The following is a 44,820-nucleotide window of genomic DNA, read 5'->3' as shown; positions in this document are numbered from 1 at the left end:
GGCGTGGGCATCGGCGTGGACTACGCGTTGTACCTGCTGTCGGTGCAACTCGCAGGCCAGCGCCGGGGCCTGACCTTGGCCCGCGCCTACGGCGATGCGGTGATGTTCACCGGCCGTGTCGTCGCGCTCGTTGGCGTCACGCTCGCCGCGGGCGTCATCACCTGGGCCTTCTCGCCCATCAAGTTCCAGGCCGACATGGGCATCCTGCTGACCTTCATGTTCGTCTGGAACATGGTCGGCGCCCTGGTGCTCATCCCGGCCCTCTCGCACTTCCTGTTGAACGACAGGCACTTTGAGCGTGCAGCCGCTGCCGGACCCTCAGGCGCTGACCGACTTCTCGCCCTCGCGGAACGAACTGGGTGAGACGCCCTGCCAGCGCTTGAACGCGCGCGTGAAGTTGCTCGTGTCGCTGAAGCCCAGCAGGAAGGTGATCTCGGTGATCGATAGCGCCGACTGCTGGACGTAGCCGGAGGCAAGCTCCTTGCGCGTCGCGTCCAGCAGGTCGTGGAAGCTGGTGTTGCGCTCCGACAGCTTGAACTGCAGGGTCGTTGGGCTCAGCGCCAGGGCGCTGGCCACCTTGTCGCGCGTGCAACTGCCGTTGGGCAGGAACTCGATGATCTTCTGCCGCACGCGCGTCACGACATCGTCTTTCTCGAGCCGCGCGAGATAGGTATTGGCCAGGTTGTCGTTGAGTTGCGCCAGCTCGGCGCAGGCGCCAACCAGGGGGTTGTGCAGATCAGCCCGGGGTAGCACAAGCGAAGGTCCCCACTTCTGTCCGAAGCTGATTGGTGCGCGGAACAACGCCTCGTACGGTGCGGCGCCGTCTCGCGGCTGAGGATGCGACAGGGCCACGCGCAGCGGGTTGAACTCGGGCTTGTAGAGCTGACGCATCGCGAGCACGACGAAACCAAGGAAAGCGTCCTCGGTTTCCGCGGACAAGTCGACCAGCAACCTGATCCGAAGCTCGACCTCGTCCCGCGACTCGACCACCTTGATCTCGGCGGTCTGTGAGGCGAGCCTGAAGTAGCGCTCGAGCCGCTGGCAGAACTCCATCAGGTTGGCACTGGCCGCGAGCGCGTAGCCCAGCGCATGCAGGTTGGAGATGTGCAAGAAGCGCGCAACCGTCAGGCCGAAGTACGGATTGCCGGTGACATCGGTGCAGGCGCGGAAGAGTCGGGTGAGCGTGCTGACCGGCAGCCGCCTCATCGGATCGTTGGTCATCGTCAACGGAATGCCGACCGCCTCCAGCACGCGAGCGCTGTCGACACCGCTGGACTGAAGCGCCTTTGAAATCGCCAGCACGTAGCCACCGATCGTCGTCGGCTCCTGCAGTGGCCGGCCTGGCTCGCGCACGGAAACGTTCATGCCTCGATGGTCGTCGTCGGCGCATTTTTTGGCAATCGCGTTTGCCCGGGTCTCGCGGCTGGTGTGGATCGGCGCGACGCCCGCCGGGACCATCGATTTGACTTCAAAGACCGGCGTTGCGCGGCTGCCATTTCTAGACTGGGCCTCCAGCATCGCAGTACAAGAACCGGAGACCTCGGATGACTCAAGATTCCCGCGACAAAGCGGACAAGGCGCACGAAATTCCCGCGGTGACGTCGCCTGACAAGGCCCTGCCGCAACACCTTCCGCTTGCAGGCACCCCGACGGCCAGCGTGGCCGGCCGCACGCTCGCGCAGTCGACCCACCAGTGGCGCACCAGGTCATCGCCACTGCGCGCCGATGCGCCAAACGTCGTGATCATCATGCTCGACGACGTCGGGTTCGCGCACGCCGACACGGTCGGTGGCGCGATCCACACGCCCACGCTCAGCCGCATCGCCGATACCGGGCTGCGCTACAACGCCTTCCACACCACGGCCATCTGCTCGGCCACGCGTGCATCGCTGATGACCGGGCGCAACCATCATCGTGTCGAATCGGGCACGATCACCGAGTTCGCCAGCGATTTCGACGGCTATACGGGCGAGATCCCGAAGAGTTCGGCAACGATTCCCGAGGTGCTCAAGCACTACGGCTACAGCACGGCGGCATTCGGCAAGTGGCACAACACGCCGGCACTTCAAACGTCCGCGGCAGGCCCCTTCGACCGTTGGCCCACGGGCTGCGGCTTCGACCACTTCTACGGATTCATCGCCGCCGAGACCTCGCAGTACCAGCCGAGCCTGTACCGGAACACCACGCCGATCGAGCCGCCGAACGATCCGGCGTACCACCTCAGCGAAGACCTCGCCGCGCAGGCCACGAACTGGCTGCGCGAGCAGCATGCGCTGACGCCCGACAAGCCGTTCTTCATGTACTGGGCACCGGGGGCGGTGCATGGTCCGCACCAGGTCTTCAGCGACTGGTCGGACAAGTACAAGGGCCAGTTCGACGCAGGCTGGGACGCGTATCGCGAGCAGGCCTTCAAGCGCCAGGTGGCCATGGGCTGGATTCCGGCCGACAGCCAGTTGACACCCCGCCCGGACACGCTGGCCGCATGGGAAAGCCTGCCCCTCGAGGAACGCAAATACCAGGCGCGCCTGATGGAGGTCTTCGCCGGCTTCCTCGAGCATGCCGACGTGCAGGCCGGCAAGGTGATCGACGAACTCGAGCGCCTGGGGCTGCGCGACAACACGCTGATCTTCTACGTGCTCTCGGACAACGGCGCCTCGGCCGAAGGGGCGGGCGGCACCATCAACGAGATCCTGTCGATCAGCGGCGTGCCGATCCCGTTCGCGCAGCAGATGAAGATCCTCGAAGAGGAGTACGGCGGCTTGCCGGCGTTGGGTGGTCCGAAGATCTCGAACATGTACCACGCCGGCTGGGCCTGGGCAGGGGAGAGCCCCTTCCAGGGCACGAAGCTGGTGGCGGGCTACTTCGGCGGCACCCGCGTGCCGATGGCCGTGTCGTGGCCGAAGGGCATCGCGGCCGACGCCAGGGTGCGTGGCCAGTTCCACCACGTGAACGACATTGCGCCGACGATCTACGAGCTGATCGGCATTGCGCCGCCAGCCGTGGTCAACGGTATCGCACAGGACCCGATGGACGGCATCAGCCTGGCCTACACCTTTTCACAGCCCTCGGCGCCGACGCAAAAGGCGCAGCAGTACTTCGAGATCTTCGGCAGCCGCGGCATCTATGCCGATGGCTGGATGGCATCGGTCTTCGGCCCGCGCCTGCCGTGGCTTTCGGCCACGTCAGCCGCCTATGCGAACTGGAACCCGGATGAGGATGTCTGGGCGCTCTACCGGCTCGGCAGCGACTATTCGCAGGCGAGCGACCTGGCGGCGCAGCATCCCGACAAGCTGGCGGAGTTGAAGCGCAAGTTCGACGAAGAGGCGCGCGCCAACCACGTGTACCCGATCGGCGCAGGGCTCGGCCCGCTGCTGAACCCGTCGGCGCGCATCGGCACCGCGCAGACCGAATGGCACTTCAACTCTGCCGTCACGCGGCTGCCTGAATTCTGCGCACCCAACCTGCGCGGACGCAGCAATACCGTCACCGTCGAGGTGGCGTTGCCGGAGATGGCCGAGGGCGTGCTGTATTCGCTCGGCGGCGTGGCCGGCGGGCTCGCGTTCTACATGGACGACGGGCATCTGCACTATGAATACAACTGCCTCAGCGTGATGCGTACCAAGCTTCGCAGCGCCGCCCGCATCGAGGCGGGCGCGCATCGCTTCGAGCTGCAGACCGTCCTGGCCGGCGCCGCGCCCGGTTCGCCCGCCACGTTCGTCATGCGGGTCGACGGGGCCGAAGTCGCCCGCGCCACAGCGCCCTTCACGGCGCCCCTGTGCTTCACGGCCAGCGAGGCGCTCGACGTTGGCGTCAGCCTCGGCTCGCCGGTGTCGCTGGACTACTACGACCGCGCGCCATTCAGGTTCAACGGCCGCATCGGCGACGTGCACATCGTCTACACGTCATGAAGAAGAGACCCGAAATGACTTCCAATCCAGTACAGATCGATCCCCAAGAGGCGGACTACATCGTCATTGGAGGTGGCTCCGCCGGCTGCGTGCTCGCGGCCCGACTCAGCGAAGACCCGAATGTGACCGTGTGCCTGCTCGAGGCCGGAGCGGCGGACAACAGCGCTCTCATCCAGTGCCCGTCGGGGCTGCCGATCGTCATGCCGTACCCGATCTTCAATTGGGCCTTCAAGACGCTTCCGAACAAGGGATTGAACGGACGCATCGGCTACCAGCCACGCGGCAAGGCACTGGGCGGCTCGAGCTCGATCAACGGGATGATGTACATCCGTGGCGACCGCAGCGACTACGACCGCTGGGCCGCGGCAGGCAACGCCGGCTGGAGCTACGCAGACGTGCTCCCGTACTTCAGGAAGTCCGAGAACAACGAGTTCTGGGGCGCTTCCGAGTACCACGGTGCGGACGGTCCGCTGAACGTGGCGGACGTGATGGAGCCGAGCTTCTATTCGAGGGCCTTCGTCGAGGCGGCTGTCCAGGCGGGGCATGCGCCCAATCCGGATTTCAATGGGGATCATCTGCTGGGCGTGGGTCTGACCCAGGTCACGCAGAAGAACGGAGAGCGCTGCAGCGCCGCGAAGGGCTTCCTGACGCCGAACCTCGGGCGACCCAATCTGCGGGTCGTCACAAAGGCCCGAACCACGCGCATCCTGATCGAGGACAGGCGTGCGGTGGGCGTCGAATACCGCGATGCGAACGGGGCAATCCGGCGGCTGTCGGCGCGACGCGAGGTGTTGCTGTCCGCGGGCGCGTTGCAGTCGCCGCAGGTGTTGATGCTGTCGGGCGTCGGTCCCGCCGCCGTGCTGCAGCGTCATGGCATCCCGGTGGTTCACGATGCGCCGGGCGTGGGCCAGAACCTGCAGGACCACATCGACGTGGTCCACAGCTACGAAGCCGGCGCGTCGCGCGGGCTGGTCGGCCTGTCGATCAGCGGCGTATGGACCGTCCTCAAGGGCCTGTTCGATTGGGGCCGATATCGGCGCGGCGTGCTGACCTCCAACTTCGCCGAAGGCAACGGCTTCATGAAGACGCGGCCGGAAGAGGTCGTGCCGGACGTGCAGATGGTCTTCGTCATTGCAAAGCTCATGGACCATGGTCGCAAGATCCTGTTCGGCAAAGGCTACTCGTTGCACGCCTGCGTGCTGCGTCCGAAGTCCCGCGGCAGTGTGTCGCTGGCAAGCGCCGATCCGATGGCTGCGCCGTTGATCGATACCAACTTCCTGTCCGAACAAAGCGATGTCGACTGCCTTGTGCGTGCGTTCAAGCGCCTGCGCGAGATCACGTGTCAGCCCGCGCTGGCTCGTTTCGGCGGCAGGGAGTCGAAGAACTCGGCCTGGGCGCAGACCGATGCGCAGATCGAGAAGTTCGTTCGCGACCACGCCGACTGCGCCTATCACCCTGTCGGAACCTGCCGCATGGGCGACGGGCCGGACGATGTAGTCGACGCCCAATTGCGCGTGAAAGGCATCGAGGGCTTGCGCGTGGTCGATGCGTCGATCATGCCGGACTTGGTCTCCGGAAATACGAACGCGCCGACCATCATGATTGCCGAGAAAGCGGCCGACATGATCAAGGCCGCGGCGGGACGCTCGGCGCGCGCAGGCGTGATCAATCCACTGACTGTTTCGCTGGTCAGCACGGACAGTGCAGAGGCGATCGCCGCATGACACATCGAGACGCCATGACAGCGAACGACACCATCGAAGGGCTGAACGCCACGTTGGCTCTGCAGCGCCAGTCTTTCCTTGCAGCGCCGTATCCCGCATTCGGCCAGCGCAAGAACGATCTCCAGGCCCTGCGCCTGGCCTTGCAGCGCTACCAGGACCCGCTCTCCCATGCGATGAGCGAAGACTTCGGCCGCCGCTCCGAGTTCGAATGCAAGATGCTGGACGTGCTCGGACCTGCGGTCCAGATCGATCATGCGCTGTCCCGCATGAAGCGCTGGATGAAGCCGCAACGGCGCAGTGCCGACTGGATGTTTCTCACCAACCGGGCCAAGGTCGTGTACCAGCCCAAGGGTGTCGTCGGGGTCATCGCCGCATGGAACTTTCCGGTGATCGAAGCCATCGGGCCGCTCGTGACGGCGCTTGCCGCGGGCAACCGGGTGATGATCAAGATGTCGGAGTTCTCACCGCGAACTACCGCGGTGCTTCGCCGCATGTTGGGTGAGATCTTCAACGAGGACCAGGTGGCCGTCTTTGGCGGCGGTGTCGAGATCGGCCAGGCCTTTGCGAGCCTGCCGCTGGACCACATCGTCTTCACCGGCTCGCCGGCAATCGGGAGGGAGATCATGCGCGCGGCGTCGGCCCATCTGACGCCGGTCACGCTCGAACTGGGCGGCAAGTCACCCGCCATCGTGGGCCGCACGGCGTCGATAGCGGCATCAGCAGCGTCGATCGCGCACGGCAAGGCCTTCAACAGCGGGCAGGCGTGCGTGGCGCCTGACTATGCGCTGGTGCCGAGCGAGCGCATCGACGAGTTCGTCGCAGCCGCCGCGCTCGCGTTCAAGCGCATGTACCCCGACCCGGTCGCCGATCCCAACTACACCAGCATGGCCTCGGACCGTCACGCGGAGCGTACCCGTGAGCTGCTGGCCGATGCCGTGGTGAAGGGCGCGAAGCTGACCTCCTGCGGCCCCGGCGATGGTGCGCGCATCATTCCATTGCAGATCGTGACCGGCGTGACGCCGGAGATGAGAATCATGCGGGAGGAGCTCTTCAATCCCATCCTTCCCGTGCTGGCCTGCGATTCGCTGGACGAGGCGGTCTCGTTCGTCGCCTCGCGGCCGCGGCCGCTGGCGCTCTACTACTTCGGGACCGATCCAGCCGAGCTGCGCCGACTCACGCGCGACGTGCATGCGGGCGGCATGACCGTCAACGACTGGGCCTGGCATGTCTTTCAATGCGATCTGCCGTTCGGCGGCACCGGCAATTCGGGCATCGGGAGCTGGCGCGGACCCGAAGGCTTCCGCTCGCTGTCGCATGCCAAGTCGGTCTTCTCCGTGCATCGGTTCTTTCCCATTCACCTGTTCCGGCCACCGTACGGCACACGCATTCAGCGGCTCATCTCCAAGATCTTCCTGGGCGCAGGCGATCCTTCCCTGATGGGAAAGGATGCGGTTCGCGCTGACTCTTCCGTCCAGGCCCCAGCGCGCGTTGAGCAGGCCACCCCATGAGCCGGTCACGCGATCGATCAACGACGCCGATCGAGGAGACGATCCCGGCGTCCGGACGCTACGCGTGGGCCGTGTTCGCGCTGACCTTCGGCCTGATGCTGTCGGACTATCTTTCGCGGCAGGTCATCGGCGCTGTCTTTCCGTTCCTGAAGTCGGATTGGGGCGTGTCGGACTCGCAGCTCGGGGCCCTGGTCAGCGTCGTCTCGGTCATGGTCGGCGTGCTGACCCTTCCGATGTCGCTGATCGCCGACCGTTGGGGTCGGGTGAAGAGCATCACCCTGATGGCCTTCGTGTGGTGCCTGGCGACGATCGCCTGCGGGCTGGCGACCAATTACACGCAGTTGCTGATCGCTCGCGCAATGGTCGGTGTCGGCGAGGCCGCCTATGCCGCGGCGGGCGCGGCGCTGCTGGCGCACACCTTTCCGATCGCCAAGCGCGCTGCGATCCAGGGCGCATTCCAGTCGGCGGGGCTGTTCGGATCGGTCCTGGGTGTGGTCATCGGCGGCGCTGTCGCGAGTCAGTTCGGCTGGCGCGCCGCGTTCTTCGTGGTCGGCGCCCCGGGCTTGCTGCTCGCCGTCGTGTACCCGCTTGTGGTACGCGATTACAAGACGCCGAAGCTTGAGCAAGATGGGCGCGACGGCGCCGGTCTGCCGCTGGCTGAGTTGGTCCGGCAGGTGTTCGTCTCCCGATCCGGCAATCTCGTGTTCCTGGCCTTCGGCTTGCAGATGGCGATCCCTTCCGTATTGATCGCGTGGATGCCGACCTTCCTGAATCGCTTCTATGCATTCGAACCGCGCAAGGCGGCCCTGATGGCGGCACTGGCCGTGCTCGCTGCGGGTGTTGGCGTACTGTTCGGTGGCGGCCTTTCCGACCGGTTGAGCAAGGGCCGCCCTCGCTACAGGGCGACCGTCCCGGCCGCCTACACCCTGATCTGTGGCCTGCTGCTGACAGCGGGCTTTGCCATGCCCCCCAGCGCGTTGGCCTTGGCGCTGATCTTCGTGGGCGCGGTGTTCGCTGTCGCTCACGGTGGTTGCGCGGTCGCGATCGTCATGGACGTCACGCACCCGGCGGTTCGTGCCACCGTGACGGCCACGGCCGTCCTGGGCGCAAGCCTTCTCGGCCTGGCGCCCGGGCCGTTCGTGGTCGGCTTGATCTCCGACCTGAGCGACCTGAAGACGGCGCTCACGGTTGTGCCGGTGATCTCGCTGGTTGCCACAGGCCTGTTTCTTCTCGCATCGCGCTCGTACGAGTGCGACGCCGCACGATTTCGCAGCATCGCGGAATCCGGACCGCCCCCATCGACGCCTCGCGCGCCCCTGAAGACGGCAGCGACGTAGGTGCGCCTCACCTGCCAACAACTTTCACGGAGAAAACAAGATGGGTGTTCTGGACGGTATTCGGATCGTCGAAATCGCCGGCCTCGGGCCAGGGCCGTTCTGCGGCATGCTGCTGGCCGACATGGGTGCAGAGGTCACCCTCGTCGAGCGCGTCAGGGCGAACGCGAACGATCCGGTCGCGCTCGGCAAGAGCGCCATCATTCATCGCGGCAAGCGCTCCCTCGCGCTCGACCTCAAGGACCCCCTGGCGATCGAAGCCGTGCTGCGATTGACGGACGGTGCCGACGCCTTGATCGAAGGCATGCGTCCCGGCGTCATGGAGCGCCTGGGGCTGGGTCCCGAAGTCTGCCTGGCGCGCAACCCCGCGCTGGTCTACGGACGCATGACCGGCTGGGGCCAGCAGGGTCCGCTCGCGCAGGCCGCAGGCCATGACATCAACTACATCGCGCTATCCGGCGCCCTTTGGTTCTCCGGCGCGCCGGGCACGCCGCCAATGGCCCCGCCGACCCTGGTCGGCGATCTCGGAGGCGGGGCGCTGTACCTCGCGATGGGCATCCTGGCGGGCATCCTCCATGCACGCCATGGCGGACGAGGGCAGGTCGTCGATGCGGCCATCGTCGACGGAAGCGCCAATCTGATGAACCTGGTCCTGTCGGCCCATGCGGCCGGCCAGCAGCCTTTCGAGCGCGGGCGCGGCCTGCTCGACGGGCCGCACTGGTACGGCAGCTACGCCTGCAGCGATGGCAAGTTCATCAGCATCGGCGCGCTGGAGCCGCAGTTCAATGCGTTGCTGTTCGCGAAGCTCGGCCTCGGCGACGACCCCGACTTCAAGCAGGCCTATGACCCTCGGCGCTGGGCACGGCTGCGCGAACGGCTGGTCGCCCTGTTCGCAGAGCGGCCGCGCCAGCATTGGATGGATCTGCTCGAAGGCACCGATGCCTGCTTCGCCCCAGTGCTGACGCCTGGCGAGGCCATGGCGCACCCGCACATGGCTGCGCGCGGCGTGTATGTCGAACGCGATGGCGTGATGCAGGCAGCCCCGGCGCCGCGATTTTCCGCGACGCCGTCGGGTGAGCCCGGCGCGGTTTCGCAGCGCGGAGCGCATGGCACGGAGATCCTGCGAGACGCCGGATTCAGCCCGGACGAGATCGCGCAATTGCTGCCCGCCGCCTGAGAGGCTAACCGCCCGCGCCGAGAAGCATCGCGCGGACCGGCGAATCCGCTGCAATGACCTGTGCCAGGAGGGCGCCACTTCTAGCATCAATACATCGACTCGGAACCACGTTGTCATGTGTTCCGGGCACCGCTGAAGGCACACAACGAGAGACACCATGAACGACGACACATTGCTATTCGAAGCACTCGGACCGGTCGCGCGCATCACGCTGAACCGCCCCAGGGCCATGAATGCCCTCAACCTGGCGATCCTGGCCGAATTGGAGCGCGGCCTTGCCGAAATCGCCCGCAACGACGAGATCCGCGTCGTGATCCTCACCGGCAACGGCCCCGCGTTCTGCGCCGGCGCCGACCTGAAGCAGGTCCTGGCCGGTGCGGACCTCGCTCCGGGCGAAGCCGACTTCCTGGACCGCGCCCACGTCGTGTTCGGCGCGCTGCGCGCCTTTCCCAAGCCGGTCATCGCTGCGCTCAACGGAGTGACGATGGCGGGCGGGCTCGAGCTCGCGATGTGCGCCGACATCGTGGTGGCTGCCGAGAGCGCCACCATCGCCGACGCGCACGCCAACTTCGGCGTCTTCCCGGGTGCCGGCGGCGCGGCGATCCTGCCGCGGCTGATCCCGCTGAACATGGCGATGTACCTGCTCATGACCGGCAAGTCGCTTTCGGCTGCCGAGATGAAGGCCTGCGGCCTGGTGTGCGAGGTCCATCCCGACCAAAGCCTCCAGGAAGCCACGCTCGCATTGGCGCGCCACATTGCCATGAAGAGCCCGATCGCCCTGCGCCGCATGAAGCAGGTAGCACGCGCATCCGCCGACAAGACGAGCGCCGATGCGCTGCTGCATGAGCAGGTGGCGCTGCGGCAGCACATGCGAACCGCCGACTTTCACGAAGGCCTTACGGCCTTTGGCGAGAAGCGCGCACCGAAATTCCCGGGCCGCTGAGTCGCCCGATCACACAAGGACTGAAGCAATGAACGAAATTTACGTGGCTGGCATCGGCATGACGCCCTTTGGCCGCCTTCTGGACCGCACGGTCTACGACATGGTGGAGGAGGCCGTGCAGTTGGCGCTGGCCGATGCCGGATGCGGTGTCGATGACATCGGCTCGGCCTTCTATTCCACGATGACCAATGGCCTGCTCCAGGGCCAGACCGGCATCCCGGGGCCCATCGCGATGCGTCGCCTCGGCCTGGAGGGCGTGCCGGTGTTCACCGTCGAGAACGCCTGTGCCTCCGGCTCATCGGCCTTCAACCTGGCGACGATGGCGCTGCGCGCCGGCACTTGCGACATTGCATTGGCCGTGGGCGCCGAGAAGATGAATGTCCCCGACAAGGCCAAGATGTTCAGCGTGTTCGATGGCGGCTGGGACGTTTCCACGGTCGACGCCAACAAGCAGACGCTGATGGCAATGGGACACGGCGTGGTTCCGCCTCCCGGCACGATGTCCGAGAAGCCCTACAGCGTCTTCATGGACATCTATGCCGCGCTCTGCCGCCAGCACATGCAGACCTACGGCACCACGCAACGGCAGATCGCCGCCGTCGCGTCCAAGAACCACCAGCACTCGGTGCACAACCCGCTGTCCCAGTACCGCGAGCCCTGCAGCATCGAGCAAGTGCTGGCCGCACCCCCCATCGCCTATCCGCTGACGATGCCGATGTGCTCGCCGATCAGCGACGGCGCTGCCGCGGTCGTGCTGTGCAACGCCGAAGGCCTCAAGCGCATCAAGGGTGCGAACGCTCGCGCGGTCCGAGTATTGGCCAGCGTGATCCAGACCGGGAGCACGCGCGGCCTCGACGAACCGCACAAGATCGTGGCGCATCTCGGTGCCAGGAAAGCCTACGAGCAAGCGGGCGTGTCGCCCGCCGACGTCGATGTGGCCGAGGTGCACGACGCCACCGCGATGGGCGAAATCCTCAACGCCGAGTCCCTCATGCTGGTGGGCTTCGGCGAAGGCGGCCCGGCTGCCGAGCGCGGCGACTTCACGGTCGGCGGACGCATCCCGATCAATCCCTCGGGCGGCCTCGAATCGAAAGGCCATCCCATCGGCGCGACCGGCCTCGGTCAGTTGCATGAACTGGTCACGCAGCTGCGCGGCGAAGCCGGCAAGCGGCAGGTCGACGGTGCCCGCATCGCCATCCAGGAAAACGGCGGCGGCCTCTATGGCATCGAAGAGGCAGTGGTGGCCGTCACGATCCTTGCCAAACAGTAATCCAACCGAACAGATACGGAGCATCCATGGGACATGTCATCAGAACCGAAGAGCAGCAAGCAGCCGTGGACGGCCTGAGGCGCTTTCTCGACGCCGAGATCGAGCCGATCTTCAACAAGCAATTCCGCGACAAGTTCGTGCCGAAGGAGCAGATGGGTGCCGTGTTGCGCGAACTCACCCGCTTCGGCCTGGTCTCGGGCGCCGTCGACGAGGCCCACGGTGGCATGGGCCTGGATTGGCTCACGATGATCATGCTGTTCGAGGAAGTCGCCACCACGTCGGTCGACCTCTCGGTGCCGGTGCTGATCAATTCCTTCGGCGCCTACATGCTGCAGCAACTGGCCCCGGCGCATCTGCGCGAGCGCTACTTGCCGGGCCTGGTCAGCGGCGAGCTGTTCGTCAGCATGGGCATCTCGGAGCCGGACGTCGGCTCCAACGTGCTCGAGATCAAGACGCGTGCGCGCCGTGACGGCGACCACTTCGTCATCAGCGGCGAGAAGACCTGGATCAGCAACGGCTCGTACTCCGACTTCCTGATCTGCACCTGCCGCACCGGCGACGACCCGCGCCGCGGCCTCACGCACTTCCTGCTTGACCGGAAGGAGCATCCATACGAGGTGCGCGACATCCACAAGATCGGATGGAACAGCCAGTCGACCGCGCAGATCTTCCTCGACAACGTGCGCGTGCCCGCCACCCACATGATCGGCAACGAGGGCGAGGCGCTGAAGAACACGCTGTCGATGTTCGAGCGTTCGCGCGTCTTCGTGGCTGCGCAGGGCCTGGGACTGGGCCGGCGCGCACTCGAGGAGGCGGTGCGCTACGCGAAGGAGCGCCGCCAGCACGGCAAGGTCATCGCCGGTCACCAGTTGATTGCCGGGATGCTGGCCGACATGGCCACGCAGGTCGATGCTTCGCGCCTGCTGGTCTACCGCGCCGCTTCGATGATCGAAGCCGGCGTGCCGGCCGAGATGGAGGCCGCGATGGCCAAGTACTTTGCCTGCGAGGCGGCAGTGACTGTGGCGCGCCAGGCGGTGCAGATCCACGGCGGCAACGGCGTCACCCGCGAGTTCCTCGTCGAGAAGCTGGCGCGCGATGCCATCGTGGTGCCGATCCCCGAAGGCACGTCGCAGATCCAGCAACTCCTCATCGCGCGCTCGCTGACCGGCGTCAACGCGTTCTAAGCCTCCAACCAGGACACATCATGCGAATCAAGGACAAAGTCATCGTCATCACCGGCGGCGCATCCGGCCTCGGCCTGGCGACTGCGGGCTACATGGTCAAGGAGAAAGGCGCGCGCGTCGCCATCTTCGACATGAACGTCGAGGCGGGCAATGCCGCTATCGCGGACCTCGGCGCAGACAGCGCGATGTTCGTGCAGACCGACGTGAGCAGCGAGGAATCTGTGCAAACGGCGGTCGATGCGGTGATGGCACGCTTCGGCGCCATCCATGTCTGCATCAATGGCGCGGCCATCCCGAATGGCTTCAAGGTGCTGGGCAAGGAGGGCAAGGCGGCGCCATTGGCCCGCTTCGCCCAGATCACCGCCGTCAACGTGAATGGCGTCTTCAACGTGATGTCGAAGTGCGCCGAGCAGATGGCCAGGAACGAGGCGGAAGTCGGCGAAGAGCGCGGGGTCGTCATCAACGTGTCGTCCGGCGCTGCCTACGAGGGGCAGATCGGCCAGACCGCCTATTCCGCGTCGAAGGCCGCGATCATCGGCATGAACATGCCGGCGGCGCGCGAGCTCGGTGCCATCGGCGTGCGCGTCAACGCGATCGCGCCCGGACTTTTCCTGACCACGATGGTGGCCGGCCTCGACGAGAAAGTGCTCACCTCGCTCAAGGAGCAGATGGAAGCCCCTCGGCGCCTCGGCGACATGCGCGAGTTCGCTCATTGCTGCGCGTTCATCGTCGAGAACGCCTACATCAACGCAGAAACGATCCGCCTCGACGGCGCGGCCCGCCTGCGGTCGAAATAGGGCGCGCTCGCACCGGCGACGCCTGGCCCTTCAATTCAACAAAGAGAGACACACATCATGAGAATCGCTGACTATTTCGACGGCGTAGCTGCGCAGTACCCCGACAACCTTGCCTTCGTCGATGGCGAGACGCGTATCGATTTCGCGCAGGCCCAGAAGACCGCGCATGCGATCGCCCATGCCTTGACACGCGAGCGCAAGGCCGGCTCGGGCTGCCATGTGGCGATCTACAGCCCGAATGACTACCGGGTGACGTTGCTGCACCTGGGCATCAATCTGGCGGACATGGCGTGGCTGTCGGTGCACATCCGCAATACCGTGGAGACCAACGCCGAAGTCCTGGACTACTTCGACGCGAACATCGTCTTTTTCCACAGCTACTTCGAAAGCAGCGTGCCGCTCCTGAAGGCCAAGCTTTCGAAGGCCAAGCTGTACATCTGCATCGACCGTGCGTCCGAGCATGGCCAGTCCCTGGAGGAGTGGCTCGAGGGCTGCTGGTCTCCGTTTCGCAATGAGCAGGAAGATCCCGCGACAGTTGCGTTCCTTCAGCCGACTGGCGGCACCACCGGCCCGTCCAAGGGCGCGGTGCACTCGCATCGGACGCTCGAGATGATGGGCCTCGCGGTCTCGACGGAATTCGAAGTTACTTCCGAATCGCGCCACCTGGTCATTGCGCCCTTGACGCATGCGGCCGGGTTGTTCGTGCTCGGATTTGCCATCAGGGGTTGCGCGACCATCATCCTGCCCGCATTCGATCCCGAGGCCGTTCTCGGCTTGATCGAGAAGGAGCGGGTGACGCATCTGTTCCTGCCTCCCACGGCGGTCTATGCGCTCCTGGCCCATCCCAGGACGAAGACGGCGGATTTCTCGTCGTTGAAGTGCTTCATCGTCGGCGCGGCGCCGATCGCGCCCGAGAAGTTCAAGGAGGCTGTGCGCGTGTTCGGACCGGTCATGTTCGAAGGGTTCGGCCAGACCGAAACCTTGATCCCGATCCTCGTGAAGCGCCCTTCGGACTACCTCCGCAGCGATGGCAGCTTCGACGAAGAAGCGGTGCGCGCGGCCGGCAAGCCCGTCCGTGTCGTGCGCGTCGGCATCATGGATCGGGAAGGCAATCTTCTGCCCACCGGCGAACGCGGCGAGATCGTGGTGCGTTCGTCGATGACGATGCAGGGCTACTACAAGAGACCCGAGGACACCGCCGAGGCGTCCACCTTCGGTTGGCATCACACGAGCGACGTGGGGATCATCGATGAGCGCGGCTTCGTCACCATCGTCGATCGCATCAAGGACATGATCGTCTCAGGCGGCTTCAACATCTATCCGGTCGAGATCGAGAAGCTGATTCAGGGCCACCCCGCAGTGCTCGATTGCATCGTCGTCGGCGTGCCGGATGAGAAGTGGGGCGAGGCGGTCAAGGCGGTCGTCCAACTCAAGCCCGATCAAACGCTCGATGGGGCCGAGTTGATCGCACTGTGCAAGGACCAGTTGGGCAGCGCCAAAGCGCCGAAGTCGGTGGAGTTCTGGGAGACGCTGCCTCGAAGTGCTGTCGGCAAGTTGCTCAAGAAGGACGTCCGGCAGAAGTTCTGGGGCGACCAGTGGCGAGCGGTCTGATGCCGGAGTGCCCTGAGCGCGAGGTCGATGCGACACCTACCCTGGGTGCGGCACGAGCCTGTGGCGATTCGAACTTCGGTGCGCGCACTGCTGGTGACGAGCGAGCTGATCAACGAATCAGGTGCGCGTGATCGACGCGCCGCCGTCTGCCAGCAGCGCCGCGCCCGTGACGAAGGCCGAGTCGTCCGACGCGAGATAAAGCAAGGTGCGCGCGATCTCCTGCGGTGTCGCGACGCGTTTGAGCGCATGCAGGTTCGTCACAAACGCAGTTTTCTCGGGAGTGTCGTTCATCGTCCGGTACATGTCGGTGTCGACCGCGCCGGGCAGGATCGCGTTGACGCGCACCGACTTCGGTCCGAACTCCGCCGCCAGCGTCTGCGTCAGCCCGATCAGGCCTGACTTGCTCGCGGCGTAGGCGGCGACACCCGGAAACGCGAAGGTGTAGCCAACGAACGTCGAGGTGAATATCACAGAGCCGCCACCGTTGAGCAGCATCTGACCGATCTGATGCTTCGCGCCCAGGAATGAGCCTGTGAGGTTGACCGCGAGCGTGTCGGCCCAGCCCGCCTCCGACACCTCGGTGCTGGGACCGGATTCGCCCAAGGTCCCCGCATTGTTGAAGGCAACGTCGAGTCGGCCGTGCCGCGATACGGCCAGGTCCACGAGGCCTTTCGCGTAGCCTTCCTCCCGCACGTCACCCGGCAACGCGACAGCGGACCCGCCGGCCTGTGCGATCTCCGCCGCGAGCGCGCTGAGTTCGCACTCGCGCCGAGCGCCGAGAACAAGCTTGGCGCCTTCTCGCGCGGCAAGTTGCCGATGCCCATTCTCGCGATCGGTGGCGATCACTCGTACGGTGCATCGCTGGCCGCAGAGCTTCAAACGGTGGCCAGCAACGTGCGCAGCGCCGTCATCACGAACTCGGGACACTGGATCATGGAAGAGCAGCCCGATCAGGCGCTGGCACTGCTCGTCCCGTTCATCGTCTCCGCGCCGACGCCGGCTGCGCAGAAGCGACTCACATCGAGCGAGATCGATGCGTTGCCTGCGCGCGTCGCGGGAGCGGGGACCTCGGGCCTGCCCGGCGTCTCGACGCGGGTTCTCTATGGCGATCCCGCGGCCCATGGGCTCTACAGCATCGAATTGTCGGTCCCGCCGAACACGGTGATCGAGGCCCACCGTCACCGGGATGACCGGACCGCCACGGTCGTTGCCGGGCTCTGGTACTTCGGGTATGGCCCCGCGAACGACCCGGCCGTCGTCAAGCCGTTGCCGGCAGGGAGCTTCTATACCGAGCCCGAGGGGGTCGCGCATTTCGCCCGAACCGGCGCGGAGGGTGCGGTTGTCGTCATCACAGGCTACGGGCCCTCGGACACCGACTACGTCAAATAGCGAAGACATTCCCGACGAAGACTGGCAGCGCTTCTTCGACGTCAACGTCCTGAGCGGCGTCCGACTCGCGCGCTTGGTGCTGCCCGAGATGAGGCGCGCCAACTGGGGGCGGATCATCTTCATCTCCAGCGAAAGCGCGGTGCAGATACCGACCGAAATGATCCACTACGGCACGACGAAGACCGCTCAACTCGCTGTATCGCGCGGGATCACCAGTGACCGCTCCGGAGCAGGCTGGTCCCCGACCTGCGGTTCGAGAAAGCGCCTTTTCGGCGCGTAGGTTCCGATCTTTCCGTCACAAGTGCTTGGTAAACCAATCGAGCGCCGCTTCGCTGCCTTCGTCGAAGCCACCGAAGTAGATGCCGTAGTGATCGATGCCGTCGATGACCTTGTAGTGGACCGGGGCAGACCCTCGCGCCTTCAGGACGTCATGCGCCTTGCCGCTGTTCTCCTTGATGTCGAACAATTCCTCGTCGCCCGCGTCCAGCATCAGCGTGGGAATCTCGAGTTTTCTCGCCTCTTCGATCGCGTTGTACTGAAGAAACCGTGCCAGGTGTGGTGTGCCTGCGAGTGGCGGATAGGCATCGATCCCTTGCGGAACCGGCGCGATCGTCCCCCTTGCAATATCAACCGCGCGCTGCTTGGCATGCACGAGCAGCGGCCCCTTGAGAACCGATGCGAGCGAAGCGACCTGAACCGCGATCACCTTGATGCGGTCGTCGTTTGCGGCGTGATGCACTGCGACGCCGCCGCCGAAGCTCGTGCCCCAGGCGCCGATGCGATCCGGATCCACATTGGGTTCTCCCTCGACGTAGTCGACTGCCGATCGATAGTTCTGCAGCCATTCGACAGGATCAACGACCTCGCGGATGACACGGACCTTGGCAACGCCCTCGCTCTTCTCGTCCAACTCCGGAGAGTCGCCGGCGAGGAGGACACCGCTTCCGGACGACGCCCACCCGTTGTAGGTAAAGCACAAGCTCACTATGCCAGCGGCTGCGAACTTCGCGGCATAGCGTTCGCAGGTCGATTTGTTACCGCCCCAGCCGTGTGACAGGACCACAGCCGGGACACGCTGATCGCCGCCGAGCCCTTTCGGCCGATAGATGTCGGCATCCAGCCCGACGCCGTTGCTCCAGATCTTCACGGTGGTGCGCTCGACCGTATCCGGCATCACCAGCTTGGGGTAGGCGAGTTCATTCGGCGACATGGGTCAGTCCACTTTGATGTCGTTCGTTCGGACAATCGATTGCCAGAGCCTGAGATCGGCCGCCACGATTTGCTCGAACTCGGCCGAACTCTTGGGTGGCGGGCTCGACAAGTTGAGTTGCTGCATTCGTGACCGAATCTCCGGATCGGCCAAGACCTTGATGATCTCGCGGTGGAGTCGGCTGACCACAGCGTCCGGCGTGCCCTTGGGCACGAAAACGCCATACCAGCCGTCTACCGCGAAATCGACGCCTTGCTCCTTGAACGTGGGTACGTCTGCAAGGCCCGGCGCGCGCGCGGTGCCGGAGTTGCCCAATGCCTTGATCTTCCCGGCCTTGACCAGTGGGACCGAACTCGCGGCATCGACGAACGCCACCTTGACGAGCCCGCCCGCCATGTCCTGGTAGATCTGGGGCATCGACTTGTACGGCACATGCGCAAGATCGAGCCCATATCGATTCTTCAGCCACTCCATGATCAGGTGGCCACTCGATCCGACGCCCCACGTCGCGTAGTTGATCTGGCCGGGATGGGCCTTCGCGTAGGCGATGAATTCAGGCAGGTTGGTGGCAGGAAAGTCAGCCGCCACCACAAGATTGACCCCGCCTGCGCCGACCTGCGCGACCGGGCTGAGCTTGTCGAGCACATGGACGGCCAGCGAAGGTTGCAGCGCCTGGTTGATCACCGTCGCGCTGGCGCCGCCGAACAGCACCGAATAGCCGTCCGCCTTGGACTTCGCCACTTCGGCGGTGGCCACGAGGCCGTTGGCGCCGACCTTGTTCTCCACGATGATCGGCTGCATCAGCGACTGCGACATGCTGTTGGCGATCAGGCGCAGCACTATGTCGCCACCGGTCCCGGCGGCTGTGCCGATCACCATGCGGATGGGGCGGGCGGGCCATGCTTCCTCCGCGCGTAACGGTGAGGTCATCGCCGCGCTTGCAAGGGCCGCCAGCACAAGAAGTCTTGCGAGTTGCATGATGTCTCCGTACTTGTGTGATTCGCGCTCAGGCCGCTTGGGCCAGCGGGCTCAGGGCGGCGATGCGCGCCGGATCGGCCGCAGCAGGTGCATGGCCATTGATGGTCACCCGATTTCCATGGCGGCGCTCCGGGAAGTAGTCCCACAACGCGTGGTGCTGCGTGCAGCGGTTGTCCCAGAACGCGATCGAGTTCTTCTCCCACCGAAAACGGCACTGGAACAGAGGATGCGCGAGATGGTCGTAGAGAAATCGAAGCAGTGCGTCGCTCTCTCCCCGGTTGAGTTGAGGAATGTGGGTGGTGAAGCCCTCGTTGACGAACAAGATCTTCCTCCCGGTTTCGGGATGCACGGTCACCACCGGATGCTCAGTGCGTGAATAGGCAATATCCACCGGCTTGACGCCAAGCCCGTTCAGCCACGGCTTGGCGCCATCGTGAATCGCAGTTAGGCCTTCAAGGAGCGCTTTCATGCCGGCCGACAAGGCGTCATAGGCGGCGTACATGCTTGCCCACAGCGTGTCGCCGCCGACCGGCGGGACTTCCGTCAGGTGGAGCATGCTGGCCATGGGCGGTGCCTGGTCGCAACTCACGTCGGTATGCCATCTCTCGCCGGTCGCGCGGGTGGAGTTGGCGTCCGCATGAACCACCAGCAACTCCGGGTGCTCCGGATGGCGACTGCGCTTGACCGGGTGCACGTGGAGGGAGCCGAACTGCTTGCCCAGGCTCATGTGCTGCTGCGGCGACAGCTGCTGGTCGCGGAAGAAAATCACCTGGTTGTCCCACAGGGCTTGCTTGATACGGGCCAAATCGCGGGGCGCCACAGGCTTGCTCAGGTCGACGCCGAACACTTCGGCTCCGATGGTCGGGGTGAGTTTGCGGACGGTCAGGTTGCTTTCGTGGATGGCATTCATTGCTTGTCTCCGATGGGTGTCGTTGGGTGATGCGATGACCGAAGTCTGGTCAACGCCGCTCGAAAACACCAATGAAAGCCTCGGCCGCACGCATTACTCTTTAGTTATGACGACCCGCCGCCCACGAGCGCCCGCACCGGTCAGCGCGCAGGCTTTTTTGCAGCGGCATCTCAAGCTGCGCCAACTTCGCCTACTGGTCTCACTCGACCAGCACCGGCACGTCGGCAGGGTCGCCGAGGCCATGCACCTCACGCAGCCTGCCGTGTCGAAGGCCTTGGCGGAACTCGAGCGCGGGCTCGGGATGGCACTTTTCACGCGGACGCCCCAAGGGCTGCTGCCGACGCCTGAAGGCGTCTGCCTGATCCGCCATGCGCAATCCGTCCATGAAGACCTCAACCGAGCGGCCCTGGCGCTGGACTCGATGGGTCAGCCCGAGGTCTGGCGGGTGGCATTGGGCGCTATGCATGGCACCACGCCGATGATCCTCGTGGCGTTCGAGCGCCTGCAACGACGGCGAACGCCAGCGGCAGCTTTCGACCTCACGGTGCAGGAGGGCTCTCCCGACCTGTTGCTGCCCCTGCTGCGCGCGGGAAAGCTGGACGTCGTGATGGGCGTGGCACCGGAGCGAAGTGCCGCAGCCGATCTGCAGGTCGTGCCGCTGTACGTCGACCCCATGGTGTGGATGGTGGCGCCCAGCCATCCACTGGCTCGCAAGGCCCGACTCACACTGCACGATCTTGCCGACACGATGTGGGTGCTGCCGCCGCGCGTGGCGCGGGTGCGTGCGGTGATCGACGCGGTGTTCCGCAAGCACAAGGTACTCGTGCCGTCCAGGCTGGTGGAGACGGTGTCGTTCGACTCGCTGCTAGGCATGGTCTGCGATCACGGAGCGGTCGCGCTGTCATCGAGACGGCTTGCCCGCAGTGCCGAATCTCGCGGGCTCGTGCACGTGCTCGACGTCGACATGGCTGGCCTGGCCTTGCCGATTTCGGCGATGACCCTGGTGGAGCCGGAACCCGGTGCCTACGCGGTCGAATTCATCCAGTGTCTGGTGGAAGCTTCGGCGCAATAAATCGGGTCACGGTGCTGGACCGGGGAGGCCCGCCGGAGCACCGCCATGACTAAACAGTAATGCGCTTGGCCGTGGTTTTCATTGGTGTTTTCGAGCGGCGTTGTTCAGACTTCGGGCAACGCAACCAACGACACCCATTGGAGACACCAATGAAGCGACACATGACGTCCCCCTCTAACCGCCGCGCCCCCCGAGCTGCTCTGGCCGCAGCTTTCGCCAAGTATGTCTGCGGCTATTTCGGCGAGCTGCCGCTGCCGGTCGATGAGAACGTCAAGGACCGAATCATCGCCAACGGCTCCAAAGATGTGGCCCTGACGCCTCCCGTCATCGAACCGGTACTGCCCGGGTTGCGCCAGCGCTACAAGAACATTGGCGACGATGAACTGCTGCTGCGCAGTGAATCAAGGATCATCATGCGTAGTTTTAACAAGGTGAAGCTCTACGTAGGGCTCCTCGCAGCATTCCCCCTCGCGTTGGCCGGCTCGAACGCCGGGGCGCAGAGCACCTACCCCGCGCAGCCCATCAAAATGGTGGTCGGCTTTGCCCCTGGGAGTGCGACCGATGTGCTGGCTCGCGTCGTGGCGCAGGGCCTGTCGGAGCGATTGGGTCAACCGGTCGTCGTCGACAACAAGTCCGGGGCCGGAGGGAGTCTTGCAGCGGATGTCGTTGCGAAATCCAAACCCGATGGCTATACGCTGCTGTTCGTGTCGAGTGCGATCGCCGTCAATCCGGCCGTGTATCCGAAGCTCTCATTTGACGTCAACACGGATCTAACGCCCATTTCGCTCGTGGGGCGCGCGCCCGTCGTCCTGCTTGTAAACCAATCGGTCCGCGCGAAGAGCGTGAGCGAGCTTATTGCCGACGCAAAAGCCAAACCTGGCGCACTGAACTTTGGTTCGTCCGGCCAGGGTGGTGCCGCTCACATGGCCGCCGAGCTTTTCGGCATGACCGCAGGAGTGAAGCTGACGCATATTCCGTATCGCGGCAACAGTCAGGCCATCACTGCGCTTCTAGGAGGCGATGTCGACCTGATGATGGACACCCTCATCAACGCAATGCCTCAACTCAAATCACCGAAGATTCGGCCGGTGGCGATCACAGGTGATGCACGGTCGCCACTCGCACCGGACGTGCCCACCTTCCGAGAGATGGGATTGCCCCAGTTCGATGCCAGAGTCTTTTTCGGTGTGATGAGCCCGGCCAACATGCCAAGGACCGTGGTCGAGCGGATCAACAAGGAGATTGCCGCAACGCTGAAATCAAAGGACGTGGCGAAGCGGCTGTCGGAAGCGGGCGGACTGACGCTTGACGGAGGCAGCCCGGAAGAATTCCAGTCCACGCTTCGCAAGGAACTCGCGATGTGGAAAAAGGTCGCCGCGGATGCGAAGGTCGTCGCCGAGTGATGATGACGAATATGCCCGAGCGTGTGCCTGAGCGCTCAGTAGTCGTCTCCCGGTCGATCAACAAACATCGGGCGACCGCTTTCGGGCGCTGAATCTTGCGATCTGAGCTTCTGCATCGGGCTCAGACTCCCACTTCGGTAGCGCGGAGAGCGGCCATTCGATGCTGCGATGGCACTTTCGCCCGAGGGCAAGCGATGAGCTATGTCTGCAGTACCTTAGGACCGGCTGTCGATGGCCCCCGAGCGCAACGCCCTCGGCCCGGTGCGCATCATGGTCACTCACCCACCCCCTAGCTATACTCCGCCCGTCACGCCAAACTCGGCGTGATCGGGTTTGACAGCCCAGATAACACCTCTGCGACGAAAGCCGCAGTGACTCCGCAGGACCTGCGGCTTTTTCGTTCGCGCCTCCTTTTTAGGCGGCTCGGACGGGAGGGCTCACGCCCTGCCGGTTCTCGCAAGGGGTGTCCGGTCTGTCAACCCGTTCGAGCTGCCGCCAACGTTCGCCCTGGTCAACGCAGAATTCGAGCGCCGCCTCCAACTCGTCAAAGCAACCATCGCTTCGATGCAATCGCCTTGAAAGGCGGCTCTGGCCTCCTCAGATATCCCTGTCCAACCCCTGCGCACGCAGCACCGCCTTCAGCCGCCGCACTTCGTGTTCGAGGTCCAGGATCAGCGCAGCGGCATCGAGACTCACGCCGAAATCGCGCTCCAGTCTTCTCGCGTCAAGCGCGCATTGCAGATCGGTGCTTTGAAAGCGCCATTGCTCCGGCTTTTCGGCGGGCGCTTGCGATTCGATGATGCCGATCTCGACCAGTTGCACCACCCACTCGATCTCCGCGCCGCAGGCGTGGGCGAGTTCGGTGGCGGCGAGGGGATGCGAGGCGCTGAGCGCCGTGGTCGTGACAGAAACTGTGGCCATGGTCGTCACACTCCGAGATGGCGGCGCGGATCGAAGGGGGCCGCCTGTGCAAGTTGTTCGTAAGCCTTGCGGGCCGCGTCGGTGTCTGCGGGCGGCAGCGCAATCTCCAGCAGCAGGTAGAGATTTCCGGGCGGCTTGCCCGGCAGCCCGCGTTCCTTGAGCCGCAGCTTGAGGCCGTTGCGCGCGTTGCGCGGCACGGTGACCTCGACCACACCGCCGCCCGGTGTCGGCACCTGCACCTGGGCGCCGAGCGCGCCTTCGGTCGGCGTGATGGGCAGCGTCATGTAGAGGTCGCGGCCCTCGATGCGGTAGAGCGGGTGCGGCGCGATGCGCACTTCGAGGTAGAGGTCGCCCGCAGGCTCGCCGCCATGGCCGGGCATGCCCTGGCCGGCGAGGCGGATGTACTGTCCCGGATGGACGCCGGCCGGAATCTTCACGCTCAGCGTGCGCGTCTTCCATTCGGGCACGCCCTGCGCATTGATTTCCTGCGAGCGCAGGGTGATCTCACGTTCGGCGCCCTTGAGGGCATCTTCGAGCGCGATATCGATCGCGGCGTGGTGGTCTTCGCCGCGCGCGCGGTAGTTCCGGCGCTCGGCGCCGCGCCGCTCGGCCGCGCCGAACAGCGACGAGAAGAACTCGCTGAAGTCCGCATGATCGGCTGGGCCCGCGTGCGGACCGCGATGAAATTCGAAGCCTTCGTCCCAGTTCGGTGGCGGCTGGAAGCTGCCGTCGGGACTGCCGCCGCGCGCGACATGGTCGGCGAGCTGGTCGTAGGCGGCGCGTTTTTCCTTGTCGCGCAGCACGTCATTGGCCTCGTTGACGTCGCGCATCCGTGTCTCGGCGTCAGGCTCCTTGCTCACGTCGGGGTGGTACTTGCGCGCGAGCTTGCGGTAGGCCTTGCGGACCTCGTCTTCGGAGGCGCCGCGTTCGAGGCCGAGGATCTTGTAGTAGTCCTTGAAGTCCATGGTCGGTAGATTTCCTGAAGATCCGGGCGAGCGGGGGACGATCAGGCCACGGCCGCTCCGCCTTCCACCTGCTGCATGAGCGGTGTCATGCGCCAGGTGGTGCCGCTGCGCTCGAAACGCAAGGGCTGCGCGTTGCCGAGAACGCTCAGGTCGACGGGCACGCCGAGCAGTGCAGCGAGCGCATAGAGCGTGCCGCCGTGCGCGACCAGCAGCACCGGGCCGGGATGCGTCAGCGCGTGTTCGATGGCGGCGCGCGATCGATCGACGAATTCGGACAGCGTTTCTCCGCCCTCGGGTTCGCAGGCCCAATCAATGTGGAGGGACGAGGTGCCGATCAGCGCGCCGAAATTGCGCTCGCGCAGGCCTTCGAGCACCACGGGCGCGATGCCGTGCGGGGCCGATACCGTGTGCGCAGTGGTCAGCGCGCGATTCACGTTGCTGCTCAGGATGCTCCGGATCGATTCGCCAGCGAGCAATTCGGCGGCGCGCGCTGCCTGCTGCAGTCCCAGCGTGCTCAAGGGCTCGTCGACCGACTGGAAGATGCGCCGCGCATTGCATTCGGTCTGGCCATGGCGCAGGAAGTAGAAGTGGTCGCACGCCGGTGCGAGCGGTCGGGCGGCCGCGAGTGCGGCGAGTTGTCGGAGTCCTGCTGTCATCTCAAAGGAGCCATTCGATGGGGAGGATTTCGAGGAAGTTGATCCAGCCGCGCTTGAGGGCTTCCGCGCCTGGTTCGGTGGTGTAGGTGGTGGTCTTGCCTTCAGCGTCCATGTCGGTCCATTCGATGCCGTGGCCGTCCGGCTGAAGGCGCACCAGGTAGGACTTGGCCGGAATGACCGACTCGAACTGCTTCGTCAGCATCTCGGCGAACTCGGGGCTCTCGATGATCACGCCCATCTCGGTGTTGAGCCGGGCGGAGCGCGGGTCGAGGTTGAAGGAGCCGACGAAGATGCGTTCGCGATCCACGGCGAAGGTCTTGGCGTGCAGGCTCGACGCTGAACTGCCGCCGCTGCCGCTGCCGCCGCTTCCCGGAAAGCCTCGGCGCTGATCGTCGCTCTTTTCAGGCGGAGGCACGGCCGAACCGGGCTTGAGCTCGTAGATCACTGCGCCGCTTTGCAGCAGATCCTTGCGGTACTTGGAATAGCCGGCATGCACGGGACTGACATCGGTGGCGGACAAGGAGTTGGTCAGGATGCGTACTTTCACGCCGTTCTGAGCCATGGTGGTCAAGGCTTTCGTGCCGTCCTTGCCGGGCACGAAGTAGGGCGACACCAGGTCGATCTCACGCTTCGGATTGCCGAGTGCCTGGATGAGCAGCGGCGCCATCTGGAGATCCTTGCGACTGCTGGACTCGAGCACCTTCGCGGGATCGTCGTGGAGCACATGTGCCGTCGTCCATCCGAAGCTCAAATGATGATCGTCCAGCTGACGCAGGAAAGGCGTCTTGCGTACGGCTTCCATGTAGCGAAGTGCCTCGGGGCTCTGGTGGACCTTGTCCCAGCCTTCGCGCAAGGTCGTGGCGCTGCCCGGCTGCGCGGGAGCGATCACGCTGGCGGCCGGATAGGCGGATGCGCTGTTCCAGAACAGGTCGAATTCGTTGGAGACTTCGCTCACCACGGGCCCGATGGCCAACACGTCGAGATCCTGGAATCCGACTTCCATGTTGGCGCCGAAATATTCGTCGCCGATATTGCGCCCGCCCACGATGGAGACCAGGTTGTCGGCGGTGAAGGACTTGTTGTGCATGCGCCGGTTGACGCGCGAGAAATCGAACATGAAGTCGCCGGCCCTGAAGCCGCGGTTCGCGAAGGGATTGAACAGCCTGATCTCGATATTGGGATGGGCGTCGAGGGCGGCCAGCGTCGGATCGAGACCGCCGGTGTTGGCATCGTCGAGCAGCAACCGCACGCGCACGCCGCGCTCGGCGGCTTGCCAGACGGCTTCCCAGAGCAGTTTCCCGGTGGTGTCGGCGTGCCAGATGTAGTACTGCAGGTCGAGGCTGCGTTCAGCGAGCCTGGCGAGGACGATGCGCGCCGCGAAGGCATCCTCGGCGTTGGAGAGCGGATGGATGCCGGACTTGCCCGGATTGGCGGCGACCAGTGGACGCACATCCTTGCCGAGGCGGGTGTCGGCGGTGTTCGTGATGGTGGTGGATGGAGTCCGCTCGACGTGTCCCGGCAAGCTGGCGCAGCCGGAAATGACAAGGCCGAGGACGAAGGCGACGAGTACGCGTGAGGCGATCATGGGCTCGGAGCGGTCCATCGAAGACGATGGGGCATTCTAGGCATGTCGCGCCGTGCTCAGAGCTTGGGGATGCGCAAGGTCTTGCTGATCATCAGCGTGCCGGAGAGGGCGAACAGCAGGCACAGCGGGTGCAGCACCCAAAGGCCGAGGGGCCAGGCGCCGCCCCAGATGGCGTCGCCGATACGGCCCTGCCAGGCCGCGAGCGCGAGCACGCCGACGAGGACGACACTGGTGGGGATGGGCGTGCCCTCGAAATACTTGACCTTGTCGGCGCCTTCCGAAAGTGCTTCGGCGGTGACGTTGTAGCGCGCAAGACGGCTGACGCCGCAGCAGACGAAGTAGATGAGGATCACGCAGTCCCAGCCGCCATTGAGTCCCGCCGCGAAGGCAAGCGCGGCGGGCAGCACACCGAAGGAGATGATGTCCGCCAGCGAGTCGAGTTCACGCCCGAGCGCCGAATGCGTCTGCCGCCAGCGCGCGATGCGGCCGTCGAACACGTCGAAGATGAAGGCAGCCGGTGCAAGCGCGGCGGCCCAGAAGAAATGAGTGACGGACTGGCTCCCGATGTAGGCCATCGCGAGGAAGATGGCGCCGACACCGCAGGCCGCATTTCCGAGCGTGAAGAAGTCGGCCAGATGGAAACCCCGGATCATCGAAAAATGCTTGCGGGGCGGGCGCTGGGTGGGGGTGGAGGTGGCCATTCTTGGAATCCTTGGGCGAGCTTTCGGCACACCTTAGCGCATGCGGCCGTGGGTGGGTGTAGGTTGCGGCTCCGTCGCTGCGTCCAACTCGTGCTGAATGCGCTCTCTCAGCGCCAGCAGCGCCGGCGCGAGTTCGCGCACGACCGCGACAAATGGCTCCGCCGTCGACACGCTCACATTCAAGGCATAGTGCGAGCCCCTGAACATCAGCGGCGTCGCAACCGCGACGACTTCGGGTTGCCACGCAGCGGCGCAGTAGCCGTGTTCGTCCACGCTACGGATTGCCGCTGCGAGCGCCGGCCCGAGTGCTGCCCATTGCGCACGGCGGACCCGACGGAAGTATGCGAGCAAGACCTTGCGCTGGTCCTCCGTCGCGCTCGCGAGATAGGCGCGGCCAAGGGAGGTCAGCTCCATCGGAACACGCTGGCCTGAAACGACGGTTCGCAGAGACGGCCGCCGGTTGTAGCGGATCGATTCGAGGTAGACCATTTCGTCTCGGTCGGGAGCGGCCAGCCCGACGTTGACTCGATGTGCCTGGGCGGCGACGCGCATGTGCGGCGCTGCAATGGCGAGCGCGGTGGAACCGCTGCGCATGGCGTGCGCCAGGCTGAGTACCGGAGGAGCCAGCCGATACGCCCTGGTCCTTGGTTCCACCTGCAGGTATCCCGATCCCACGAGCGTTTGTGTCAGGCGGCTCACCGTGGCGCGGGAAAGCCCGGTTCGCTCCGCAATGTCAGCGTTGCCCAGCAGCTCCGAGCCGGGACGGAACGCTCGCAGGATCTCGATGCCCCGCTCCAGAGACCTGTTCGCGGGGGATAGGCCGGGCTTCCGGGCCCCGAGCGAGCGCGCATGTGTTGGCGAATTCATGAGATTCAGGTGCACCCCAGCAAGGCCGGACGACGGACCAGGCAATTTTAGTGAATTCCACTGCTTGGAATCGAGGGGATGTCAAACGGAAGGAGGCTTCCTAAGCTATTGCTCTGACAAAGACCTATGCCCGCGTGGCAGGAGACAACCCATGACCTTGCTCTTCCGTTCCTTTCTGCGCCGTTTGGCCAGTTGCCTGGCCGTGACCGCGCTGGGAGCCTCGGCAGCCTTCGCTGCCTTCCCCGACAAGCCCATCAAGCTGGTCGTACCTTTCGCCCCTGGCGGCGGAACCGATGCCATTGCACGTGCACTGGGCGTCGGCATGTCCAAGGCGCTGGGCCAGTCGGTCATCGTCGACAACAAGCCCGGCGCGGGCACCATCATCGGCAGCGATGCCGTGGCCAAGAGTGCTCCTGACGGCTATACGGTGCTGGTGTCGACCTTTGCGCATGCCGTCAACCCAAGCCTGATGGCCAAGCTCCCCTACGACACGCAGAAAGCGTTCGCGCCGGTCGTCTTGCTGGCGCGAGGTCCGAACGTCCTCGTGGTGCGTGAGGACAGTCCTTACAAGTCGGTGGCAGACGTGGTTGCAGCCGCGCGTGCCAACCCCGGGAAGCTCACCTATGCCTCGCAGGGCAACGGCACTTCGGCACATCTTGCGGGCGAGATGTTCACGAATCTGGCCAAGGTACAGATGACGCACGTCCCCTACAAGGGCGCCGGCCCGGCCCTGACCGATCTGCTCGGGGGCCAGGTCGACATGATGTTCGCCACGGCCGCAGCTGCCTCATCCCAAGTCGCTGGCGGCAAGCTGCGCGCAATCGGGGTCACCTCGCCACGCCGCGCGCCGGCCCTGAAGGATGTGTCCGCCATCGCGGAGACCGTTCCCGGCTATGCGGTCGAGAGCTGGTACGGCCTGTTCGTCCCGGCGGCCACACCGATCGACGTGATCGGCAAGCTGAACGCGGCGGCGAAGAAGGCGACCGAGAGTGCCGAGTTTCGCAAGATGCTCGAACCGGAAGGTCTTACCGTGAGCGCCGGTACCCCGGCCGAACTCGGTGACTTCGTCGGCTCCGAGACCACTCGCTGGTCGCGGATCGTCAAGGAAAACAACGTCAAGGTCGACTGAGATCGAAGGAGGATGCATCCCATGGACTACGCCCTGATCCAACTGCAGGTCGAGCGCGGCATCGCCACGCTCACCTTCAACCGCCCCGAGAAGCGCAACGCGATGAGCGACGAGCTGCGCACCGAGTTCATCCACGCCCTGGAGTGCGTCGCCGCCGACAAGGGCATTCGAGCCTTGGTGCTGACAGGTGCCGGCAAGGGCTTCTGCGCCGGCGGTGACATCGCGGGCATGGAGCGCCGCATGAATGCGCCGGCCGGCGAGATCGCCTTCAATGGCTGGCACCGGCAGCAACGTGTACATCACACGCAAGCGTTGCTGCACACGATGCCCAAGCCAGTGATTGCGGCCGTGAACGGCGCCGCATCCGGCCTTGGCGCGGACACCGCGCTCGCATGCGACTTCATCATCGCCAGCGAGTGGGCCAGCTTCACCTGGTCCTATATCCACCGCGGCATCATCCCTGACGGCGGCGGCATGTACTTCCTGCCGCGCCGGGTCGGCTTGCCAAAAGCCAAGGATCTGATCTTCACCGGGCGCAAGGTGGACGTCGACGAGGCACTCGCCTTGGGTATCGTGGACCGCAAGACCACCGCGGACCGGCTCGTGGCCGATGCCCAGGATTGGGCTGCCGAATTGAGCAAGGGCTCCGCGACAGCGCTCGCGCTCTCCAAGACGATCCTGAACCAGACCTTCGAGCTGCCGGCCCAGCAAGTCTTCGCCCAGGGCAGCCAGGCGCAGGGCATCTGCTACACGAGCACCGAACACCGCGAATCGGTCCAGGCCTTCCTGGCAAAAGCCAATGTCAACTCCAACGGTACTGCCAAGGGATGATGGACATGGAAGCCCTCTCCCGATTGCTCCAGCCCCGAAGCGTCGCCGTGATCGGCGCCTCGGGCGATCCGGCCAAGACCGCCGGCCGGCCGGTGTCGTACCTCCTGAAGCATGGCTTCTCCGGCACGGTCTACCCCGTGAACCCGAAGCTCGATCGCATTGGCGAGTTGCCCTGCTACCGCGACGTGGCCTCGCTGCCGGAGGTTCCTGACGTGGGGATCGTCCTGTTGGGTGCGGAGCGGGCCCACGTGGCCGTTCGCGAGCTTGCCGATCGCGGCACCGCCGCGGCCATCGTGCTGGCGAGTGGCTACACCGAGACCGGCGAGGAGGGCGCTCGGCGCCAGCAGCAACTATTGGAAGCTGCAGGGAACATGCGCATCCTGGGCCCCAACACCATCGGCCTGGTGAATTTGACCGACGACATCGTGCTCTCGGCCAGTGGTGCGCTCGAGATGGATCATTTCCATGCAGGTGCCATTGGCGTGGTGTCGCAGAGCGGCGGCATCCTCGGTGCGCTGTTGTCGCGTGCCACGGCCCGGGGCATCGGGCTGTCGAAGCTGGTCTCGACCAGCAACGAGGTGGATCTTGAGTTGGCCGATTTCGTCGACGCGCTGGTCGACGATCCGGCAACGCGAGTCATCGCGCTGTACATCGAAGCGATCCGGTATCCAGAGAAATTTCGCGCTGCCGCGCTCAAGGCCGCGCGTGCTGGCAAGCCCATCGTCGCCTTCAAGATCGGGCGCTCCGAGGCGGGCGCCAAGGCTGCGGTGTCGCACACGGGCGCGCTGGCCGGCGCTGACCGCATGTACGACGCCTTGTTTCGCCAGACCGGCGTGATTCGCGCGCAGAGCTTCGGCGATCTGCTCGACATCCCGGCCGCCCTCGCGACAGGGCGCATCCTGCGCGGCAAGCGGGTCGCCATCCTGACCTCCACCGGCGGTGCCGGCACACTCGTGTCCGACAGCCTGGGTGTTTCCGGATTCGAGACTCCCGTGCCGGATGAACAAACGGCGGCGGCCTTGCGAGCCTTGCAGACCGGCGACCACGCCGCGCTGGATCGCAATCCGATCGACGTCACCCTGGCGGGCCTGCAACCGGATCTGTTGCGCGGTGCCATCAAGACACTGCTGGCGAGTCCGACCTATGACGCCCTGGTCATCATCGTTGGTTCCTCGGGCGTCGGCAGGCCCGAGTTGATGGCCGGCGCGATCGAGGACTGCCTGACGCATTCAGACAAGCCTGTGCTCGCCTACGTCAGCCCGCATGCGCCCGAAGCCGCGACGCTGCTCACGCAACGCGGCGTACCCGCGTTCGTTTCTGCGGAAAGCTGTGCGGCAGCGCTGGCGGGGATGTTTCAGGCGAGCGAATGGAAAGCGCCGGCCGTGCAACCCGCCTCCGAAGCTCGCGCGCAAACGCATGACCTGCCCCCAGGCTCGCTGGATGAGGCGCAGGCCAAGGAGCTATTCGCATCTTTCGGCGTGCCCTGCGCAAGAGAGCTCGTCGTCGAGGACGGAGAGGCGGCCGAGCGCGCCGCGCGCGAACTTGGGGGGCGGGTGGTCCTGAAGATTCTCTCCAGCGACATCACACACAAGAGCGATGTAGGCGGCGTGGCCGTCAACGTCTTGCCCGAAGAGATTGCAGCGCGGCTCGACGCGATGGCGGCCGAGGTGGAGCGAAATACAGGCGTTCATCCCAAGCGCTTTCTGGTGCAGGAGATGGTGAGCGGCGGCATCGAACTGATCCTCGGCATGCACCGCGATCCGCTCGGCACGGCCATCCTGCTCGGCATGGGAGGGGTCACCGCGGAACTGTTCAATGACACGGCGATCCGCCTGCTGCCGGCGGAAGGCGGACTCACCAGGCAAGAGGCCTTGGCCATGGCACGCGAGCTCAAGACCTGGCCGCTGCTCGATGGCTTTCGTGGACGCCCCAAGGCTGACGTGCAAGCGCTGGTCGATGCCATCGTCGCCTTCTCGCGCATGGCCGCGCAACTGGGCGATCGACTGGCGGAGGCCGAGATCAATCCGATCTTCGTGCTCCCCGACGGTGCGGGCGTGCGTGCCGCCGATGGCGTCGTCGTGCTCCGCTGAGGCGAAGGGCCAGGGGCGAGCGGAGGTCGATGGACGACGCCAAAGGCGAGCGCCCCCGTCAATCAACCAAGGAGCCCGGTATGCGGTGCGGCTGGGGCGACCCTTCTGCGCCGCCGAAGCGCGCAGCTTCAGGCGGATCAGGGCCGCGCGTGTTTGAGCCGGAGGCGAGTTTCGCGCGGACCCCGCCTGAAGCGAGCACTGCAGGGAAGCCCGAAGGGCCGGCGCAGCGGGGTCGCCCCAGCCGCACCGCATACCGGGCGGACCCCAAAGACGAAACGAAAGATCAGTAAGCCAACCGAACTAGCTGCGACCCGCGTCCGCGTCGTGCGCTTCGGCGATGCGCGCGAAGCGGCCGAGCAGTCCGGACGCCGACGCGGTGGGCTTCACGCCGTCGCGCAAGGCCGCCGGGTCCGCGCCTTCGGAGCGCAGCGACTCCGCAAGATGCTCGACGTAGCCGCGCATGATCTCGTCGTCGAACTCCGGATGGAACTGCACGCCCCATGCGTTCTCGCCGATGCGAAAGGCTTGGATCGGCTCGAAATCGTTGCCGGCGAGGCGCACCGCGCCGTCGGGAAGCCGCAGTGCGCTCTGGCGGTGGACCACATGCGCATCGAAGCGCTTCGGCAGATCGCGCGCCAGCGGATCGTCCGCGGCCTCGGGCCGCAGTTCGACCTGGACCGTGCCGATTTCCATGCCGACCGGATGATCGCCGGCCTCGCCGCCGAGCGCGTCGGCCAGCAACTGATGGCCGAAGCAGATGCCCAGCACCGGCGTGCCATGCGCCACCAGTTGCGCGAGCCATGCACCGGTGCACTCGCTCCACGGCTCGCGGTGCGAGACCATCGCGTGCGAGCCGGTCACGATGGCGCCGGAGATTTCAGCGGGCGCCGGCAGCGTGTCGCCACGGCGCGGATCGAGCACCATGACCGGCAGCCGCGTGTCGCCGAGGCCGGCGACGATCCAGTGCTCGAAGTCGCCATGTTGTTCGCGCAGCGCATCGAAGGTTTCGCCGGCCTTGATGATTGCAAGGGGGCGGGGGGAGATATCTTCCATCCCGCAATCATGCCGCACCCGTTCGAGCCGGCAGATGCACGCGGCTTAATTTTGTTCGCCGGCCTCGATCGTGCGCTCGACCTGATGCGCGACCTCCAGCACGAGGTCCTGCCGCTGGGGCGATTCGCGCCAGCGAAGGCGCAGGCCGGTTTCCCAGTCGGGGTGGCTGCGTGCCGGCTGGGCGGCATGGACCAGATCGACGAGCGCGCGCTGGTCCGTCGCATTCGCGGTACTGGTCGCGATCCTGTCGACCGCCGCGTGGCCGCGGTGTTCGAGTGCTCGCATCAACCTGAGTTGCCAACCCATGAGCACGAAGAGCACGCGGTCTTCCACCGTGAGTTCGTGCACGTCGCGCAGCTTGTTGGCGAGCTTGCGGCCCAGCGGCCCCAGGCCTTGCGACATCGCGCCGCCGATCGCGCCGCCGAGCGCCGCGCCTGTGCCCAGCGACAGGCCAGCCAGCGCGATATCGGCCACCACGCCGACCGCCGCACCCACGGCGACACCCTTGCCAAGCAGGATGCCGGCGTCCTTCAGCGCCTCCGGATGGAAGAAGTCCATGGTCCAGCGCCCTTCCAGTAGCGGCAGGGACGCCTCGTCCGCGTCGCCTTCGCGGAAGCCGTAGAGCGCGAGCAGGTCGTCGGTGCAGCGCTGCGCCTTGTCGAAAAGGGATTTCTGCAAATCGGCGATCAGGCGCTTGCGGCCCCGCTCGTCCGCGAACTCGGCGCCGGTGGCGGTACGGCGCATTGCCGTTGCGTCGACCAGCAGTTCGGCAATGCGCCTGCTTGCGGCCTGGCGGCGTTGGGCGAATTCCGCTTCGAGCGATGCGGCGACGCTGTCCAGCAGGGCGCGCCGGTCGCGCAGCAGTGTCGACAGATCGCGATACAACTCGCGCTCCGCGCCGACGAAGGGCGCCGCCGCGTCGAAGCGCACGACCACGTGCAAGCCGTAGGCCGAGAGCAGGTCGCGCCAGGCCGTCTCGCGATTGGCAGGGTGGCGCACGAAGTTCAGAACCGGCAACACGGGCCGTGCGCATGCATTCAACAGTTCGATTTCCGCCCGGAACTTGGGTAGCACGGGTTCGCGCGCATCGATCACCAGGAAGGCGGCGTCGACGTCGAGCAGGGCGCGTAGCACCTTGGCCTCCTGCTCGAACACGCCGTGCGCTTCGGGGCCTTGCAGAAAGCGGCGGATGCGGTCCGGCGGCGTCAGGCTCTTGTCGAAGACCTCGAGATGCTCGCGCAGCGCGACGGCGTCTTCGAGGCCCGGCGTGTCGAAGAAGCGCACCGCGGGCGCACCGTCGACGACGAGATCGATCGTCTCGACGTGCCGCGTCGTGCCGGGGCGTTCCGAAACATCGCCGAAGTTCACACGCCGCGTGAGGGTGCGCAGCAGCGACGTCTTGCCGGCATTGGTGTGGCCGACCACCGCGATGCGGATGGGGTTGTCCTTCGTCATTTCCAGTCGTGGAGCAAGGGCTCCAGCGCATCGCCGGCGGGGATGCCGTCGAGGTTGGCGTCGGTCAGCCAGGCGTGCCAGCGTTGGCGCGCGTCGTCGTCCACCACCGCGCCGAAGAGCCACAGCCGGCAATCGCCGCACAAGGCCATGACCTCGCGCAAGAAACGTTCGGTGCCGCGGTCCGGGCTGGATCCTGCGTGGCAGCCGACGAGCACGCGCCGCGGACGGAGGCGGGCGAGCGCATCGAGCAACTGGTGCCGCGCCCCGGCGCTGCCGTCGATGCGCATCGACGTCGCGCCGCGCATCTCGAGCGCGGCCGGCGGCCACGGAAGTTCGTCCGGCAATTCGAAGCCGATGGCCATCAACGCATTGGTGGTGTCGCCTATCGCCAGGTTGTGCGGCACCAGGTGAGGCAGGGGGCCGGGATCGGCGTCGACGATCCTGGGTGGGGCGAGCGCGTCGAAGCGTGCGAGCAGTTTGCGGTAGTAGGGCTGCGACAGATCGGGCCGCACCGCCTTGCTGCGCATCCGGCAGACCGCGGCGCTGAGTGCGGCGAACGCCATGCGCGGCAACAGGCCATAGACGATGAGGCACCCTGTGAGCCACAGCGCCAGGTCGCGCTGGCCCGAGGCGGCCGCCATCGGCGAACGCACCGCCTCCTCGTCGGGAACCGGAAAACCGAGCTGCGCGGGCAGGTGGCCCAGCCATTGAACGCCGCGCACGAAAAAGTCCGGATCGAGGATCGTGGTTTCCCAGTTCAGCGTGTAGTTGCGAAACGAGAGCGCGAAGAGCATCGCCACCAGGACCACGGCGAACGAGAGCGACCAGATGGCATGGCTCACGAACCCGAGCGCCCAGGGCAGCAGCCGGGCGCGGGCCAGAAGCCGCGTGACAGCGCGCAGCAGCACCGGCGACTGCCCGCGACGGCCACCGGCGACGCGCGCCGTGAGCGTCAGCCACAGCCAGCCGAAGGAGGCATTGAAGGAGCCCAGCGGCAGGACCAGCCCGAAAAGCCAAAGCACCAGGGTCAGCAGGTGCAGCCCCAGCAGGCTGGCCAGCGCGACCACGACATTGATGCGGCGCTCGCCGCCACCCAGCACGTTGCTGGCGAGCGAAAGGCCGGCCATGACGATGAGCGCGACCAACCCCAGCAGCACCCAGGGCGCCCACGCACGTGCGCGAGAAATCTCGGGCTGGAGACCGACGCGCTGTCCCAGGATGCGCGCGCGTTCCTCGATCCGCCCGGCGCCATCCGGCCGAAGGTGGGTGGCTTCGCGCATGGCCTGCGCGTCGTCGAGCGGCCCGGTCTCTTCGATCAACTGGACCGCCTCGGTGATTGCCGCGTCCTGGAACGAAGAGTGATGCGCCACGGGATTCAACAACTTTCCTTATCTACACAAGCAAGGCCGGCGCACCGGAGGGGTGCGGGAAATTATGCCCGTGGCAAGTTAGCTGATGGCACACGAAAAAGGGCCGCAGCGCGGCCCCGTCATCCCCGCGCGGGGGGTGGAGGTGAATGAGGAGGGCGCGGCTTCAGCGCAGGCCGAAGAACGAGAGCACGGCAACCACGACCACGACCAGACCGACGATGTAAATGATGGAATTCACGGTGGAAACTCCTCTGTTGAAGACGAGTCCAGCATGCCATTCGCCGGGATTTGCGATGTCGGCGGGCGGCACCGCCCACTGTAGGACTTGCGGGTCAGACTGTCGATGGCTCGGCTTCGGCGTAGTCCTCGTCCTCGCTGCCGTCGCCGAGGAAGCCGCCGCTCTGGTGCGCCCACAGGCGCGCGTAGAGCCCGCCTTTCGCCAGCAGCGTGCGGTGGTCGCCTTCCTCGACCACGCGGCCTTCGTCGAGCACGATCAGCCGGTCCATCGCGGCGATGGTCGACAGGCGGTGCGCGATCGCGATCACGGTCTTGCCTTCCATCAGTCGATAGAGACTGGCCTGGATGGCAGCCTCGACCTCGGAGTCGAGCGCGCTGGTGGCTTCGTCGAGCAGCAGGATCGGCGCGTCCTTGAGCATCACGCGCGCGATGGCGATGCGCTGGCGCTGGCCGCCGGAGAGCTTCACGCCGCGTTCGCCCACATGGGCCTCGTAGCCCCGGCGGCCGTTCGGGTCACCGAGCGACTGGATGAACTCGTGCGCCTCGGCGCGTGCGGCGGCGGCGTGGATCGCGGCCTCGCTGGCATCGGGCCGGCCGTAGGCGATGTTGTCGGATACGGAGCGGTGCATCAGCGAGGTGTCCTGCGTCACCATGCCGATGTGGGCTCGCAGGCTGTCCTGCGTGACGTGCGCGATGTCCTGGCCGTCGATGAGAATGCGGCCGCCGCTCAGGTCGTGAAAGCGCAGCAGCAGGTTGACCAATGTCGACTTGCCGGCGCCCGAACGGCCCACGAGGCCGATCTTCTCGCCGGGCGCGACCGTGAGCGAGAGGTCGTCGATCACGCGCCGACCCGCGTCGGCGTAGCGGAAGCTCACGTGCTCGAACCGGACCTGGCCGTGCGGCACCCGAAGCTCGGCGGCCTCGGGCGCATCGACCACGGTGCGCGGGCGCGACAGCGTCCTCATCCCGTCCTGCACCGTGCCGATGTTCTCGAACAGGCTCGTCATCTCCCACATCATCCAGTGCGACATCCCCTGCAGGCGCAGCGCCATCGCGGTCGCCGCGGCCACGGCGCCGATGCCGACCGACCCATGCGACCACAGCCACAGCGACATGCCCGCCATGCCGGCGGTCAGGCTCATGCTGAGTGCGTGGTTGGTGATCTCGAAGGCGCTCACGAGCCGCATCTGGCCGTAGCCGGTGTGCATGAATTCCTTCATGGCGGCGCGCGCGAAGCCGGCCTCGCGCTGCGTGTGCGAGAAGAGCTTGACGGTGGCGATGTTGGTGTAGGCGTCGGTCACGCGGCCGGTCATGAGCGCGCGCGCGTCGGCCTGTGCCTTGCCGATCTTGCCAAGGCGCGGCACGAAGAAGAACAGCTGGACGGCATACAGCAGCACCCACGCCAGGAAGGGCAGCATCAGCCTGCGGTCGAGCACGGCCGACAGCACGATCATGGTCGCGACGTAGACGCCCATCGCCACCAGCATGTCGGCCAGAACGAAGATCGCGTCGCGCACGGCCAGCGCGGTCTGCATGACCTTCGCCGTGATGCGGCCCGCGAACTCGTCCTGGTAGAAGGCCATGCTCTGGCCGAGCATGAGACGGTGGAAGTTCCAGCGCAACCGCATCGGCAGGTTGACCGCCAGCGTCTGGTGCTTGACGATGGTCTGCAGCGCGACCACGCCGACGCTCGCGAGCATCGCGATGCCCAGCCAGGTCAGCGTCGTGCCGCGGTCTTCCCACAGGCGCTCCGGCGCCTGCCCGGCGAGCCAGTCGACGATGCGGCCCAGCACCGCGAACAGCAACGCCTCGAAGGCCGACACCGTGGCCACGAGCAGTGCCATGGTCGCGATCATTCCGCGCAGGCCGTGACTGCAGGCCCACAGGAATGCGAACAGGCCGTGCGGCGGCAGCCGGGGTTCGGGAGGCGGGTACGGGTGAAGGAGTTTTTCGAAGAAGCGGAACAAGGCGAGCGGTCTCCAATGAGGCGCCACTGTAGCGGCGCAAGGGGCATTCCGCGCGGAAAGGGTTATGGAACGAAGAACGCAGGGCCACCCAATTGCGAGCCCACGAAATCGATGAAGCTGCGCAGCTTCGGCGCCATGTATTGCCGGCTCGCGTAGACCGCGAACAGCGTCACCGGCGGGGTCGCGTAGTCCGGGACCAGCCGCACCAGCCGGCCCTCGGCCAGATCGTCGTCCACCAGCCATTCGGGCAGGAACGAGATGCCGACGCCGGCATGCACCGCGTGCAGCGTGAGCGTGGTGTCGTCGGACTTCATCACCGGCTGCAGCCGCAACGGCGCCTGCCGCCCGCCGGGGCCCTTCAGCGCGAAGTTCTCGAGGTTGACGTAGCTGGGCACGATAGCCGCCATCTTCGCGAGATCCGCGGGTGTCGCCGGAAGGCCGGCCCGCGCAATGCAGTCGGGCGTGGCGACCAGATGAAACTGCAGGCGGCACAGCGGCCGCGCGAAGAGGGCGGGCGAGGGCTCCTGCGTGGCGCGCAGCGCAAGGTCGTAGCCGTCGGCCGCCAGATCGACCTTGCGGTTTTCCAGGTGCATGTCGACGAGCACTTCAGGGTAGCGCTCGCGGTAGCCGGCCAGCACGCGCGCGAAACGCGGCGTGGCGCACCACACGGGCGCGCTGACCTTGAGCTGCCCGCGCGGCGTTTCGTTCTTCTGGCCGATGGCGGCTTCGGCGGCATCGAGCAGGTCGAGCGCGCGTCGGCTCTGCTCGTACCAGGCCTGGCCGGCTTCGGTCAGGCTCAGGTGCCGGCTCGAACGGTGCAGCAGGCGCGCGCCCAGCGATTTTTCGAGTTGCGCCACGTGCTTGCTCGCCATCGGCGCGGAGATCCCCAGGCGCTCGGCCGCGGCGACGAAGCTGCCGGCGTCCACCACTTCCCGGAACACGCGCAGACTGGTCAGACGATCCATCATGATTTCCTGCCGGGAAACGAATCGATGAATCGTAGCCTATCGATTTCTCGCACAGAAATCTCTAGACTGGCTGCCAAGGAGCAATCCATGAGCAACACCACGAACGCCACCCACACCACGCAACGTCTTCCCACCTATTTCATCTCGCACGGCGGCGGCCCCTGGCCGTGGATGAAGAAGGAAATGGGCCCCACCTACGACAAGCTGGAAGCCGCATTGGCCGACATGCCGCGCCAGATCGGCCGCACGCCGGCCGCGATCCTGATGATTTCGGCGCACTGGGAGGAGCCGGCCTTCACCGTGATGGGCAATCCGCGTCCACCCATGATCTACGACTACGGCGGCTTTCCCGAACACACCTACCGCGTGCACTACGACGCCCCCGGCTCGCCGGAGCTCGCTCGCCGCGTGCAGGGCTTGATCGAGGCCGCGGGCCTGCCCGCGCAGACGGACGCCGAGCGGGGCTTCGACCACGGCACGTTTTCGCCGATGGTCGCCATCTATCCGAAGGCCGACGTGCCGGTGGTGCAACTGTCGCTGCGGCGCGGGCTCGACCCGGCCGAACACCTGGCGCTCGGCCGTGCGATTGCGCCGCTGCGCGACGAAAACGTGCTGATCGTCGGCAGCGGCCTGAGCTATCACAATTTGCGCGCGTTCGGCCCGCAGGCGCGCGATGTGTCGAAGGCCTTCGACGACTGGCTCAACGACACCGTGGTCCGCACGACCGCCGGCCAGCGCGACGAAAAGCTGCTGCAGTGGTCGGTGGCGCCGGCCGCCCGCATCGCGCATCCGCGCGAGGAGCACCTGATACCGCTGATGGTCGCGGTCGGCGCGGCGGAGAACGAGGCGGGCGAGCGCGTCTATCACGAAGACGCGTTCATGGGCGGCATCGCGGTGTCGAGCTTCCGGTTCGGCGACGCAGCGGCGTGATCCGGCGGGGCCGGCGCGGCACAATCCCCCGGTGCCCTATTACTCGACCTTTGAACCGCAGGCTGAGGCCGACGCCGTCCGCCTGATCGAGCGCGTCGATGCGCTCTCCACCCATCACGACGTCGAGCACGGCGGCGTTCGCATTCGATGGCGCCGTTTCGGCACTGACGATTCGCATCCGCCGCTGGTGCTGCTTCACGGCGGGCACGGCAGCTGGATGCACTGGCTGCGCAACGTCGAGGCGCTATCGGCCACGCGGACGCTGTGGCTGCCCGACATGCCGGGGTTCAACGATTCCGGCACGCCGCCCGAGCCGGCGCCCGGAAAGACCGCGCTGGACGGGCTGCTCGATGCACTCGGTGCGACCCTCGACAGCCTGATCGGCGCAGGCACCGAGATCGATCTGGGCGGTTTTTCCTTCGGCGGGCTGGTCGCCTCGAAGTTCGGCGCGCGGCGTGGCGGCATCCGGCGAATGGTCCTCATGGGCAGCGGTGGACACGGCACGCTGCGCCGGATGACGGTGGAGATGATCAACTGGCGCGCCGCCGAGGATCGCGACGAGGAACGCGCCGCGCTGCTTCACAACCTCGCCGCACTGATGTTGCACGACAAGTCGGCTATCGACTCGCTGGCTTTCGCGATCCACGACATCTCGTGCCACGGCACGCGCTTTCGCAGCAAGGAAATCTCGCTTGCCGGGGGCCTCCAGGTGGCGCTGGAGACCATCGGCGGCCCGCAACTGCTGATCTGGGGTGAGCATGACGTCACGGCCGACTCGCGTCCGCTGGTGGCGCAACTCGTCGCCGGGCATCCGCTGCGCGAAGGCGCGGTGGTCGACGGCGCCGGGCACTGGGTGCAGTTCGAGCGCGCGGACGAGGTCAACGCGCTGCTGCTGCGGTTCCTGGCCTAGACGAGACAGGTTGAGCGCGGAGGCGTGCCGATCAGGCTTCCCGAGGCCGAAAAATGAAAGTTGCAAGGCGTCAGGAGCGCCGGCGAGTCACTTTGCGAGTCCCAATATGCGGTGCCGGGTCGGTGTTGAAATGTGCGTACGTATCGACATCGAAGAACGATACCGAGAGCATCTTGTCGACAGGTAGTACGAGCCGAAACTTCTCTGCGTCGCTGCTGCCTTCCATAAGGCCTGATCGATGCGGCTCTTGTTGAGCTTGTTGAGCACCATCGGGCCGATTCGACCCAGGGCCACAGAGATCAGGCATACGATAAAGAAGCCAAGTTGCGGGGGTATGTTTTCTGGTGACTTGAGCAATGGCTTGGCGATGCCGATAAGCGTCGCTTCGACCGCAGGAAACCATGCATATTGATTCAGGGCCCAGTAGATGCCTGCGAAGATCAACAGCGAGATGACGAACAGGCACACACCATGATAAGCAACACGAAAGTACAGCCTGTGCCCGTCTTCACGAGCAACCTTGTACTTGAGCGCCGTATAGCCGACGATGAACTGATGCCCGCCGATGAGCGGCAGCAGGAGGGCGATTGTCGGGTCCAAGCCGGGCCGATTATTTGGCGGCGCGGGCGGCGGCCTCCCGCAGACGGGCAACTGCGGTCAACTGCTTTTGAACGATCGCGTTCTGCAGCGCTACGTTCGCGTCAATCGACGCGACGCCCTTGTCAGAAATGTTGTACTGAACAACAGGGGTTGGAGCCTGACGCTTCTGGGGAGAAGGGGCAGCTGCGAGGGTGCGGGCAGCAACCGACATGATCCACTCCGGGTAGTTGGTGACTTTCTTCAATTCATTATAGGTTCGGCAGAACCGCCATTAATCTCTCCACGAGTTTGTGGTGGCCCGCCGTGGATCAAGGCTCGGACTGGCCTAGCCAGGCAGCGACGCCGAGTTCTTCCGCCAGAACGCGGCATCCGGCAACGTCCCCGCGCCGGCCGCCGCGTTTTCCGCCATGTGCTCGGCCCGGCTCGTGCCGGGAATGGTGCAGGTCACGGCCGGATGGCTCAGCACGAACTTGATCAGCACCTGTGCCCAACTCGTGCAGCCGATTTCGGCCGCCCAGCCCGGCAGCGGTTTGTCGCGCAGCCTGCGCAGCAGCCCACCGCCGCCGAAGGGCAGGTTGACGATCACGGCCACCCCGCGTTCGCTCGCAAGCGGCAGCAAGCGCTGCTCGGCCGCGCGCGCATCGAGCGAATAGTTGATCTGCAAAAAGTCGAGCTTCTGCGCGCGAAGCACGGCTTCGACTTCGCCATACGCCGATTCGGTGTAGTGCGTGATGCCGATGTAGCGCACGCGGCCCTTGTCCTTCCAGCCGCGAAGGGTCGCGAGGTGCGTTTTCCAGTCGACGAGGTTGTGGACCTGCATCAGGTCGATGCGCTCGGTGCGCAGTCGCGTGAACGATTGCTCCATCTGCGCGATGCCGGCCTCGCGGCCCGAGGTCCAGACCTTGGTGGCGAGAAAGGCCTTGTCGTGCTGCTTCGATGCGGCGAGCAACTCGCCGGTGGTTTCTTCGGAGCGGCCATACATCGGCGAACTGTCGATCACCGTGCCGCCGGCGGCGAACAGGGCATCGAGCACGCCCGGAAGCCGCTGGTATTCGACGGTGCCGGGGCGTTGGTCGAAGCCGATCCAGGTGCCGCAGCCGACCACCGGCAAGGCTTCCTTCGTGGAGGGAATGGGGCGGGTGTTCATCTTCGGTCTGCCTTGCTGTGCGAGGGAAGGGAGCGCGACGCCGGCGCACAGCGCCATGCCCAGCCGCAGCAACTGGGTGCGCGTGAGGAGGAAGCCGCCGTCCGTCATCGCACGTTCAATGCCTGGCTCAGGGTTCGCGGGCGAACATCGCGTTGATCTCGCGATGGCTCACGGCCGTGCTGGCATAGGTGAAGGTGCCGTGCTCGCGCATCTCGTTGGCGGCGCGCAGGAAAGCGCCCATTGCGGCGCGGGCCAGCGAACCGCCGACGCTGATGCGGCGCACGCCGAGTCCGAACAGCGTCTTCGCGTCGAGGGTGACGGCACCGAGGCCCATCAGCACGTTCAGGGGGCGGTCGATTTCGCGCAGCACCGTCGAGATGTCTTCGCGGGTCACGAGGCCGGGCGCATAGAGCACATCGGCGCCGGCTTCCTGGTAGGCCTGCAGGCGCGCGATGGTGTCGGCGAGGTCGTTGCGGCCGTGGAGATGGTTTTCGGCGCGCGCGGTCAGCGTGAAGGGAAAGGGCTGCGCGCGGGCCGCTTCCACGGCGGCGCGGATGCGCTCCACCGCAAGCTCGCGGCCGTAGATGGGATCGTCGGGGCGGTTGGTGGCGTCCTCGATCGATCCACCGACGATGCCGGCCTCGGCCGCGAGCCGGATGGTCTGCGCGACTTCCTCGGGATCGTCGCCGAAGCCGTTTTCCAGGTCGGCGCTCACGGGCAAGTCGATGGTCGAGAGACTTCGGAGATGCGCGAGCACATCGTCGCGCGAGATCGCGTTGTCAGGCCGGCCGAGCGAGAAGGCCAGGCCGGCGCTCGTGGTGGCCAGTGCCTTGAATCCCATCCGGGCGAGCAGGTGCGCCGTGCCGACGTCCCAGGGGTTCGGAATGATGAATCCCTCGCTGGATTCGTGGAGGGCGCGGAAGGTCCGAAATAAGGGGTATCCAGTTAGCTCCACTGGGCGCACAATAACTGGATGGATGTCCATATCGTAGTGCCGGAAGCCGGGAAGGACTACCCCCGCAACTGGAACGAGTTCCTCGACTGGTTTGGCTCCGAGGAAGCGTGTCTGGCCTATCTGGAGCGCTTGCGCTGGGGAGCCGGATTTGTCTGTCCGCGCTGCGGCAGCACGGCCGAGCCGTACCGCGCCAGCCGCACCCGGCTGATGTGCCGGGACTGCAAATACCAGGGCAGCGTGACCGCCGGCACCATCTTCGAGAAGACGCGAACGCCGCTGCGCGTGTGGCTGGCCGCGGCCTGGTACCTGACCAACCAGAAGCAAGGCGTCAGCGCCCTGGGCCTGCAGCGTGTGCTCGGCCTGGGCAGCTACGAAACCGCCTGGGCCATGCTGCACCGGTTTCGCCGCGCGATGGTGCGCCCGGGTCGTGACCGCCTGCACGGCGTGGTGGAGGTGGACGAAACCTATCTGGCGCTGACGGACCGCGAAGTTCCCGCCTCCGCGCAAGGGCGCAAGAGCAATACCTCGAAGATTTTGGTCGCCGTGGCCGTCGAGTTGCTGGAACCCAAGGGGTTCGGTCGGATTCGCTTGCGCCGCATCCCCAGGGATTCCGCCGCCCACGTCATCCCGTTCGTCCAGGACTCCATCGAACCGGGCGCCCAGGTGTGCACCGACGGCTCCGCGGCCTATCGCTCGCTCAAGGACCTGGGCTACGAGCACCAGCGCACGGTCATGCTGGGCTCGGACGCGCCCGCCCATGTGTCCATGGCTGGCGTGCACCGGGTGGCGGCGCTGGTCAAACGCTGGATTCTGGGCACGCACCACGGTTCGGTGCAGCCGGAGCACCTGGACGCCTACCTGGATGAATTCGTCTTCCGCTTCAACCGCCGCACGTCGAGCTCGCGGGGCATGTTGTTCTACCGGCTCTTGCAGCAGGCCGTGGTCACCGCTCCAGTGACCTACGAGGACGTGGTCCAAGCAGGTGCAGCGGGCCGTCAAAAGGGCTAGTATTGCTGGATGAACATCCAGTTATTTCAGTCGGTGGAGCTAAGCGGATACCCCGCA

The 44,820-nt window shown here is 65.8% G+C and carries 41 protein-coding genes and 1 pseudogene; 21 read left to right on the top strand and 21 right to left on the bottom strand.

Annotation, left to right across the window (positions count from 1 at the left end; translation table 11 throughout):
- Positions 1–363: MMPL family transporter (locus AC1DN9_RS27755; protein WP_478105301.1), on the top strand; the 363-nt coding region annotated here is incomplete at its 5' end.
- Here AC1DN9_RS27755 and AC1DN9_RS27750 read toward each other — a convergent pair.
- Positions 319–1,365 (bottom strand): AraC family transcriptional regulator, encoded by a 1,047-nt coding sequence (locus AC1DN9_RS27750; RefSeq protein WP_478105299.1) that lies wholly within the window; start codon positions 1,363–1,365, stop codon positions 319–321. The two genes, AC1DN9_RS27755 and AC1DN9_RS27750, sit on opposite strands and share 45 nt — an antisense overlap.
- Before the next feature lie 179 nt (positions 1,366–1,544).
- Here AC1DN9_RS27750 and AC1DN9_RS27745 point away from each other — a divergent pair, with 179 nt between their 5' ends.
- From AC1DN9_RS27745 to AC1DN9_RS27700, 10 genes are all read left to right on the top strand, one after another.
- Entirely contained in the window at positions 1,545–3,908 is a 2,364-nt protein-coding gene (locus AC1DN9_RS27745) for an arylsulfatase (protein WP_478105298.1), read from the top strand.
- Positions 3,909–3,922: 14 nt separating this feature from the next.
- The gene (locus AC1DN9_RS27740) at positions 3,923–5,632 is read left to right on the top strand and encodes a GMC family oxidoreductase (protein ID WP_478105296.1); all 1,710 of its coding nucleotides are present in this window, start codon (positions 3,923–3,925) and stop codon (positions 5,630–5,632) included.
- Complete coding sequence (locus AC1DN9_RS27735) at positions 5,629–7,140, top strand: coniferyl aldehyde dehydrogenase (RefSeq protein WP_478105294.1); 1,512 nt, start codon at positions 5,629–5,631, stop codon at positions 7,138–7,140. Before AC1DN9_RS27740 ends, AC1DN9_RS27735 begins: the two co-directional genes overlap by 4 nt.
- The gene (locus AC1DN9_RS27730) at positions 7,137–8,477 is read left to right on the top strand and encodes an MFS transporter (RefSeq protein ID WP_478105292.1); all 1,341 of its coding nucleotides are present in this window, start codon (positions 7,137–7,139) and stop codon (positions 8,475–8,477) included. The genes AC1DN9_RS27735 and AC1DN9_RS27730 overlap by 4 nt, the downstream gene beginning before the upstream one ends.
- A 40-nt stretch (positions 8,478–8,517) precedes the next feature.
- The gene (locus AC1DN9_RS27725) at positions 8,518–9,651 is read left to right on the top strand and encodes a CaiB/BaiF CoA transferase family protein (RefSeq protein WP_478105290.1); all 1,134 of its coding nucleotides are present in this window, start codon (positions 8,518–8,520) and stop codon (positions 9,649–9,651) included.
- Between the two features lie 157 nt (positions 9,652–9,808).
- Positions 9,809–10,594: an enoyl-CoA hydratase/isomerase family protein gene (locus AC1DN9_RS27720; protein WP_478105288.1), complete on the top strand. Its 786-nt coding sequence runs from the start codon at positions 9,809–9,811 to the stop codon at positions 10,592–10,594.
- Between the two features lie 28 nt (positions 10,595–10,622).
- Complete coding sequence (locus tag AC1DN9_RS27715) at positions 10,623–11,864, top strand: thiolase family protein (protein ID WP_478105287.1); 1,242 nt, start codon at positions 10,623–10,625, stop codon at positions 11,862–11,864.
- A 26-nt stretch (positions 11,865–11,890) separates the two neighbouring features.
- Complete coding sequence (locus AC1DN9_RS27710; protein ID WP_478105285.1) at positions 11,891–13,048, top strand: acyl-CoA dehydrogenase family protein; 1,158 nt, start codon at positions 11,891–11,893, stop codon at positions 13,046–13,048.
- Between the two features lie 20 nt (positions 13,049–13,068).
- Positions 13,069–13,845, top strand: a complete 777-nt coding sequence (locus AC1DN9_RS27705; RefSeq protein WP_478105283.1) for an SDR family NAD(P)-dependent oxidoreductase — start codon at positions 13,069–13,071, stop codon at positions 13,843–13,845.
- A gap of 57 nt (positions 13,846–13,902) precedes the next feature.
- A complete protein-coding gene (locus AC1DN9_RS27700) occupies positions 13,903–15,456 on the top strand; it encodes a class I adenylate-forming enzyme family protein (protein WP_478105282.1) in 1,554 nt (517 codons plus the stop codon).
- Between the two features lie 117 nt (positions 15,457–15,573).
- On the opposite strand, the gene AC1DN9_RS27695 is transcribed toward AC1DN9_RS27700, so the two are convergent.
- Positions 15,574–16,302 (bottom strand): SDR family oxidoreductase, encoded by a 729-nt coding sequence (locus tag AC1DN9_RS27695; RefSeq protein WP_478105280.1) that lies wholly within the window; start codon positions 16,300–16,302, stop codon positions 15,574–15,576.
- Between AC1DN9_RS27695 and AC1DN9_RS27690 the strand changes: the two genes are divergently transcribed.
- Both AC1DN9_RS27690 and AC1DN9_RS27685 read left to right on the top strand, forming a co-directional pair.
- Positions 16,273–16,845, top strand: a complete 573-nt coding sequence (locus tag AC1DN9_RS27690) for a hypothetical protein (RefSeq protein WP_478105278.1) — start codon at positions 16,273–16,275, stop codon at positions 16,843–16,845. The genes AC1DN9_RS27695 and AC1DN9_RS27690 overlap by 30 nt on opposite strands.
- Position 16,846: 1 nt before the next feature.
- Positions 16,847–17,080: pseudogene (locus tag AC1DN9_RS27685) on the top strand (SDR family oxidoreductase); the annotation flags it as partial.
- Positions 17,081–17,140: 60 nt separating this feature from the next.
- On the opposite strand, the gene AC1DN9_RS27680 reads toward AC1DN9_RS27685, so the two are convergent.
- The 3 genes from AC1DN9_RS27680 to AC1DN9_RS27670 are packed head-to-tail and all read right to left on the bottom strand — an operon-like array spanning position 17,141 to position 19,943.
- Positions 17,141–18,055 (bottom strand): alpha/beta hydrolase, encoded by a 915-nt coding sequence (locus AC1DN9_RS27680; protein WP_478105276.1) that lies wholly within the window; start codon positions 18,053–18,055, stop codon positions 17,141–17,143.
- 3 nt (positions 18,056–18,058) lie between these two features.
- Entirely contained in the window at positions 18,059–19,033 is a 975-nt protein-coding gene (locus AC1DN9_RS27675) for a Bug family tripartite tricarboxylate transporter substrate binding protein (RefSeq protein ID WP_478105274.1), read from the bottom strand.
- Positions 19,034–19,061: 28 nt separating this feature from the next.
- A complete protein-coding gene (locus tag AC1DN9_RS27670; RefSeq protein ID WP_478105272.1) occupies positions 19,062–19,943 on the bottom strand; it encodes a TauD/TfdA dioxygenase family protein in 882 nt (293 codons plus the stop codon).
- Between the two features lie 34 nt (positions 19,944–19,977).
- On the opposite strand from AC1DN9_RS27670, the gene AC1DN9_RS27665 reads away from it, so the two are divergent.
- Together AC1DN9_RS27665 and AC1DN9_RS27660 are read left to right on the top strand one after the other, a co-directional pair.
- Positions 19,978–21,015 (top strand): LysR family transcriptional regulator, encoded by a 1,038-nt coding sequence (locus AC1DN9_RS27665; protein WP_478105270.1) that lies wholly within the window; start codon positions 19,978–19,980, stop codon positions 21,013–21,015.
- A gap of 161 nt (positions 21,016–21,176) precedes the next feature.
- Positions 21,177–22,418 carry a Bug family tripartite tricarboxylate transporter substrate binding protein gene (locus AC1DN9_RS27660; protein WP_478105268.1) on the top strand — a complete coding sequence of 414 codons (1,242 nt, stop codon included), beginning with the start codon at positions 21,177–21,179 and terminating at the stop codon, positions 22,416–22,418.
- Positions 22,419–23,015: 597 nt separating this feature from the next.
- Here the strand turns inward: AC1DN9_RS27660 and AC1DN9_RS27655 are convergent.
- The 6 genes from AC1DN9_RS27655 to AC1DN9_RS27630 are packed head-to-tail and all read right to left on the bottom strand — an operon-like array spanning position 23,016 to position 28,113.
- Positions 23,016–23,339, bottom strand: coding sequence for a chaperone modulator CbpM (locus AC1DN9_RS27655; RefSeq protein ID WP_478105266.1), 324 nt, complete (start codon positions 23,337–23,339; stop codon positions 23,016–23,018).
- Positions 23,340–23,344: 5 nt separating this feature from the next.
- Positions 23,345–24,304: a DnaJ C-terminal domain-containing protein gene (locus AC1DN9_RS27650; RefSeq protein WP_478105264.1), complete on the bottom strand. Its 960-nt coding sequence runs from the start codon at positions 24,302–24,304 to the stop codon at positions 23,345–23,347.
- Between the two features lie 41 nt (positions 24,305–24,345).
- Entirely contained in the window at positions 24,346–24,960 is a 615-nt protein-coding gene (locus AC1DN9_RS27645; RefSeq protein ID WP_478105263.1) for a histidine phosphatase family protein, read from the bottom strand.
- 1 nt (position 24,961) lies between these two features.
- Positions 24,962–26,563, bottom strand: coding sequence for a phospholipase D family protein (locus tag AC1DN9_RS27640; protein WP_478105261.1), 1,602 nt, complete (start codon positions 26,561–26,563; stop codon positions 24,962–24,964).
- A 38-nt stretch (positions 26,564–26,601) separates the two neighbouring features.
- Complete coding sequence (locus AC1DN9_RS27635) at positions 26,602–27,246, bottom strand: CDP-alcohol phosphatidyltransferase family protein (RefSeq protein WP_478105259.1); 645 nt, start codon at positions 27,244–27,246, stop codon at positions 26,602–26,604.
- Positions 27,247–27,279: 33 nt separating this feature from the next.
- On the bottom strand, positions 27,280–28,113 hold the full coding sequence (locus tag AC1DN9_RS27630) for an IclR family transcriptional regulator (protein ID WP_478105258.1): 834 nt from the start codon (positions 28,111–28,113) through the stop codon (positions 27,280–27,282).
- Between the two features lie 151 nt (positions 28,114–28,264).
- Between AC1DN9_RS27630 and AC1DN9_RS27625 the strand changes: the two genes are divergently transcribed.
- Genes AC1DN9_RS27625 through AC1DN9_RS27615 form a run of 3 tightly spaced genes read left to right on the top strand, consistent with a single transcriptional unit; the run spans position 28,265 to position 32,163 of the window.
- On the top strand, positions 28,265–29,242 hold the full coding sequence (locus AC1DN9_RS27625; protein ID WP_478105256.1) for a tripartite tricarboxylate transporter substrate binding protein: 978 nt from the start codon (positions 28,265–28,267) through the stop codon (positions 29,240–29,242).
- A gap of 21 nt (positions 29,243–29,263) precedes the next feature.
- Entirely contained in the window at positions 29,264–30,073 is an 810-nt protein-coding gene (locus AC1DN9_RS27620; RefSeq protein WP_478105254.1) for an enoyl-CoA hydratase/isomerase family protein, read from the top strand.
- Positions 30,074–30,078: 5 nt separating this feature from the next.
- Complete coding sequence (locus tag AC1DN9_RS27615) at positions 30,079–32,163, top strand: acetate--CoA ligase family protein (RefSeq protein ID WP_478105253.1); 2,085 nt, start codon at positions 30,079–30,081, stop codon at positions 32,161–32,163.
- A 300-nt stretch (positions 32,164–32,463) separates the two neighbouring features.
- Here the strand turns inward: AC1DN9_RS27615 and AC1DN9_RS27610 are convergent, their stop codons facing one another.
- From AC1DN9_RS27610 to AC1DN9_RS27585, 6 genes are all read right to left on the bottom strand, one after another.
- Positions 32,464–33,216 (bottom strand): glutamine amidotransferase, encoded by a 753-nt coding sequence (locus AC1DN9_RS27610; RefSeq protein WP_478105252.1) that lies wholly within the window; start codon positions 33,214–33,216, stop codon positions 32,464–32,466.
- A gap of 45 nt (positions 33,217–33,261) precedes the next feature.
- Complete coding sequence (locus tag AC1DN9_RS27605) at positions 33,262–34,671, bottom strand: GTPase/DUF3482 domain-containing protein (protein WP_478105251.1); 1,410 nt, start codon at positions 34,669–34,671, stop codon at positions 33,262–33,264.
- Complete coding sequence (locus AC1DN9_RS27600; protein ID WP_478105249.1) at positions 34,668–36,041, bottom strand: DUF2868 domain-containing protein; 1,374 nt, start codon at positions 36,039–36,041, stop codon at positions 34,668–34,670. The genes AC1DN9_RS27605 and AC1DN9_RS27600 overlap by 4 nt, the downstream gene beginning before the upstream one ends.
- A gap of 163 nt (positions 36,042–36,204) precedes the next feature.
- Positions 36,205–36,351, bottom strand: a complete 147-nt coding sequence (locus AC1DN9_RS27595; RefSeq protein WP_478105247.1) for a hypothetical protein — start codon at positions 36,349–36,351, stop codon at positions 36,205–36,207.
- A gap of 22 nt (positions 36,352–36,373) precedes the next feature.
- Positions 36,374–38,245: an ABC transporter ATP-binding protein gene (locus AC1DN9_RS27590; RefSeq protein WP_478105245.1), complete on the bottom strand. Its 1,872-nt coding sequence runs from the start codon at positions 38,243–38,245 to the stop codon at positions 36,374–36,376.
- Positions 38,246–38,307: 62 nt separating this feature from the next.
- Entirely contained in the window at positions 38,308–39,210 is a 903-nt protein-coding gene (locus AC1DN9_RS27585) for a LysR family transcriptional regulator (protein ID WP_478105243.1), read from the bottom strand.
- Positions 39,211–39,300: 90 nt separating this feature from the next.
- Between AC1DN9_RS27585 and AC1DN9_RS27580 the strand changes: the two genes are divergently transcribed.
- Positions 39,301–40,143, top strand: a complete 843-nt coding sequence (locus AC1DN9_RS27580) for a DODA-type extradiol aromatic ring-opening family dioxygenase (protein WP_478105241.1) — start codon at positions 39,301–39,303, stop codon at positions 40,141–40,143.
- Between the two features lie 31 nt (positions 40,144–40,174).
- Positions 40,175–41,053: an alpha/beta fold hydrolase gene (locus tag AC1DN9_RS27575; RefSeq protein WP_478105240.1), complete on the top strand. Its 879-nt coding sequence runs from the start codon at positions 40,175–40,177 to the stop codon at positions 41,051–41,053.
- 87 nt (positions 41,054–41,140) lie between these two features.
- On the opposite strand, the gene AC1DN9_RS27570 is transcribed toward AC1DN9_RS27575, so the two are convergent.
- From AC1DN9_RS27570 to AC1DN9_RS27555, 4 genes are all read right to left on the bottom strand, one after another.
- Complete coding sequence (locus AC1DN9_RS27570) at positions 41,141–41,653, bottom strand: hypothetical protein (RefSeq protein WP_478105238.1); 513 nt, start codon at positions 41,651–41,653, stop codon at positions 41,141–41,143.
- 10 nt (positions 41,654–41,663) lie between these two features.
- Positions 41,664–41,897 carry a hypothetical protein gene (locus tag AC1DN9_RS27565; protein WP_478105237.1) on the bottom strand — a complete coding sequence of 78 codons (234 nt, stop codon included), beginning with the start codon at positions 41,895–41,897 and terminating at the stop codon, positions 41,664–41,666.
- Between the two features lie 81 nt (positions 41,898–41,978).
- Positions 41,979–42,857, bottom strand: a complete 879-nt coding sequence (locus AC1DN9_RS27560; protein ID WP_478105303.1) for an aldo/keto reductase — start codon at positions 42,855–42,857, stop codon at positions 41,979–41,981.
- Between the two features lie 70 nt (positions 42,858–42,927).
- Positions 42,928–43,755 carry an isocitrate lyase/PEP mutase family protein gene (locus tag AC1DN9_RS27555; protein ID WP_478105236.1) on the bottom strand — a complete coding sequence of 276 codons (828 nt, stop codon included), beginning with the start codon at positions 43,753–43,755 and terminating at the stop codon, positions 42,928–42,930.
- A gap of 18 nt (positions 43,756–43,773) precedes the next feature.
- Here AC1DN9_RS27555 and AC1DN9_RS27550 point away from each other — a divergent pair, with 18 nt between their 5' ends.
- Positions 43,774–44,763, top strand: coding sequence for an IS1595 family transposase (locus AC1DN9_RS27550; RefSeq protein WP_478105234.1), 990 nt, complete (start codon positions 43,774–43,776; stop codon positions 44,761–44,763).
- Positions 44,764–44,820 lie beyond the last annotated feature (57 nt).

The organism is Variovorax sp. 05L425 (assembly GCF_056397705.1).
Note: the sequence above shows the minus strand (reverse complement) of the source record. Positions and strands in the feature narration are given on the sequence as shown.

Coding starts and splice junctions, on each gene's coding strand:
- AC1DN9_RS27750 (WP_478105299.1), bottom strand. CDS start 1,365: ATGAACGTTTCCGTGCGCGAGCCAGGCCGGCCACTGCAGGAGCCGACG.
- AC1DN9_RS27745 (WP_478105298.1), top strand. CDS start 1,545: ATGACTCAAGATTCCCGCGACAAAGCGGACAAGGCGCACGAAATTCCC.
- AC1DN9_RS27740 (WP_478105296.1), top strand. CDS start 3,923: ATGACTTCCAATCCAGTACAGATCGATCCCCAAGAGGCGGACTACATC.
- AC1DN9_RS27735 (WP_478105294.1), top strand. CDS start 5,629: ATGACACATCGAGACGCCATGACAGCGAACGACACCATCGAAGGGCTG.
- AC1DN9_RS27730 (WP_478105292.1), top strand. CDS start 7,137: ATGAGCCGGTCACGCGATCGATCAACGACGCCGATCGAGGAGACGATC.
- AC1DN9_RS27725 (WP_478105290.1), top strand. CDS start 8,518: ATGGGTGTTCTGGACGGTATTCGGATCGTCGAAATCGCCGGCCTCGGG.
- AC1DN9_RS27720 (WP_478105288.1), top strand. CDS start 9,809: ATGAACGACGACACATTGCTATTCGAAGCACTCGGACCGGTCGCGCGC.
- AC1DN9_RS27715 (WP_478105287.1), top strand. CDS start 10,623: ATGAACGAAATTTACGTGGCTGGCATCGGCATGACGCCCTTTGGCCGC.
- AC1DN9_RS27710 (WP_478105285.1), top strand. CDS start 11,891: ATGGGACATGTCATCAGAACCGAAGAGCAGCAAGCAGCCGTGGACGGC.
- AC1DN9_RS27705 (WP_478105283.1), top strand. CDS start 13,069: ATGCGAATCAAGGACAAAGTCATCGTCATCACCGGCGGCGCATCCGGC.
- AC1DN9_RS27700 (WP_478105282.1), top strand. CDS start 13,903: ATGAGAATCGCTGACTATTTCGACGGCGTAGCTGCGCAGTACCCCGAC.
- AC1DN9_RS27690 (WP_478105278.1), top strand. CDS start 16,273: ATGCCCATTCTCGCGATCGGTGGCGATCACTCGTACGGTGCATCGCTG.
- AC1DN9_RS27680 (WP_478105276.1), bottom strand. CDS start 18,055: ATGTCGCCGAATGAACTCGCCTACCCCAAGCTGGTGATGCCGGATACG.
- AC1DN9_RS27675 (WP_478105274.1), bottom strand. CDS start 19,033: ATGCAACTCGCAAGACTTCTTGTGCTGGCGGCCCTTGCAAGCGCGGCG.
- AC1DN9_RS27670 (WP_478105272.1), bottom strand. CDS start 19,943: ATGAATGCCATCCACGAAAGCAACCTGACCGTCCGCAAACTCACCCCG.
- AC1DN9_RS27665 (WP_478105270.1), top strand. CDS start 19,978: ATGACCGAAGTCTGGTCAACGCCGCTCGAAAACACCAATGAAAGCCTC.
- AC1DN9_RS27660 (WP_478105268.1), top strand. CDS start 21,177: ATGACGTCCCCCTCTAACCGCCGCGCCCCCCGAGCTGCTCTGGCCGCA.
- AC1DN9_RS27655 (WP_478105266.1), bottom strand. CDS start 23,339: ATGGCCACAGTTTCTGTCACGACCACGGCGCTCAGCGCCTCGCATCCC.
- AC1DN9_RS27650 (WP_478105264.1), bottom strand. CDS start 24,304: ATGGACTTCAAGGACTACTACAAGATCCTCGGCCTCGAACGCGGCGCC.
- AC1DN9_RS27645 (WP_478105263.1), bottom strand. CDS start 24,960: ATGACAGCAGGACTCCGACAACTCGCCGCACTCGCGGCCGCCCGACCG.
- AC1DN9_RS27640 (WP_478105261.1), bottom strand. CDS start 26,563: ATGGACCGCTCCGAGCCCATGATCGCCTCACGCGTACTCGTCGCCTTC.
- AC1DN9_RS27635 (WP_478105259.1), bottom strand. CDS start 27,246: ATGGCCACCTCCACCCCCACCCAGCGCCCGCCCCGCAAGCATTTTTCG.
- AC1DN9_RS27630 (WP_478105258.1), bottom strand. CDS start 28,113: ATGAATTCGCCAACACATGCGCGCTCGCTCGGGGCCCGGAAGCCCGGC.
- AC1DN9_RS27625 (WP_478105256.1), top strand. CDS start 28,265: ATGACCTTGCTCTTCCGTTCCTTTCTGCGCCGTTTGGCCAGTTGCCTG.
- AC1DN9_RS27620 (WP_478105254.1), top strand. CDS start 29,264: ATGGACTACGCCCTGATCCAACTGCAGGTCGAGCGCGGCATCGCCACG.
- AC1DN9_RS27615 (WP_478105253.1), top strand. CDS start 30,079: ATGGAAGCCCTCTCCCGATTGCTCCAGCCCCGAAGCGTCGCCGTGATC.
- AC1DN9_RS27610 (WP_478105252.1), bottom strand. CDS start 33,216: ATGGAAGATATCTCCCCCCGCCCCCTTGCAATCATCAAGGCCGGCGAA.
- AC1DN9_RS27605 (WP_478105251.1), bottom strand. CDS start 34,671: ATGACGAAGGACAACCCCATCCGCATCGCGGTGGTCGGCCACACCAAT.
- AC1DN9_RS27585 (WP_478105243.1), bottom strand. CDS start 39,210: ATGGATCGTCTGACCAGTCTGCGCGTGTTCCGGGAAGTGGTGGACGCC.
- AC1DN9_RS27580 (WP_478105241.1), top strand. CDS start 39,301: ATGAGCAACACCACGAACGCCACCCACACCACGCAACGTCTTCCCACC.
- AC1DN9_RS27560 (WP_478105303.1), bottom strand. CDS start 42,857: ATGGCGCTGTGCGCCGGCGTCGCGCTCCCTTCCCTCGCACAGCAAGGC.
- AC1DN9_RS27550 (WP_478105234.1), top strand. CDS start 43,774: ATGGATGTCCATATCGTAGTGCCGGAAGCCGGGAAGGACTACCCCCGC.